Origin of the sequence: Bradyrhizobium sp. WYCCWR 12699 (genome assembly GCF_032144035.1) — a bacterium.
Classification (GTDB): Bacteria; Pseudomonadota; Alphaproteobacteria; order Rhizobiales; family Xanthobacteraceae; genus Bradyrhizobium.
The window spans coordinates 756,286-811,838 of the sequence record NZ_JAVTJN010000036.1 but is presented as its reverse complement, the minus strand read 5'-3'; the positions used below and the strand labels follow the sequence as shown (position 1 = coordinate 811,838).

Below are 55,553 nucleotides of genomic sequence, written 5' to 3'. Positions count from 1 at the left end.
GGCGATCGACGACGGCGTCTTTGCTCGGATCTCCGCCACCCGCGCCGTCTGGTTGCGCACGCGCGAGCAGGGTGGCCGCGTCATCTTCATCGGCAATGGCGGCTCCGCCGGAATCGCTTCGCATCTGGCGATCGATCTTTCGAAGAACGCCGCGGTGCCCGCCCTCTGCTTCAGCGACGCGAGCATGATGTCGTGCCTTGCCAACGATTACGGCTTCGAGGATTGGATCGCGCACGCCGTGCGTTTGAACGCCCGTGCCGGCGACTGCCTGGTCGCGATCAGCTCGTCGGGACGCTCGAAGAACATCCTCAATGCGGTTGCGCAGGCGCGGACCATGAAGCTCGACGTCATCACGCTGTCGGGGATGAATGCGGACAATCCTCTGCGCAATCTCGGCGACGTCAATTTCTTCGTCGACAGCCGCAGCTACAACATTGTCGAGACGACGCACCAGTTCTGGATGATGGCCGCGATCGACCTCGTCATCGGTCGTGCGGAATATCCGGCATCCTGAGGCGGGCACCCGATGCAGTCGCGGTTCAAGCAGGCGGCCCTGTTTTCGGTAAAGCTGCTGCTGTCGATCGCGGTGCTGGTCTACATCGTGCGTGGTCTCGACCTGCAGCAATTGCGCAGCCATCTCGTCTCGGTCGATCCTCTCCTGTTCGTCCTCGCGCTGACGCTGATCTTCTTCCAGACCTTCGTGCTCAACGGCCGGTGGGCGCTGATCATGCGTGCGCTCGGCGTCTCGCTGGACTGGTTCGCGGGCTGGCGCATTCTCATGATCAGCCTCTGGTTCAATCAAGTGTTGCCGTCGTCGGTTGGCGGGGACGCTGTGCGGATGTGGCTGCTGCGCCAGCGTGGCGTGCAGTGGCCGGAGGCGGTCAAGGGCGTCGCGGCTGATCGTTTCACCGCCTTGATCGGGCTGATCGTGCTGATGGTCGCCGGGTTGCCGTTCCTCATGTCACGCGTGTCTAATCAGGCCGCGATCCTGGCCATCGGCGGGCTGACGCTGGCCGGCATCGCGGGCACTGCGGTTCTGTTGACGCTCGATCGTCTGCCCAAGCGCCTCATCGCGCATCCGGCGATCGCAAGCTTCGTCCGGTTCGGAACGCTGGTCAGGTTTCTTCTGCTGCAATCCGAGCGCCGCGTATTGCTGTTCGGGTCGGCGCTGCTGATCCATCTCGTGACCGCGGCGGCGTGCTACGCCCTGGCGCGCGGTGTCGGAGCGCAGCTCTCGATGGTGGACGCCGGCATCCTGATTCCGCCGGTGGTGCTGTTGACGGCGGTCCCGATCTCGATCAGCGGCTGGGGCGTCCGCGAGGGGGCGATGGTCGCCTGTCTCGGTCTGGCGGGTGTTCCTTCCGAGCAAGCGCTGTCGGTTTCGCTCCTGCTGGGCGCCATCAGCGTGATCATCGGACTCGTCGGCGGCGCGATCTGGCTGGCAAGTCCGGAGCGCGGCTTGTATTCAGCGGACAGGGCGGCGAAAGCTACGAAGGCTACGGACGAATTCCCGAACTACGGGCCGGCGGCCGAGGAGGTATCGAGCCACCCATGATTCGCTTGGACCGCGACTCTCGATCTGATTTTCACAGGGTGGGATTGCCTCACCTGCGCGCATGTCTCCCTTTTCCGGTTCCACGATGAAAAATCTGTTCTACGTCCGCCACACCTGCCGCCTCTGTCATTCGGACAAGCAAGAGCTGGTCGTCCCGATGGCCGGCATGCCCATCGGCACGCCGAATTTCCAAGTGCCGGATGCCAGCGTCGACGATCCGGTCTTCCGCGCGGCGGTGCCGATGGGGCTGCATCTGTGCAGGGATTGCGGTCACCTCCAGATTCTCCATGTCGGTAATCCCGAGATCCAGTACCGCAACTACGTCTACACCACCTCGCTCTCGCTCGGCCTGCGCGAGCACTTCGCCGGCTATGCCAACGACGTGGTCAGCCGCTTCGGCATTGCTCCGGGCTCCCTGGTCGTCGAGCTCGGCAGCAACGACGGATCGCTACTCGGCTTCTTCAAGGAGCGCGGAATGCGGGTGCTCGGTGTCGATCCCGCCGTCGACATCGCGAAGCGCGCGACCGAGGCGGGGATCGAGACCATCGGCGATTTCTTCACCGATGCGATCGGTCACCGCATCCTGCAGAGCCACGGCGCGGCGAGCGTCGTGATCGCCAACAACATGATCGCCAATGTCGACAATCTCGATCCGCTGGTGATCGGCGTTCGCGACGTACTCGCGCCGGACGGGCTGTTCGTGTTCGAAACCCAATACGGCGTCGACGTCACCGAGAAGAACCTGCTCGACACCGTCTATCACGAGCATCTGTCCTATTTTAACATCAAGCCGCTGATCCGTTTCTTTGCCCGGCTCGGCATGGAGCTGATCGACGTCCAGCACATCTGGACCAAGGGCGGCTCGATCCGCGTGACCGTGCAGCGCGCCGGTGGTGCCAAGAAGCCGTCGGCCGAAGTCGCGCGCTTCGTTGCAGAGGAAGACCGTCTCGGCGTCGATCAGCCGGCTTATTATGCGCCCTACGTGAAGCGGATCGCGGCCATCCGCGACGAGCTGATTGCGATGGCCGACGCCGCCCATGCGCGCGGTCAGCCGGTCGCCGGCTACGGCGTCTCGGTCGGCACCACGACGCTGCTGCCGCAGTTCGGCCTGGAGAACAAGATCGACTTCCTGGTGGACGACGATCCCAAGAAGGGGAACGTGATGGCAGGCCCGGGCTATGACATCCCGATCCTGCCGCCTGCCGCCCTTTACGAGCGCAAGCCGGCATTCGTCGTCGTCTTCGCCTGGCGTTATGTCGACCCGATCCGGGCCAAGCACGCCCGCTATTTCGCCGAAGGCGGCAAGTTCGTGGTGCCGCTGCCGGGCATTTCGATGGTCGACCGCGCCGACTGATCGCGCGGCGGGTCCCCCGGCGGGGCGCTCCGAAGGAGGCGATGGGACGCAGCGGTCACGCCGTGCCGGGGTTGGTCGTATAAGCCTTTGATCCGCCTTGGCTCTGCTCTCCCGCCCCGGGAGGTCGGCTCGCCCGGGCGAGCCCTCTCTATCTTGACCTTTGGTCCCATCCGCAGTAGATACCCCGCACTCGCAGCCGGCCCGTTAGACGCGGATCTCCGGCGCGGCTTTGAAATCCCCGAACAATCGAGCCCGGTTTCCGGCTCATCCTTCGAAACAGAGGGCTGGGCCAACGGCGGCTGTTCGGATCCCTGAAATTCATGTGCGTCTGTCGACGGACGCTGGACCTCAAAACGATGGCAGTCAGCCCGTTCAAGTTCTTGCAGGAAGTGCGCTCGGAGACCGCCAAGGTCACCTGGCCGACCCGGCGTGAGACCACGATCACCACCATCATGGTGTTCGTCATGGTCGCCGTCGCCTCGATCTTCTTCTTCGCCGCCGACCAGATCATCCGTTACCTCATCACCTTCCTTCTGGGCATTCACTGATGGCAACAGCAACCGCTCAACTGTCCGACAAGCGCTGGTACATCGTCCACGCCTATTCGAACTTCGAGAAGAAGGTCGCCGAATCGATCCGCGAGCAGGCCAAGCAGCGCGGGCTCGAGGAGCTGTTCGAGCTGGTGCTGGTGCCGACCGAGAAGGTCACGGAAGTGCGCCGCGGCCGCAAGATCGACGCCGAGCGCAAGTTCTTCCCCGGCTACGTGCTGGTGAAGATGAAGCTGACCGACGAAGCGTTTCATCTGATCAAGAACACGCCGAAGGTTACGGGATTCCTCGGTGCCGAAAACAAGCCGATGCCGATCTCGGAAGCCGAGGCCATGCGCATCCTGCATCAGGTGCAGGAGGGCGTGGAACGGCCGAAGGCGTCGGTGTCGTTCGAGATCGGCGAGAACGTGCGCGTGGCCGACGGCCCGTTCGCTTCGTTCTCGGGCGTTGTCGAGGAAATCGACGAGGCGCGCTCGCGCGTGAAGGTCGCGGTGTCGATCTTCGGTCGCGCAACGCCGGTCGAGCTGGAATTCGGTCAGGTCGAGAAGGTCTGACCGGGTAACGCGGGAGGCTTCAGCCTCACGCATGAAGAGGCCGTGGGAGGGAGAGGGCGGTTGCCAGCCGCATCCGACCCAGACCACGAACCTGAAACCGCCGGCCTGGCCGGCACAACAGGAGTGATACATGGCAAAGAAAGTGACCGGATACCTGAAGCTTCAGGTCCCGGCCGGTGCGGCGAATCCTTCGCCCCCGATCGGTCCCGCGCTCGGTCAGCGCGGTCTCAACATCATGGAGTTCTGCAAGGCGTTCAACGCGCAGACCCAGAAGGAAGAGAAGAACACCCCGATTCCCGTGGTGATCACGATCTACGCCGATCGTTCGTTCACCTTCGAGATGAAGACGCCCCCGATGTCGTTCTTCCTCAAGCAGGCTGCCAAGATCCAGTCCGGCTCGAAGGCGCCGGGCCGTGACAAGGCCGGCAAGGTGACCAAAGCGCAGGTGCGCGAGATCGCCGAGAAGAAGATGAAGGATCTCAATTGCGATTCCATCGAATCGGCCATGAAGATGGTCGAGGGCTCCGCCCGTTCGATGGGTCTGGAAGTTGCGGGGTAAGCGGTCATGGCAATCGGAAAGCGTTTGAACAAAGCCCGCGAAGGTGTTGACCGCGAAAAGCTTTACCCGCTCGCGGATGCCATCAAGATGGTCAAGGAACGCGCGAAAGCGAAGTTCGACGAGACCATCGAGGTCGCGATCAATCTCGGCGTCGATCCGCGTCACGCCGACCAGATGGTCCGCGGCGTCGTGACCCTGCCGAACGGCACCGGCCGTACGCTCCGCGTCGGCGTGTTCGCCCGCGGCGCCAAGGCCGATGAAGCCAAGGCCGCAGGTGCCGACGTCGTCGGCGCCGAAGACCTGGTCGAGAAGGTGCAGAACGGCGCGATCGATTTCGACCGCTGCATCGCCACCCCCGACATGATGCCGCTGGTCGGTCGTCTCGGTAAGGTGCTCGGCCCGCGCGGCCTGATGCCGAACCCGAAGATCGGCACCGTGACCATGGACGTCACCGGTGCGGTGAAGGGTGCCAAGGGCGGCTCGGTCGAGTTCCGCGTCGAGAAGGCCGGCATCCTGCAGGCCGGCGTCGGCAAGGCCTCGTTCTCCGAGGAGAAGCTGGTCGAGAACATCAAGGCTCTCGCCGATGCTGTCTCGAAGGCGAAGCCGGCTGGCTCCAAGGGCACCTACATCCAGCGCGTTGCGGTGTCCTCGACGATGGGCCCCGGTGTGAAGGTCGAGCCGGGCACCATTCTCGGCTAAGGTTTGAAAATTGCATGAGGCGAGGGGCGGAATTGGGCAACCGATTCCGCCCCTCGTCGTTTGTGGCGGCGCTCACCGGAAGCAAGAAAAATGGCTGACAAGGTCCTGATCTATTCGCGCTTTCCCAAGACGATGATGGCGCGTTTCGCCGAGCGGTTCGAGCTGCTCGACACCGGTGGCAAGAAGGCAACGGAGGTGTTTCCGCCCGAAGAGCTCGGTGGCATTCGTGCGCTGCTCACCGCGGGCGGCTCACCGCTGGGAGCAGAAGCGATGGATCTGTTTCCGAAGCTCGGCGCCATCGTCTGCTACGGCACCGGTTATGACGGCGTCGACCTGAAGGCGGCCGCCAGCCGCAATATCGCCGTCGGCCACAGCCCGGGCGCCAACGCGGCCTCGGTCGCCGACATCGCGATGACCCTGATGCTGGCGACCACGCGCCGGATCCTGGTTGCCGACCAATATGTCCGCAGCGGCGATTGGGCCGCCTCCAAGCAATCGCCGATGATGCGTCCCCAGGCCGGCATGCCCGGCCGCCGCATCGGCGTCTACGGCATGGGCGAGATCGGCCGCAAGATCGCCGCCCGCTGCGCCGCCTTCGAGGGCGAAATCGGTTATTTCAGCCGGACCCGATATGATCTGCCCTATCAATATTTCCCGTCGCTGGAGGCGCTGGCCGACTGGTGCAGCGTCCTGATGATCGCGGTGCGGGCAGGGGCCGACACCCAGCACGTCGTCAATGCCGACATCCTGAGGCGCCTCGGGGCGGACGGCTATGTCGTCAATATCTCCCGCGGCTCCGTGATCGACCAGAAGGCCCTGGTCGCGGCGCTGACCGACAGGACCATCGCGGGGGCCGGACTCGACGTGTTCGAGAAGGAACCGCACGCGCCGGACGCCCTGACCGCGCTCCCCAACGTGGTGTTCGCGCCCCATATCGGCGGCCACACCCTCGAATCGCATGTCGCCATGCAGGACTGCGTGTTGGCGAACCTGACCGCGTTCTTCGAGGGCAAGCCGCTGCCTTATGGGGTGAAATCGACCTGAATCGGCCCTTATCGGCCTGGGTCAAGCCCCACCGGCAACGGATTGGAACTGGTGTGAATTTTGCTCTTGGCAAGCAGGCAGAGAGCAGTTAAAGAACCGCTTCCGGACGTGCCGGCTTCGGCTGGCGCGTTCGTGCACGCATTCCGAAAACCCGACACGACAGGAGATCATTCCTTTTCAGGACGTCCGTGAGGATTTGCCCGAAAAGGAGGGAAAACCCGTCGGTTGGTGGGATGCGGGCAGGGGTTGGACGGCTCGCCGGCTGACCCTGTCCTGTCCAAGACTGCAGGCGCTCGCGGGAAATTTCGATTTCTCAACGGCTTAATCGCATGGCCTGCATAGACGGGTGAAGACCGGATTTCACTTCGCCTTCCATCTTAACGGTGGTTGCGGAACGGGTCTGGTTCGGACCTCGACACGCCGTGGGCCTTAGCGGGCTCCCGGAGGGCAGGCTTTGAATTGTCGTCTCGCCCGGCGCGTGTCCGATGGGTTTTGGCCCGGAGGTTCAGGTTTTGGGTGGGGCGATGGGTGCAACCCGGCGGTCCCGCTTTTCGCGAAGGCTGCCAACCGGAAAGAGCTTGCTGTGGAACGAGCGGCAAAAAAGGACGCGGTCGAACAGCTCAATGGGGTCTTCAAGACCACGAGCGTCGCGATCGTTGCTCAATATTCCGGCCTGACCGTTGCCCAGATGCAGAAGCTGCGCATGCAGATGAAGCAGGCTGGTGCCTCGGTGAAGGTCTCGAAGAACCGTCTCGCCAAAATTGCTCTTGAAGGCACTGACGTCGTTGCCATCGGCCCCATGCTGAAGGGACCGACCGTGATCGCCACTTCGAACGATCCGGTAGCGGCGCCAAAGGTCGCCGTCGAATTCGCCAAGGCGAACGAAAAGTTCGTCATCATTGGCGGCTCGATGGGAAAGACCGTCCTGAATGTCGACAGCGTGAAGGCGCTTGCCTCACTGCCGTCGCTTGACGAACTGCGCGGCAAGATCGTCGGCCTCATCGTGGCCCCGGCGACCAAGCTGGCCCAGCTCGCCAACGCGCCCGCGGGCAAGCTCGCGCGCGTCATCCAGGCTCATGCCTCAAAGGGCGAAGCGGCCTGACGCCCTTCGCAAAACTCAAACCCGAACCAGACTTACACCTAAGGAAACTGAACAATGGCTGACTTGCAGAAGATCGTTGACGACCTCTCGAGCCTCACCGTGCTCGAAGCCGCTGAACTCGCGAAGCTCCTCGAAGAGAAGTGGGGCGTTTCGGCTGCCGCGGCTGTCGCCGTGGCCGGTCCGGCTGGTGGTGGCGCTGCTGCCGCTCCGGCTGAAGAGAAGACCGAGTTCACGGTTGTCCTGGCCTCGGCCGGCGACAAGAAGATCGAGGTCATCAAGGAAGTCCGCGCCATCACCGGTCTCGGCCTGAAGGAAGCAAAGGACCTCGTCGAGGGTGCTCCGAAGCCGCTGAAGGAAGGCGTGAACAAGGAAGAAGCCGACAAGATCAAGGCCCAGCTCGAGAAGGCTGGCGCGAAGGTCGAGCTGAAGTAAGCGCAGCTTACTCGCGAGGTCCCGGGCGCGCGTCAGCGAGCCCGGGACCTTGGCCTGCCCCTCGACCAAGGGTGGGCGTGATGCAAAAGGCGTGCGACGGAACGTCCCGACGTGGGCTGAACACGAAAAAGTGTGGGGATTTCGAGGTTTACCCCTCGAATCTGCACTATTGTCGCCCCATATCGGGTCGGCAGCACGAAAGCGCGGTGGCAGGGGTGCCGGACCCCCTGTAAGCCGTTGGGAGAGCAGGCTATTTCGGGCTTTTGCAGTCCGTGAAGAGGATCGTTGTGACGGGCGGGCGCGCACCAGCGCCCCGCACGTCGTTTTGCGTTTTGAAGGTCTGAAGAACAGATTCAGGACATTCTCGCCTGAAACTGAGTCTGCGGCCCCCAAAACGGGTTCGAAAAATTCAACCCGGGGAGCGGTGGCAGCCGCGCCCTGGACGGCGCGCCCAGATGGGGCGACGAAAATGAGAGGCCACGATGGCGCAGCAGACATTCACCGGTCGCAAACGCGTTCGCAAGTTCTTCGGACACATCAAGGAAGTGGCCGAGATGCCGAACCTCATCGAGGTTCAGAAGGCGTCCTATGACCAGTTCCTGATGGTCGACGAACCCCAGGGTGGCCGTCTCGACGAGGGTCTGCAGGCGGTGTTCCGCTCGGTGTTTCCGATCTCCGACTTCTCGGGCACCTCGATGCTGGAATTCGTCCGCTACGAGTTCGAGCAGCCGAAATACGATGTCGACGAGTGCCGCCAGCGCGGCATGACCTTCGCGGCTCCCCTCAAGGTGACGCTGCGCCTCATCGTGTTCGATATCGACGAGGAAACCGGCGCGAAGTCGGTGAAGGACATCAAGGAGCAGGACGTCTACATGGGCGACATCCCGCTCATGACGATGAACGGCACCTTCATCGTCAACGGCACCGAGCGCGTCATCGTCTCGCAGATGCACCGCTCGCCCGGCGTGTTCTTCGACCACGACAAGGGCAAGACCCATTCCTCGGGCAAGCTGCTGTTCGCCGCCCGCGTGATCCCGTATCGCGGCTCCTGGCTCGACATCGAGTTCGACGCCAAGGACATCGTCTATGCGCGTATCGACCGTCGCCGCAAGATTCCGGTAACCTCGCTGATGTTCGCCCTCGGCCTCGACGGCGAAGCGATCCTGTCCACGTTCTACAAGAAGATCCTCTACAAGCGGACCAAGGAAGGCTGGCGCGTTCCGTTCGACGCCAACCGTTTCCGCGGCTACTCGACCGTCAACGACCTGATCGATGCCGACACCGGCAAGGTCGTGCTCGAGGCCGGCAAGAAGCTCACCGTCCGTGCCGCCCGCCAGCTCCAGGAGAAGGGGCTGAAGGCGCTGCGCATGTCCGATGAGGAGCTGGTCGGCAACTATATCGCCGAGGACCTCGTCAACCCGAAGACCGGCGAGATCCACGCAGAGGCCGGCGAGGAAATCACCGACAAGTCGATGAAGGTGCTCAACGAGCACGGCTACAAGGAATTGCCGCTGCTCGACATCGACCACGTCAATGTCGGCCCCTACATCCGCAACACGCTCTCGGCGGACAAGAACATGACGCGTGAAGACGCGCTGTTCGACATCTACCGCGTGATGCGCCCGGGCGAGCCGCCGACGCTGGATTCGGCGCAGGCCATGTTCCAGTCGCTGTTCTTCGACGCCGAACGCTACGACCTCTCCGCGGTCGGCCGCGTCAAGATGAACATGCGCCTCGACCTCGATGCGCCCGACACCCAGCGCACGCTGCGCAAGGAAGACATCCTCTCCGTCATCAAGACGCTGGTGGATTTGCGCGACGGCAAGGGCGAGATCGACGACATCGACCATCTCGGCAACCGCCGTGTGCGCTCGGTCGGCGAGCTCATGGAGAACCAGTACCGCATCGGCCTGCTGCGCATGGAGCGCGCGATCAAGGAGCGCATGTCCTCGGTCGACATCGACACGGTCATGCCGCAGGACCTGATCAACGCCAAGCCGGCGGCTGCCGCCGTGCGCGAGTTCTTCGGCTCCTCGCAGCTCTCGCAGTTCATGGACCAGACCAACCCGCTCAGCGAGATCACCCACAAGCGCCGCCTGTCGGCCCTTGGACCGGGCGGTCTGACCCGCGAGCGCGCCGGCTTCGAGGTGCGCGACGTGCATCCGACGCATTACGGCCGCATCTGCCCGATCGAGACGCCGGAAGGTCCGAACATCGGCCTGATCAACTCGCTCGCGACCTTCGCGCGCGTGAACAAGTACGGCTTCGTCGAGACGCCGTACCGCAAGGTCAAGGATGGCCGCGTCACCGACGAGGTCGTGTACCTCTCGGCGATGGAAGAGGGCCGCTACACGGTCGCGCAGGCCAACGTGCCGCTCGACCCGAAGGGCCGCTTCACCGAAGACCTCGTGGTCTGCCGTCACGCCGGCGAAGTCTTGCCGGTGACGCCGGACAAGGTCGACTACATGGACGTCTCGCCGAAGCAGCTCGTCTCGGTCGCCGCGGCGCTGATCCCGTTCCTCGAGAACGACGACGCCAACCGCGCGCTGATGGGCTCGAACATGCAGCGCCAGGCGGTGCCGCTGGTTCGCGCCGAGGCGCCGTTCGTCGGCACCGGCATGGAAGGCGTGGTTGCGCGTGACTCGGGTGCTGCGATCGCGGCGCGCCGTTCGGGCGTGATCGACCAGATCGACGCCACCCGCGTCGTCATCCGCGCCACGGAAGATCTCGATCCGACCAAGTCGGGCGTCGATATCTACCGCCTGATGAAGTACCAGCGCTCCAACCAGTCGACCTGCATCAACCAGCGTCCGCTGGTGAAGGTCGGCGACATCGTCAAGAAGGGCGACATCATCGCCGACGGTCCGTCGACCGATCTCGGTGAGCTCGCTCTCGGCCGCAACGTGCTCGTCGCGTTCATGCCGTGGAACGGCTACAACTTCGAAGACTCGATCCTGCTCTCCGAGCGGATCGTGAAGGAAGACGTCTTCACCTCGATTCACATCGAGGAGTTCGAGGTGATGGCCCGCGACACCAAGCTCGGGCCTGAGGAAATCACCCGCGACATTCCGAACGTCTCGGAAGAAGCGCTGAAGAACCTCGACGAAGCCGGTATCGTCTACATCGGTGCGGAAGTGCGCGCCGGCGACATCCTGGTCGGCAAGATCACGCCGAAGGGCGAGAGCCCGATGACGCCGGAAGAGAAGCTGCTGCGCGCCATCTTCGGCGAGAAGGCGTCCGACGTTCGCGACACCTCGCTGCGCGTTCCTCCGGGCGTGCAGGGCACGATCGTGGAAGTGCGCGTGTTCAACCGTCACGGCGTCGACAAGGACGAGCGTGCGCTGGCGATCGAGCGGGAAGAGATCGAGCGTCTGGCCAAGGACCGCGACGACGAGCAGGCGATCCTGGACCGCAACGTCTACAACCGTCTTGCCGAGCTGCTCGAAGGGCGGCAGGGCATCGCCGGTCCCAAGGGCTTCAAGAAGGACACCAAGATCACCCGTGCGGTGCTCGAGGAGTACCCGAAGTCGCAGTGGTGGCTGTTCGCCTCGCCGAACGACAAGCTGATGGCCGAGATCGAGGCCATGCGGAAGCAGTACGACGAGTCGAAGAAGGGGCTCGAGCAGCGCTTCCTCGACAAGGTCGAGAAGCTGCAGCGCGGTGACGAATTGCCGCCCGGCGTGATGAAGATGGTCAAGGTCTTCGTCGCGGTGAAGCGCAAGATCCAGCCCGGCGACAAGATGGCCGGCCGCCACGGCAACAAGGGCGTGGTGTCGAAGATCGTGCCGATCGAGGACATGCCGTTCCTCGAAGACGGCACGCATGCCGACATCGTGCTCAATCCGCTCGGCGTGCCCTCGCGCATGAACGTCGGACAGATCCTCGAGACCCATCTGGGCTGGGCCTGCGCCGGCCTCGGCAAGCGTATCGGCCAGACGGTCGATGCGTATCTGTCGAAGCAGGACATCAAGCCGCTGAAGGAGACCTTGAAGAAGGTCTACGGCGAGGACGAGACGATCAAGTCGCTCAACGACAACGAGCTGATCGAGCTCGGCCATAACCTCAGCCGCGGTGTTCCGATCGCGACGCCGGTGTTCGACGGCGCCAAGGAAGCCGACATCGAGGAGATGTTGAAGCTTGCCGGTCTCGACGCTTCCGGTCAGTCGACCGTCTATGACGGCCGCACCGGCGATCCGTTCGATCGCAAGGTGACCGTGGGCTACATCTACATGCTCAAGCTGCACCATCTGGTCGACGACAAGATCCACGCGCGTTCGATCGGTCCGTACTCGCTCGTCACCCAGCAGCCGCTGGGCGGCAAGGCGCAGTTCGGCGGCCAGCGCTTCGGCGAAATGGAGGTGTGGGCGCTCGAGGCTTACGGCGCGGCGTACACGCTCCAGGAGATGCTGACGGTGAAGTCGGACGACGTCGCCGGCCGTACCAAGGTGTACGAGGCGATCGTGCGCGGCGACGACACGTTCGAGGCCGGTATTCCGGAATCGTTCAACGTGCTGGTCAAGGAAATGCGCTCGCTCGGCCTCAACGTCGACCTGCACAACTCCAAGGTTGGACCGGCGCCGACGTCGGAAGCGGCCGAGTAACACGACCTTTCATGCCCGGCCTTCACGGCCGGGCATCGGCGCCCCTCCCGATGCCTTGAGGGCAGGGCGCCCTGCTTGAAGTGATTTTCGAATTTGCGGCCGGAGGCGACCGGCACGCGAGGAGAAGACGATGAACCAAGAAATTATGAATCTCTTCAACCCGACGACGCCGGCTCAGGTCTTCGACCAGATCCGGATCTCGATCGCGTCTCCAGAGAAGATTCTGTCCTGGTCCTACGGCGAGATCAAGAAGCCGGAGACCATCAACTACCGCACCTTCAAGCCCGAGCGCGACGGCCTGTTCTGTGCCCGCATCTTCGGGCCGATCAAGGATTACGAGTGCTTGTGCGGCAAGTACAAGCGCATGAAGTACAAGGGCATCATCTGCGAGAAGTGCTCGGTCGAGGTCACGCTGTCGCGCGTCCGGCGCGAGCGCATGGGCCATATCGAGCTCGCCGCCCCCGTCGCCCACATCTGGTTCCTGAAGTCGCTGCCCTCGCGCATCGGCCTTCTGCTGGACATGACGCTGAAGGATCTCGAGCGGATCCTCTACTTCGAATACTACGTCGTGCTCGAGCCGGGTCTCACCGCGCTCAAGGACCGTCAGCTGCTGTCCGAGGACGAGTATCTGAAGGCGCAGGACGAGTATGGCCAGGATTCCTTCACCGCCATGATCGGCGCCGAAGCGATCCGCGAGCTGCTCAAGGGCATGGACCTCGAGAAGCTCGAGGCCTCGCTTCGCGTCGAGATGCAGGAGACCGACTCCGACATCAAGCACAAGAAGCTCGCCAAGCGCCTGAAGATCGTGGAAGCGTTCCGCCACTCCGGCAACAAGCCGGAATGGATGATCATGACCGTGGTCCCGGTGATCCCGCCGGACCTGCGTCCGCTGGTGCCGCTGGACGGCGGCCGCTTCGCGACCTCGGACCTCAACGACCTCTACCGCCGCGTCATCAACCGCAACAACCGCTTGAAGCGGCTGATGGAGCTGCGCGCGCCCGACATCATCATCCGCAACGAGAAGCGCATGCTTCAGGAAGCGGTCGATGCGCTGTTCGACAACGGCCGCCGCGGCCGCGTCATCACGGGTGCCAACAAGCGCCCGCTGAAGTCGCTCGCCGACATGCTCAAGGGCAAGCAGGGCCGCTTCCGCCAGAACCTGCTCGGCAAGCGCGTCGACTATTCGGGCCGTTCGGTGATCGTGGTCGGTCCCGAGCTGCGCCTGCATCAGTGCGGCCTGCCGAAGAAGATGGCGCTCGAGCTGTTCAAGCCGTTCATCTATTCGCGGCTCGACGCCAAGGGCCTGTCCACCACCGTGAAGCAGGCCAAGAAGCTGGTCGAGAAGGAGCGGCCCGAGGTCTGGGACATCCTGGATGAGGTGATCCGCGAGCATCCGGTGCTGCTGAACCGCGCACCGACGCTGCATCGCCTCGGCATCCAGGCGTTCGAGCCCGTGCTGATCGAAGGCAAGGCGATCCAGCTTCACCCGCTGGTCTGCTCGGCGTTCAACGCCGACTTCGACGGCGACCAGATGGCCGTGCACGTCCCGCTGTCGCTCGAAGCGCAGCTGGAAGCGCGCGTCCTGATGATGTCGACCAACAACATCCTGCATCCGGCCAACGGTCAACCGATCATCGTGCCGTCGCAGGACATCGTGCTCGGTCTCTACTACGTCTCGATCATGCGCGAAGGCCTGCCCGGCGAGGGCAAGATCTTCGGCGACATGGCCGAGCTCGAGCACGCGCTGCATGCGAAGGTCATCCACCTCCACACCAAGATCAAGTACCGGTGGCAGGGCATGGACGAGACCGGCAAGGTCTCGACGCGCTGGATCGAGACCACCGCCGGCCGCGTCATGCTCGGCAATCTCCTGCCGAAGAACCCGCGGATTTCGTACGAGATCATCAACAAGCTGATGACCAAGCGCGAGATCTCGGGCGTGATCGACCAAGTCTACCGTCACTGCGGTCAGAAGGAGACGGTGATCTTCTGCGACCGCATCATGGCGCTCGGCTTCTACAACGCGTTCAAGGCCGGCATCTCGTTCGGCAAGGACGACATGGTCGTGCCGCACGGCAAGTGGAAGATCGTCGACACCACCCGTACGCTGGCGAAGGATTTCGAGCAGCAGTACAACGACGGCCTGATCACTCATGGCGAGAAGTACAACAAGGTCGTCGACGCCTGGTCGAAGGCCACGGAAGAAATCGCCAAGGCGATGATGAAGGAGATCTCCTCGACCAAGAAGACGGCGAGCGGGGCGGATGCCGACATCAACTCGATCTACATGATGGCTCACTCCGGTGCCCGCGGTTCGCCGGCCCAGATGCGCCAGCTCGCCGGCATGCGCGGCCTGATGGCCAAGCCGTCGGGCGAGATCATCGAGACGCCGATCATCTCGAACTTCAAGGAAGGCCTCTCGGTTCTCGAGTACTTCAACTCGACCCACGGTGCCCGTAAGGGCCTCGCGGATACCGCGTTGAAGACCGCGAACTCGGGCTACCTGACCCGTCGTCTGGTCGACGTCGCGCAGGACTGCATCATCACTCAGAGCGACTGCGGCACCAAGCTCGGCATCAAGATGCGCGCCATCGTCGATGCAGGCACCGTGGTGGCTTCGCTCGGCTCGCGCATCCTCGGACGCACGGCCTGCGAGGACATCCGCGACAGCTCCGGCAAGGTGATCATCAAGCGCGACACGCTGATGGAAGAGAGCCATCTGGACGCCATCCAGCAGGGTGGTGTCCAGGAGGTGAAGATCCGCTCGGCGCTGACCTGCGAACTCGTCAACGGCATCTGCGGCAAGTGCTACGGCCGCGACCTCGCCCGCGGCACGCCGGTTAACCACGGTGAAGCCGTCGGCGTCATCGCGGCGCAGTCGATCGGCGAGCCGGGCACCCAGCTCACCATGCGCACCTTCCACATCGGCGGTGCGGCGCAGCTCAACGAGCAGTCCTTCGTCGAAGCCAATTTCGACGGCAAGATCGTGATCCGGAACAAGGCCATCGCCCGCAACAGCGAAGGTCACCTGATCGCGATGGTGCGCAACATGGTGGTGGCGATCGTCGATGCCGACGGCACCGAGCGTGCGACGCACCGCGTCCAGTACGGCTCGCGCCTGCACGTCGACGAGGGCGACATGGTCAAGCGCGGCCAGCGCATCGTCGAGTGGGATCCCTACACCCGACCGCTCCTCACCGAAGTCGAAGGTACCATCGGCTTCGAGGATCTGGTCGAGGGGCAGTCGATCTCGGAAACGCTCGACGAAGCGACCGGTATCGCCAAGCGCGTGGTCATCGACTGGCGCTCGACCCGCGGCGGCTCGGACCTGCGTCCGGCCATCGTGGTCAAGGGCAAGGACGGCAAGGTGCTCAAGCTCGCCCGTGGCGGCGATGCCCGCTACATGCTGTCGGTCGACGCCATTCTCTCGGTCGACGTCGGAGCCAAGGTCAATCCGGGCGACATTCTCGCCCGTGTCTCGACCGAAAGCGCCAAGACGCGTGACATCACCGGCGGTCTGCCGCGGGTGGCGGAACTGTTCGAGGCTCGGCGTCCGAAGGATGCGGCGATCATCGCCGAGATCGCGGGCACCATCCGGTTCGGGCGCGACTACAAGAACAAGCGTCGCATCTCGATCGAGCCGATGGACAAAACCGACGAGCCGCGCGAGTACCTGATCCCGAAGGGCAAGCACATCCACCTTCAGGACGGCGACGTCGTCGAAAAGGGCGACTTCATCGTCGAAGGCAACCCGGCACCGCACGACATTCTGGCGGTCAAGGGCATCGAGGAGCTCGCGGCCTATCTGGTCAACGAGATCCAGGAGGTCTACCGGCTCCAGGGCGTGCTCATCAACGACAAGCACATCGAGGTGATTGTCCGTCAGATGCTCCAGAAGGTGGAAGTCACCGACCAGGGCGATACGGACATGATCTCGGGCGAGCAGGTCGACAAGATCGAGTTCGACGCGCTGAACGAGAAGGCCAAGGAAGAGGGCAAGAAGCCCGCCACGGGAACGCCGGTTCTGCTCGGCATCACCAAGGCGAGCCTCCAGACCCGTTCGTTCTTCTCGGCGGCCTCGTTCCAGGAGACCACCCGCGTCCTCACGGAAGCGGCGGTCAACGGCAAGGTCGATCCGCTCGAAGGCCTCAAGGAGAACGTCATCGTCGGCCGTCTGATTCCGGCGGGCACCGGCGCCTCCATGGCCAAGATCCGCGAAGTCGCCATGAAGCGCGACAAGCTGATCCTGGACGAGCGCGAGAAGCAGGCGGCCGTCGTGTCGCCCGCGCCCGAAGCCGAGCTTCCTGCGCTGCCGCCCGCGGAATGATCGTTCATCCGTAGGAATACCGAGGATAATGGAAAGGCCGGCGCAAGCCGGCCTTTTTGCTGCTTTCTTTGCTTGCTGCGATGCACGATCAACCTTTGTTCATCTTTCCTTCAGGCGCAAAAGCGCTTCTGCTAGGGGAGTTTAGCCCGGTGGATCCCGTGACGGGGGCAGGGCCGGAGACCACGGAACTCGCATGCTTGATCTGGCAATCGTAGGCGGCGGCCCCGGGGGGCTGATGAGCGCCTGGTATCTGAAGCGCAAGCTTGGCGATCTCTGCCGCGTCACCATCTACGAGGCCTCCGACCGGCTCGGCGGCAAGGTCGTCACGCGCAAGTTCGATTCCGCGCCCGCGATGTACGAGGCCGGCGTGGCCGAGATCTATGATTACTCGATGACGGGCCCGGACCCGCTGCGCGAGCTGATCCAGCATTTCGGGCTGCAGACCATTCCGATGGACGCCGAGCAGGTGCATCTCGGCGGCGAGCTGCTGAACGACGTGCCCGGCATGCGCCGCCGATACGGCGCCAAGACCGCGGCCGCGATCGAGGCCTTCCGCAAGCGTTGCAGCGAGGTGATGTCTCCGATCGAATATTACGAGGGCGTCGGCGCGCACGACAACGAGAATCCCTGGGCCTACAAGACCGCCGAGCAGGTGCTCGACGAGGAGGTCGAGGACGAAACGGCCAAGCGCTTCTTCAAGGTGATGGCGCGCTCCGACATCGCGACCGAGAGCCACAACACCAACGGCCTCAACGCGCTCAAGAACTATCTGATGGATGTCGACGGCTATATCGGCCTCTATTCCATCCAGAACGGCAATGAGCAGCTGATCGAGTGCCTGCAGTCGGAGGTCAACGCCGACATCCAGCTCAATCATCGCGTGCTCACCGTGGGCAAGGCGCCGACCGGCCGCTACCAGCTCAAGATGATGAACGGCAAGGGACCGGAGACCCGCGACTTCGATCTGGTGCTGGTCTGCCTGCCGCATTCCTGGCTCGCCACCATGGGGTGGGAAGGCGAGCAGCTGCGCAAGTCGATGGTCAAGCACGTCTCCTATTTCGACCGTCCTGCACATTACCTGCGCGTCTCGATCCTGTTCGACACCCCGTTCTGGGGCGAGAAGATTCCCGGCGCCTGGTTCATGTCGGAAGCGTTCGGCGGCTGCTGCGTCTACAACGAGGGTGCGCGCCACGACGTCGGCAAGCACGGCGTGCTGAACTGGCTGATTCCCGGCTCCGACGCGCTGGCTTTCGCCAATCTGTCGGACCAGGAGCTGATCGACGCCGCGCTGAAGTCGCTGCCGGCTGCGCTCGGCGATGCGCGTTCGCATTTCGTGGAAGGCAAGATCCATCGCTGGCTGTCGTCGGTGAACGCCATACCGGGCGGTCTGCCTGTGCGCGACGTCATGACCAATCACCGGCCGGAGCCGAAGGAGCATCCCGGCATCGTGGTGGTCGGCGACTATCTGTTCGACTCGACGCTGAACGGCCTGCTCGATTCCTCGGACGCGGCGACCGACATCATCCTGACCGAGATGATGCGCCTGCGCCGGGAACGCGCGCAGGAGGACAAGCCGCTCTCCGACAAGATCGATCGCGATTATTTCGAAAACTATCGCGGCCTCGGTCCCTATCACGAGGCATGGCGCCACTTTACCGACCCCGATTATCTCACCAGGCTGCTCGGCATCGTCTGGGGCAGGACCAAGGGCGCCAAGCTGCTCGTCGCGGGCTCCGCCAGCGGAGAGCTGGTCGGCGCGCTGCGCGAACGCGGCATCGATGCCTACGGCATCGAAAACAACCGTGCCATCCACGCCAAGACGCCGAAGGCGCTGAAGAAGTACAACAAGCTCGGCTCGATCACCGACATGCCGTTCAAGGACGGCGCGTTCGACTTCGTGTTCGAGACCAGCCTGTGCCACGTTTCGCCGAAGCAGGTGGTCCGCGCGATCCGCGAGCTCAACCGCGTGGTCAAGACCGGCCTCGTGTTCGGCTCGATCACCTCGGACATGGCGCCGGCTCTGATCGACCGCTACGACCTGCTGCGCGGGGTCAAGAAGCTCGGCACCTGGTGGGAGTGGTCCGAACTGTTCTTCGGCAACGGGTTCGACCTCTCGATGCACCGCAAGGATTGCACCGATGCGCTCTGGGAGGCGACGCTCGCCGCCAACAAGGGGCCGGGGCAGTGGTACGCCGACGCGGACAGCTTGCGCTATTCCTTCTTCGACAAGGTCGAGGACGAGGACGAAGACTAGCCGCGGACGCGCGTCGCATTCGCCAATTCTTTTGCCGAATTCATCCTGATCGCATAGAATCGGGGCAATAGCGGCTCTCCGCTATGTCCTGCTTCTCTGCGGTCATGCCGGCCGTCAGCATCGATTGGTTTCATGGCGTCCAAGCCCCTCCCGCCCGACAAACAGAAGCTCGCCGCGGAAGAGGCGGCCGAGCTCGACGACAAGCTCGCCGCCGCCAAGCCCGACCTCGAAGACGACGAGGACGACGAAGACGAGGCGGATGACGAACTGGAACTCGACGACGACGATGAGGACGAGGATCTCGTCGTCTTTACCGCCCGCGAGGCCGCCGGTGCGCTCGCAACCATCGTCGGGTTCGTCAAGCCCCATCTGACGAACTACAAGCGGATGCTGTCGTTCGTAGCGTTCGGCGTCTTCGTCGAGACGCTGTTCAACGTCATCATGCCGCTCAGCCTCAAGTTCCTGATCGACGACGCGCTCGGCGAGGAGGACTTCCAGGCGCTGTACAAGATCCTCGGCGTGCTCGCCGTCGCCGGCATCTTCACCTCGGTCGTCGCAGTCTGGTACGAGCGCTGGGACGCGCGGCTGGCGGCCTGCATCATCTCGGACGTCCGCAAGCGCCTGTTCGAACATGTCCAGGACCTCCCGGCGGCCTATTTCGGCCGCACCAAGCGCGGCGAGATCCTGTCGCGCTTCTCGGTCGACCTCTCGGCGTTCGAAGGCTCGGTGAAGACCTTCGCCAACAGCGCCGCGCTGCCGTTCCTGGAATTGATCGCGGGCATCATCCTGATGGTGTTCCTGAACTGGCAGCTCGCGGTGATTGCGCTGCTCGTGTTCCCGATCACGCTGATCGGCCCGCGCATCCTCACCCCCAAGGCGGTGCAGGCCAATTACGAGCAGAAGCTCAACGAGAGCGCGCTGCTCGGCATGGTGCAGGAGAACGTGGCGGCGCAGGCCGTGATCAAGGCGTTCAGCCTGCAGCGCAAGATGTTCGGCTTCTTCACCTTCCGCAACGACGCGACCCGCGACAAGATCGCCTCCGCCGCGTTCCTGTCGACCATGGTGGAGCGGACGGTGACCATCTCGGTGCTGTTGCTGCACCTCGTGGTGCTCGCGATCGGCGCGTATCTGGCGACCAAGGGCCAGATCACCATCGGCACCTTCGTGACGTTCGAGAGCGCGTTCTGGGAGGTCTCCTACAACATCGCCCATGTGATGCATTTCATCCCGGTGTCGATCTCCTCGGCCGCAGCGATCCGCCACATCCAGGAGCTGCTGGACGAGCCGACCCGCGGCGCCGACCGTCCCGGCGCGCCAGATCTGCCCCGCATCACCAACGACATCACCTTCGACCACGTCACCTTCCAGTACGAGGGCAGTCAGACGCCGGTGCTGGACAATCTCAGTCTCAGGCTCGACGCGGGCAAGCGCATCGCGATCGTCGGCCCGAGCGGCTCCGGCAAGAGCACGTTGCTCAACCTGATCCTGCGGCTCTACGTGCCTGACGAGGGGCGCGTCACCATCGACGGCGTCGACGTCCGCAAGGTGACGCTGGATTCGCTGCGCCGGAGCATGGCGGTGGTGTTCCAGGAGAACATGCTGTTCAACATGTCGATCCGCGAGAACATCCGGCTCGGCAAGGAGGGCGCGAGCGACGAGGAGGTGGAGGAGGCCGCCAAGAAGGCCGAGATCCACCGCTACATCATGAGCCTGCCGCAGCGCTACGACACGCCGGTCGGCGAACGCGGCGACACCCTGTCGGGCGGCCAGCGCCAGCGCATCGCGATCGCGCGCGCGATCATCCGCAATCCCTCGGTGCTGCTGCTGGACGAAGCCACCTCGGCACTGGACCAGACCACGGAAGCTGCGATCAACCGCACACTGCTCAAGGTCGCCAAGGGCCGCACCATGATCTGGTCGACCCACCGGCTGACATCGGTGGTCGAGATGGATGAGATCATCGTGATTTCCGGGGGCAGGGCGATCGAACGCGGCTCGCATGCCCAGCTGCTCGCCAACAACGGGACCTATCGCAAGCTGTGGAACGACCAGATCCACCAGCCGCATGGCGCCGTCCCCGCCGACGACGGCAGAGACGATGACGATGAAGACGACCTCGAGGAAGGCGAGGATGAGGACGAGGAGGAGGAGTGACCGGAGCTGGACCGATTCTGTGAGTCGGCCATCAATGTTCGCTCGATTCTCAGGCGACGATCAGTTCTTCGCTTCGAAAATTCGGCCGGTTCGCTCTCGTGTGAATCGGTCGGGCCGGACATCACGGACATTGTTGCGCGGGCGATCTTGCTCCGATCTCAGTGACGTCCTGGGCCGATGGTTGCCCAAGCCAGGAGAGATTAACGCCCCTTAACGCCTGGGAGGCCCGAAAAACCCGTTCCGGTCGTTATAAAATTACTTTAATTCCGGGTATAAATGTTCGGCGGGCTGGCGAAATGCCAACCGTGCACCCATATCCGGGTGAGGCGGCGAGGGCGGCAAACAGCGATTTTGACAGGCTCCTGAGCGCGTTGTGACTGTCGTTTCGCCTTGACTTGACCGATTCCCACTTATAGAAAGCGCCTCACTTAACGACAGGCGGTGAGCATCGCCAGCGTCGGAACGGGCCACCCGTCAGACCCCCAAAGACTAGAGCCGCAAGGACTAGATCCACAAGGGTCGCGAGACGGGCACCAACCTCGACGAATGCCGCTCAAACGCTGTCGATCATAGCTAGGCAATGCCAGTGCGATTCTAGTTCTCTTGAGCTTATTCTCTTGAGATCGAATTCGGATGCATGACCTCAGTGCGCGGGCCGCGGCTTTATGCTGATCGGCCTCAATACTGCGGTCCTCTGTGGCGTCGAAGCGCTTTCCGCCCGTTGATGGGGCGGTTGGCGCAATTTCGCTTTGTGCGGATTGTTCCGCAGAAGGCGACCTCGTCGGGCGGGTAGCTCGAAAGAATTTGCAGTCCCGGCAACGGGCTGCGGCAAGACAGCGGATCCGAAAAGGGTTCGCGACAGAACAAAGGGTAAGGCCAGGATGCCGACGATCAACCAGCTGATCGCTCAACCGCGTGAAGTGCAGAAGTCGCGCAAGAAGGTGCCGGCGCTGCAGCAGTCGCCGCAGAAGCGTGGTGTTTGCACCCGCGTCTACACCACGACTCCGAAGAAGCCGAACTCGGCGCTTCGTAAGGTCGCCAAGGTGCGCCTGACCAACGGCTTCGAGGTGATCGGCTACATCCCCGGCGAGGGCCATAACCTCCAGGAGCACTCGGTGGTCATGATCCGCGGCGGCCGCGTCAAGGACTTGCCCGGCGTGCGCTACCACATCCTCCGCGGCGTTCTGGATACCCAGGGCGTCAAGAACCGTAAGCAGCGTCGTTCGAAGTACGGCGCGAAGCGTCCGAAGTAAGCGGGAACCAGGTCCATGTCTCGTCGCCACTCAGCGGAAAAGCGCGAAGTCCTTCCCGATCCGAAGTTCGGGAACATCATCGTCACGAAGTTCATGAACTCGGTGATGTACGCCGGCAAGAAGTCGGTCGCCGAAGGCATTGTCTATGGTGCGTTCGGTATCATCGAAAGCAAGACCAAGCAGAACCCGCTCGGCGTGTTCGAGCAGGCGCTCGAGAACGTCATGCCGACGATCGAGGTTCGCTCCCGCCGCGTCGGCGGCGCGACCTACCAGGTCCCGGTCGAGGTTCGTTCGACCCGCCGGCAGGCGCTGGGCATCCGCTGGCTGATCTCGGCTGCGCGCGAGCGCAACGAGAAGACCATGACCGAGCGGCTCTCGGCCGAACTGCTGGACGCCTCGAACAACCGCGGCAACGCCGTCAAGAAGCGTGAAGACGTGCACCGGATGGCGGAAGCCAACCGTGCCTTCTCGCACTATCGCTGGTAACGGCGACACACGGAATCTGAGGAACACCCTATGCCCCGCGTTCATGCCATAGAGAATTACCGCAACTTCGGTATCATGGCGCATATCGATGCCGGCAAGACGACGACGACCGAGCGCATCCTCTATTACACCGGCAAGAGCCACAAGATCGGCGAAGTGCACGAAGGTGCCGCGACGATGGACTGGATGGAGCAGGAGCAGGAGCGTGGCATCACGATCACCTCGGCTGCGACCACCGCGTTCTGGGCCGGCAAGCGCCTGAACATCATCGACACCCCCGGCCACGTCGACTTCACCATCGAAGTCGAGCGTTCGCTGCGCGTGCTCGACGGCGCCGTCTGCGTGCTCGACTCCAACCAGGGCGTCGAGCCCCAGACCGAGACCGTCTGGCGCCAGGGCGACAAATACAAGGTTCCGCGCATCGTCTTCGCCAACAAGATGGACAAGACCGGCGCCGACTTCTTCAAGTGCCTGGCCGACATCGTCGACCGCCTCGGTGCCAAGCCGATCGCGATCCAGCTTCCGATCGGTGCCGAGAACAACTTCAAGGGTCTCGTCGACCTCGTGAAGATGCAGGGCATCATCTGGAACGATGAATCGCTCGGCGCGAAGTTCGACTATGTCGATATCCCGGAAGATCTCGTCGAGCAGGCCAAGGAATACCGCGAGAAGATGGTGGAAGCCGCCGTCGAGCTCGACGACGACGCCATGGCCGCCTATCTCGACGGCAAGGAGCCGGACGAAGAGACGCTGAAGCGGCTGATCCGCAAGGCGGTTCTGACCGGCGCGTTCTATCCCGTGCTGTGCGGCTCGGCCTTCAAGAACAAGGGCGTTCAGCCGCTGCTCGACGCCGTCGTCGACTATCTGCCGTCGCCGATCGACGTGCCCGCGATCAAGGGCACCGACGACCGCGGCAACGAGGTCGTGCGCAAGGCGGACGACAAGGAGCCGCTCGCGCTGCTCGCGTTCAAGATCATGGACGACCCGTTCGTCGGCACCATCACCTTCTGCCGCATCTACTCCGGCGTTCTGCAGAGCGGCACCGGCGTCGTGAACTCGACCCGCGAGAAGAAGGAGCGCATCGGGCGCATGCTGCTGATGCATGCGAACAACCGCGAAGACATCAAGGAAGCCTATGCCGGCGACATCGTCGCCCTGGCAGGCCTGAAGGAAGCGCGCACCGGTGACACGCTGTGCGATCCCGATAAGCAGGTCATCCTGGAGAAGATGGAATTCCCCGAGCCGGTCATCGAGATCGCGATCGAGCCGAAGTCCAAGGCCGACCAGGAAAAGCTGGGCGTGGCGCTGGCCAAGCTCGCCGCGGAGGATCCGTCCTTCCGCGTGTCGACCGACCAGGAGTCCGGCCAGACCATCCTCAAGGGCATGGGCGAACTCCATCTCGACATCAAGGTCGACATCCTCAAGCGTACCTACAAGGTCGACGCCAACATCGGCGCGCCGCAGGTTGCGTTCCGCGAGCGCGTCACCAAGAAGGCCGAGGTCAAGTACACCCACAAGAAGCAGACCGGCGGTACCGGTCAGTTCGCGGAAGTGTCGATCGTGGTCGAGCCGAACGAGCCCGGCAAGGGCTACGAGTTCGAGTCCAAGATCGTCGGCGGTGCGGTTCCGAAGGAATACATCCCCGGCGTGGAAAAGGGCCTCAACAGCGTGATGAGCTCTGGTGTCGTGGCGGGCTTCCCCGTCGTCGACGTCAAGGTTCAGCTCGTCGACGGCAAGTATCACGACGTCGACTCGTCGGCGCTCGCCTTCGAAATCGCATCGCGCGCGGCTTTCCGCGAAGCGCTGCAGAAGGGCAAGTCCGTCCTGCTCGAGCCGATCATGAAGGTCGAAGTGGTGACCCCGGAAGACTACACCGGCTCGGTCATCGGCGACCTGAATTCCCGGCGCGGTCAGATCCAGGGTCAGGACATGCGCGGCAACGCCAACGTCATCAACGCGATGGTGCCGCTCATGAACATGTTCGGTTACGTGAATAACCTGCGCTCGATGAGCCAGGGTCGCGCGACCTTCACCATGCAGTTCGACCACTACGCAGAAGCGCCGGCCAACGTGTCGGCAGAAGTCCAGAAGAAGTTTGCCTGATTGTCGTCGGTCTAGAGCTGACGATTGAACGGAGAGTCAAATGGCCAAAGCAAAGTTTGAACGTAACAAGCCGCACTGCAACATCGGCACCATCGGTCACGTCGACCATGGCAAGACGTCGCTGACCGCGGCGATCACCAAGATCCTCGCCGAAGCCGGCGGTGCGACGTTCACCGCGTACGACCAGATCGACAAGGCGCCGGAAGAGAAGGCGCGCGGCATCACCATCTCGACCGCGCACGTCGAGTACGAGACGCCGAACCGCCACTACGCCCACGTCGACTGCCCCGGCCACGCCGACTACGTGAAGAACATGATCACCGGCGCCGCCCAGATGGACGGTGCGATCCTGGTCGTGTCGGCCGCTGACGGCCCGATGCCGCAGACCCGCGAGCACATCCTGCTCGCCCGCCAGGTCGGCGTGCCCGCGCTCGTCGTGTTCCTCAACAAGTGCGACATGGTCGACGATCCGGAGCTGCTCGAGCTCGTCGAGCTCGAAGTCCGCGAGCTGCTCTCGAAGTACGACTTCCCGGGCGACAAGATTCCGATCATCAAGGGTTCGGCGCTCGCCGCTCTCGAAGATTCCGACAAGAAGCTCGGCCACGACGCCATTCTCGAGCTGATGAAGAACGTCGACGAGTACATCCCGCAGCCGGAGCGTCCGATCGACCAGCCGTTCCTGATGCCGGTCGAAGACGTGTTCTCGATCTCGGGCCGCGGCACCGTCGTGACCGGCCGTGTCGAGCGCGGCATCGTCAAGGTCGGCGAGGAAATCGAGATCGTCGGTCTGCGCGCCACGCAGAAGACCACGGTCACCGGCGTCGAAATGTTCCGCAAGCTGCTCGATCAGGGCCAGGCCGGCGACAACATCGGTGCGCTCCTCCGCGGCACCAAGCGTGAAGACGTCGAGCGCGGCCAGGTGCTGTGCAAGCCGGGTTCGGTCAAGCCGCACACCAAGTTCAAGGCTGAGGCTTACATCCTCACCAAGGAAGAGGGCGGTCGCCACACCCCGTTCTTCACCAACTACCGTCCGCAGTTCTACTTCCGCACCACCGACGTGACCGGTGTCGTGCATCTGCCGGAAGGCACCGAGATGGTGATGCCGGGCGACAACATCGCGATGGAAGTGCACCTGATCGTGCCGATCGCGATGGAAGAGAAGCTCCGCTTCGCGATCCGCGAAGGCGGCCGCACCGTCGGCGCCGGCGTCGTCGCCTCGATCATCGAGTAACAAGCGAATAGGGAATGGTGAGTGGCGAATAGGGAATTCTATTCGCTACTCGCTACTCGCCACTCACTAGAGAAAGCACGGCAATGAACGGCCAAAATATTCGTATCCGTCTCAAGGCGTTCGACCATCGTATCCTCGATACGTCGACCCGCGAGATCGTGAACACGGCGAAGCGCACCGGCGCGCAGGTCCGCGGACCCATTCCGCTGCCCACCCGCATCGAGAAGTTCACCGTCAACCGTTCGCCCCACGTCGACAAGAAGAGCCGCGAGCAGTTCGAGATGCGCACTCACAAGCGCCTGCTCGACATCGTCGATCCGACCCCGCAGACCGTCGATGCTTTGATGAAGCTCGACCTGGCCGCCGGTGTCGACGTCGAGATCAAGCTCTAAGATTTTTGGATCCCGTTCGCGCAAGCGGACAGAAAGAACAGGAAGCAAGCCGATGCGCTCCGGAGTGATCGCACAAAAGGTCGGGATGACGCGGGTCTTCACGGAGGCCGGCGAACATATCCCCGTGACCGTGCTGAAGCTCGGCAATTGCCAGGTCGTAGGCCACCGCACCGAAGAGAAGAACGGTTACGTCGCGCTCCAGCTCGGTTCTGGCGCCCGCAAGACCGTTTACATGCCGAAGGCTGAGCGCGGCCAGTTCGCGGTCGCCAAGGTCGAGCCGAAGCGCCGCGTCGAGGAATTCCGCGTCACCGCGGATGCGATGATCCCGGTCGGCGCCGAGATCCAGGCCGATCATTTCGTCGTCGGCCAGTTCGTCGACGTCACCGGCACCTCGGTCGGTAAGGGCTTCGCTGGCGGCATGAAGCGCTGGAACTTCGGCGGTCTGCGCGCCACCCACGGCGTTTCGGTCTCGCACCGTTCGATCGGTTCGACCGGTGGCCGTCAGGACCCCGGCAAGACCTGGAAGAACAAGAAGATGCCCGGCCACATGGGTGTCGACCGCATCACCACGCTCAACCTTCGCGTCGTTCAGCTCGATGTCGAGCGCGGCCTGATCCTCGTCGAAGGCGCCGTTCCCGGCTCCAAGGGCGGCTGGATTCGCGTGCGCGACGCCGTCAAGAAGCCGCTGCCGAAGGAAGCTCCGAAGCCCGGCAAGTTCAAGGTTACGGGTGGCGAAGCCGAGGCTGCGGCCCAGCAGGAGGGTGCGTGAGATGGAATTGAAGGTCACCACCCTCGAAGGTAAGGAAGCCGGCTCGGTCCAGCTGTCCGACACCATTTTCGGCCTCGAGCCGCGCCAGGACATCATTGCACGTTGCGTGCAGTGGCAGCTCAACAAGCGCCAGGCCGGTACGCACAAGGCCAAGGGCCGCGCCGAGATCTGGCGCACCGGCAAGAAGATGTACAAGCAGAAGGGCACCGGCGGTGCTCGTCACGGCTCGGCCCGCGTGCCGCAGTTCCGCGGCGGCGGTCGTGCCTTCGGTCCGGTGGTGCGTTCGCACGCCACCGACCTGCCGAAGAAGGTCCGCGCGCTGGCGCTCAAGCATGCGCTCTCGGCCAAGGCCAAGGACGGCGATCTCGTCGTGATCGAGAAGGCCGCGCTGGAAGCCGCCAAGACCAAGGCGCTGCTCGGCCACTTCTCGGGCCTGGGGCTCACCAACGCGCTGATCATCGACGGTGCCGAGCTCAACAACGGCTTTGCCGCTGCGGCCCGCAACATCCCGAACATGGACGTGCTGCCGATCCAGGGCATCAACGTCTACGACATCCTGCGCCGTCAGAAGCTCGTTCTGACCAAGGCCGCCATCGATGCGCTGGAGGCGCGCTTCAAATGACGAAGAACATCGAGGCTCGCCACTACGACGTGATCGTGTCGCCGGTCGTGACCGAAAAGGCGACGATCGCTTCCGAGCACAACAAGGTGCTGTTCAAGGTGGCCGCCAAGGCCACCAAGCCGCAGATCAAGGAAGCGATCGAGAAGCTGTTCGACGTCAAGGTCAAGAGCGTCAACACGCTGGTCCGCAAGGGCAAGACCAAGATCTTCCGCGGCAATCTCGGCTCGCAGTCGAACACCAAGCGCGCGATCGTGACCCTCGAAGAGGGCCACCGGATCGACGTCACCACCGGTCTGTAAGGTCGTACGACGATGGCACTGAAGACATTCAATCCCACGACGCCGGGCCAGCGCCAGCTGGTCATGGTCGATCGTTCGGCCCTGTACAAGGGCAAGCCGGTGAAGGCGCTCACCGAGGGCAAGCACTCCTCGGGCGGCCGCAACAACACCGGTCGCATCACCGTGCGCTTCCGCGGCGGCGGTCACAAGCGGACGCTGCGTACCGTCGATTTCAAGCGTGAGAAGATCGACGTTCCCGCGACCGTCGAGCGGCTGGAATACGATCCGAACCGCACCGGCTTCATCGCGCTGATCAAGTATCAGGACGGCGAGCAGGCCTACATCTTGGCGCCGCAGCGCCTGGCCGTGGGTGACACCATCGTCGCCGGCAATTACGTCGACGTGAAGCCGGGCAACGTCATGCCGCTTGGCAACATGCCGGTCGGCACGATCATCCACAATATCGAGGTCAAGATCGGGAAGGGCGGCCAGCTCGCCCGTTCCGCGGGCACCTATGCCCAGCTCGTCGGCCGCGACCAGGACTACGTGATCATCCGCCTGAATTCGGGCGAGCAGCGCCTGGTGCACGGCCGTTGCCGCGGCACCATCGGCGCGGTGTCGAACCCGGATCACATGAACACCTCGATCGGCAAGGCCGGCCGCAAGCGCTGGATGGGCCGCAAGCCGCACAACCGCGGCGTCGCGATGAACCCGATCGACCATCCGCACGGCGGTGGTGAAGGTCGTACCTCGGGCGGTCGCCACCCGGTCACTCCGTGGGGCAAGCCGACCAAGGGCAAGAAGACCCGCACCAACAAGTCGACCAACAAATTCATTCTCCTAAGCCGCCACAAGCGGAAGAAGTAAGGAACGCCGGACATGGTTCGTTCAGTCTGGAAAGGCCCGTTCGTCGAGGGTTCTCTGCTCAAGAAGGCAGATGCCGCGCGCGCGTCCGGCCGTCACGACGTCATCAAGATCTGGAGCCGTCGCTCGACGATCCTGCCGCAGTTCGTCGGCCTGACCTTCGGCGTCTACAACGGTCAGAAGCACGTACCGGTCGCCGTCAACGAGGAAATGGTGGGTCACAAGTTCGGCGAGTTCTCGCCGACCCGGACCTTCCATGGCCACTCCGGCGACAAGAAAGCCAAGAAGGCTTGAGGATTAAACGATGAGCAAACCTAAGCGCGAACGGAGCCTCGCCGAGAACGAGGCCAAGGCGGTCGCCCGGATGCTGCGGGTGAGCCCGCAGAAGCTCAACCTGGTCGCCCAGCTCATTCGCGGCCGGAAGGCGGCTGCTGCGCTCGCCGACCTGCAGTTTTCGCGTAAGCGGATCGCGGTCGACGTGAAGAAGTGCCTGGAATCGGCTATCGCCAACGCCGAGAACAACCACGACCTCGACGTCGACGATCTCGTCGTGGCGCAGGCCTTCGTCGGCAACGGCCTCGTGATGAAGCGCTTCGCCGCTCGCGGCCGCGGCCGTTCGGGCCGTGTCTACAAACCATTTTCGCAGCTGACGATCATCGTTCGTCAGGTCGAAGCTGAAGCCGCCGCTTAAGGGCGCAGGAGAACACGATGGGTCAAAAGATCAATCCGATCGGTCTGCGCCTTGGCATCAACCGTACCTGGGATTCCCGCTGGTTCGCCGGCAAGCAGGAATACGGCAAGCTGCTGCACGAGGACGTCAAGATCCGTGAGATCCTGCACAAGGAGCTCAAGCAGGCGGCCGTCGCCCGCATCGTGATCGAGCGTCCGCACAAGAAGTGCCGCGTCACCATCCACTCGGCCCGTCCGGGCGTGGTGATCGGCAAGAAGGGCGCCGACATCGACAAGCTTCGCAAGAAGGTTGCGGACATCACCTCGTCCGACGTCGTCATCAACATCGTCGAGATCCGCAAGCCGGAGCTCGACGCGACACTGGTGGCCGAGTCGATCGCGCAGCAGCTGGAGCGCCGCGTGGCGTTCCGCCGCGCCATGAAGCGCGCCGTGCAGTCGGCGATGCGTCTCGGTGCGGAAGGCATCCGCATCAACTGCTCGGGTCGTCTGGGCGGTGCGGAAATCGCGCGCATGGAGTGGTACCGCGAAGGTCGCGTGCCGCTGCACACGCTGCGCGCCGACATCGACTACGGCGTTGCGACCGCGTTCACGACCTTCGGCACCTGCGGCGTCAAGGTCTGGATCTTCAAGGGCGAGATCCTCGAGCACGATCCGATGGCCCAGGACAAGAGAATGGCCGAAGGCGAGACGGGTGGTAGCAGCGATCGTGGTGGCCGTCAGCGCCGCGATACGGCTGCAGCCTAAAGCCGCACAGGAATTTGAGGGCTCAAAGCCATGATGCAACCTAAGAAAACGAAGTTCCGGAAGGCGCATAAGGGCCGCATCCACGGCGTCGCGTCTTCAGGCGCGACGTTGGCGTTCGGCCAGTTCGGCCTGAAGGCGACCGAGCCTGAGCGCGTCACCGCGCGTCAGATCGAAGCCGCTCGCCGCGCGCTGACCCGCCACATGAAGCGCGCCGGCCGCGTCTGGATCCGCGTATTCCCCGACGTTCCGGTGTCGAAGAAGCCGGCCGAAGTCCGCATGGGCTCCGGCAAGGGTTCGCCGGAATTGTGGGTGGCGCGCGTCAAGCCGGGCCGGGTGCTGTTCGAGATCGACGGCGTTAACACCCAGACGGCGCGTGAGGCGCTGACCCTGGCGGCCGCCAAGCTGCCGATCAAGACGCGCTTCGTCGAGCGCATTGCGGAGTAATGGCCATGGCCCAGATGAAGATCGAAGACATCCGCGCGATGAGCCCCGACCAGCAGGATGACGCCATCCTGAACCTGAAGAAGGAGCGCTTCAACCTGCGCTTCCAGCGTGCCACCGGGCAGCTCGAGAACACCTCGCGCCTGCGCGAGGCTCGCCGTGACATCGCCCGGATCAAGACCGTCGCCGCGCAGACGCGCGCGAAGAAGAAGTAAGAGGCTTACGAAGATGCCGAAACGTACTTTGCAGGGCGTGGTCGTCAGCGACAAGCAAGCCAAGACCATCGTGGTGCGCGTTGATCGCCGCTTCACGCACCCGATCTACAAGAAGACGATCCGCCGTTCGAAGAACTACCACGCGCACGACGAGAGCAACCAGTTCAAGCCGGGCGACATGGTGTGGATCGAGGAATCGAAGCCGATTTCGAAGTTGAAGCGCTGGGTCGTGATCCGGGGCGAACACAAGAAAAGCGCCTGATCTGTTGGCTTTAGCCGACTGACTTCAGGGAAATGTTGAGCGCCGGCTGGGCTGGCGCAAATAGAAGAGGACGAGGTGCATCAATGATTCAGATGCAGACCAACCTCGACGTGGCCGACAATTCTGGCGCACGCCGTGTCATGTGTATCAAGGTGCTCGGGGGCTCCAAGCGCCGCTACGCCACGATCGGCGACATCATCGTCGTCTCGATCAAGGAAGCAATTCCGCGTGGCAAGGTGAAGAAGGGCGACGTGATGAAGGCCGTCGTGGTGCGCGTCCGCAAGGACATCCGCCGCGCCGACGGTTCGGTCATCCGCTTCGACCGCAACGCCGCCGTTCTGATCAACAACCAGTCCGAGCCGGTCGGCACCCGTATCTTCGGGCCCGTGCCGCGCGAGCTGCGCGCCAAGAACCACATGAAGATCATCTCGCTCGCGCCGGAGGTGCTGTGATGGCTGCGAAGATCCGCAAGGGCGACAAGGTCGTCGTGCTGACCGGTCGCGACAAGGGCCGCACCGGCGAAGTGTTCGAAGTGCGTCCCGACGCCGGTACGGCGCTGGTGCGCGGCATCAACATGGTCAAGCGTCACCAGAAGCAGACGCAGGCCCAGGAGGGCGGCATCATCTCGAAGGAGTCGCCGATCCAACTGTCCAACATCGCGTATGTCGGCAAGGACGGAAAGCCGACCCGCGTCGGATTCAAGATTCTGGCGGACGGCAAGAAGGTCCGCATCGCCAAGAGTTCGGGAGCTGAGATCGATGGCTGAGGCCGCTTACACGCCGCGCCTGCGCGCGGAATACGATGCGAAGATCCGCACGGCCATGACCGAGAAGTTCGGTTATGAGAACGTCATGCAGGTTCCTCGCCTGGACAAGGTCGTGCTGAACATGGGCGTTGGCGACAGCGTCAATGACCGCAAGAAGGCCGAGACCGCCGCTGCCGAGCTGACCCAGATCGCCGGCCAGAAGGCGATCGTGACCTATTCGCGGATCGCGATCGCGACCTTCAAGCTGCGTGAGAACCAGCCGATCGGCTGCAAGGTCACGCTGCGCAAGGCCCACATGTACGAGTTCATCGATCGCCTGGTGACGGTCGCGCTGCCGCGCGTCCGCGACTTCCGCGGCCTGAACCCGAAGAGTTTCGACGGCCGCGGCAACTACTCGCTCGGCATCAAGGAACACATCATTTTCCCCGAGATCGACTTCGACAAGGTCACGGAAGCCCGCGGCATGGACATCACCGTCTGCACCACGGCCAAGACCGACGAAGAGGCGAGGGCCTTGTTGACCGCTTTCAATTTCCCGTTCCGGCAGTGAGACGCTGACCTAGAGCCTCTCAAACGCGGATACCCAGGAGCCAAGCATGGCAAAGAAGAGTTCAGTCGAGAAGAACAACCGGCGCAAGCGGATGGTGAAGAACGCCGCCGCCAAGCGCGAGCGGTTGAAGGCGATCATCGCCGACAAGAAGCTGCCGATGGAGGAGCGTTTCGCTGCGACGTTGAAGCTGGCCGAAATGCCGCGCAACTCGTCGGCGACCCGCATCCGCCTGCGTTGCGAGCTGTCGGGCCGCCCGCGCTCGAACTACCGCAAGAACAAGTTGTCCCGTATCGCGCTGCGCGAACTTGGCTCCAAGGGCATGGTCCCGGGCCTCGTGAAGTCCAGCTGGTAAGGAGGGTCGTTTAGATGTCTACGCACGATCCAATCAGCGATCTGATCACCCGTATCCGCAACGCGCAGATGCGCGCGAAGACCAAGGTCTCCACGCCCGGCTCGAAGATGCGCGAGAACGTCCTCGAGGTCCTCAAGACCGAGGGCTACATCCGCGGCTACGCCACGCTCGAGCATTCCTCGGGCCGCAGCGAGATCGAGATCGAGCTGAAGTATTTCGACGGCGAGCCCGTCATCCGCGAGATCGAACGTGTCTCCAAGCCCGGGCGTCGCGTGTACGCCTCGGTGAAGAACCTGCCGCGGGTCAACAATGGGCTCGGCATTTCGGTGTTGTCGACGCCGAAGGGGATCATGGCCGACCACAGCGCGCGCGACGCGAATGTGGGCGGTGAAGTCCTCTTCACGGTGTTCTGAGAAGGATTTTTGATCCATGTCACGTGTTGGCAAAAGGCCTGTGGCGGTTCCGTCGGGTGTGACCGCGACCGTTGATGGGCAGACCGTCAAGATGAAGGGCCCGAAGGGCCAGCTTCAGTTCGTCGTCCATGACGACGTCGAGGTGAAGCTCGAGAACGGCCAGGTGAAGGTGAACCCGCGGGTCGAGACCAATCGCGCGCGGGCGCTGTACGGCACCGCTCGCGCCCAGGTCGCGAATCTGGTCGAAGGCGTCACCAAGGGCTTCGAGAAGAAGCTCGAGATCACCGGCGTCGGTTACCGCGCCGCGATGCAGGGCAAGAACCTGCAGCTCGCGCTCGGTTACAGCCACGATGTGGTCTATGCGATCCCGGAAGGGATCACGATCACGGTGCCGAAGCCGACCGAGATCACGGTGACCGGCAGCGACATCCAGCGCGTCGGCCAGGTCGCGGCCGAGATCCGCAGCTATCGCCCGCCGGAGCCCTACAAGGGCAAGGGTGTGAAGTATGTTGGCGAATTCATCTTCCGCAAGGAAGGCAAGAAGAAGTAACGGAGCCGGTCATGTCCAAAGCCAAGGTTACGAATGCCCGGCGCAAGCGGAGTGTGCGGCTGAAGCTGCGCCGCTCCGGTGGTGGCCGTCCGCGTCTGTCGGTGTTCCGCTCGTCGAAGCACATCTACGCCCAGGTCATCGACGACCTGAAGGGCGAGACGCTGGCCTCTGCCTCGTCGCTGGAGAAGTCGATGCGCGACGGCGGCAAGACCGGCGCCGACATCGATGCGGCGAAGGCGGTCGGCAAGCTGCTGGCCGAGCGCGCCGCCGAGAAGGGCGTCAAGGAAGTCGTGTTCGATCGCGGCAGCTATCTCTATCACGGGCGCGTCAAGGCTCTCGCCGACGCCGCGCGTGAGAGCGGGCTGAGCTTCTAACGGAATTTGAGGATTGAGGCGTAAGCCTCTGAAGGATTGGAAAAACCATGGCAGAACGCGAACAGCGTGGTGGACGCGATCAACGCGGCGGCGGACGTGAACGCAGGGAGCGCGAGGAGCGCGACAGCGAGTTCGTCGACAAGCTCGTCCACATCAACCGCGTGGCCAAGGTCGTCAAAGGCGGCAAGCGCTTCGGTTTCGCAGCGCTGGTCGTGATCGGCGACCAGAAGGGCCGCGCCGGCTTCGGTCACGGCAAGGCGCGCGAAGTGCCGGAGGCGATCCGCAAGGCCACCGAGTCCGCCAAGCGCAACCTGACCCGCGTGTCGCTGCGCGAGGGCCGCACGCTGCATCACGACATCGCCGGCCGTCATGGCGCGGGCCGTGTCTACCTGCGTGCAGCTCCGGCCGGTACCGGCATCATCGCCGGCGGTCCGATGCGCGCCGTGTTCGAGACGCTCGGCGTCCAGGACGTGGTGGCCAAGTCGATCGGCTCGTCGAACCCCTACAACATGGTTCGCGCAACCTTCGACGCGCTGAAGCATCAGGATTCGCCGCGTTCGGTCGCAGCCCGCCGCAACATCAAGGTGTCCACTCTGCAGTCGCGCCGTATCGGTGGCGATGCCGAGGCGGCTGCCGACTAACGACAGCTTTGGAGCAGACTCCCATGGCCAAGGCCGCAAAGACGATCAAGCTCGAGCAGACCGGCAGCGCGATCCGCCGCCATCACTCGCAGCGCTCGACGCTGATCGGGCTCAAGCTCAACAAGATCGGCCGCACCAGCGAACTGCCGGATACCCCGGCAGTCCGCGGCATGATCGAGAAGGTTCACCATCTCGTCCGCATCGTCGACGAGAAGTAAGCAAAGGCGCGTGATCCCGAGAGCGGGCTACCCGTTCTCGGCGAAGATCAGGCGCAAGAAACAAGGAGAAGGGCGATGAAGCTCAGCGATATCGCCGACAACGCCGGCTCGCGCAAGAAGCGTATGCGCGTCGGCCGCGGCATCGGTTCGGGCAAGGGCAAGCAGTCCGGCCGCGGCGGCAAGGGCCAGACCGCGCGTTCGGGCGTGCGCATCAAGGGTTTCGAAGGCGGCCAGATGCCGATGCATCGCCGCCTGCCCAAGCGCGGCTTCAACAACATCTTCCGCGTCGAGTTCGCCGAGATCAATCTCGACCGGCTCCAGGAAGCGGTCGATGCCAAGAAGATCGACGCCGGCAGCGTCGTGAACGTCGAGGCCCTGGTGAAGGGCGGCGTGCTGCGCCGCGCCAAGGCCGGCCTGCGGCTGCTCGGCCGTGGCGAGCTCAAGTCCAAGCTCAACATCGAAGTGCACGGCGCCACCAAGACCGCGATCGAAGCGGTCGAGAAGGCCGGCGGCTCGGTGAAGATCCTCGCCCCTGCCAAGGAAGAAGGCGAGGCGGCGTAACAACTGCGTCATTGGCCCGCGGCTCGCGGGCCTTTACGCATGCGGGACGTGGACTTATCGAAGCCGAGCCCCAGATAATGTCCGGCATCCGCGAGAGCATGATCCGGAAAAGTGTGACGCGGTTTTCCGGAAAGATCATGCTCAAACGATAGCCTGAAGCGCGATATCATCGCGCTTTAGTAGCCCGGCCGCGGGCATGACGGCGCAATAGGCGGCGGGAGAAAGTCCAAGATGGCCTCTGCAGCGGAACAACTGGCAGCCAATCTCAATTTCGGTGCGTTTGCCAAGGCTGACGAACTGAAGAAGCGCATCTGGTTCACACTGGGTGCGCTGCTCGTTTATCGGCTCGGGACCTACATCCCGCTTCCCGGCATCGATCCCAATATCTGGGAGCAGGTGTTCCGCTCCCAGGCGGGCGGCATCCTCGGCATGTTCAACATGTTCGCCGGCGGCGGCATCCACCGCATGGCGATCTTCGCGCTGAACATCATGCCGTATATCTCGGCCTCGATCATCATCCAGCTCCTCACCACCGTCTCGCCGCAGCTCGAGGCGCTGAAGAAGGAAGGCGAGTCGGGCCGCAAGCTGCTGAACCAGTACACCCGCTATCTCACCGTGATCCTGGCCGCGTTCCAGTCCTACGGCATCGCGGTGGGTCTAGAGGGCGCCGGCAACGTCGTCAGCGACCCCGGCCTGTTCTTCCGCCTGTCGACCGCGATCACGCTGACCGGCGGCACCATGTTCCTGATGTGGCTGGGCGAGCAGATCACCTCGCGCGGCATCGGCAACGGTATCTCGCTGATCATTCTCGCCGGTATCGTCGCCGAGCTGCCCGCAGCGCTCGCCAACATGCTCGAGCTCGGCCGTCAGGGCGCGATGTCGACCGGCCTGATCCTGGTCGTCATCGTCATGGCGGTCGCCGTGATCGCCTTCATCGTGTTCATGGAGCGCGCGCAGCGCCGCCTCCTGATCCAGTATCCGAAGCGCCAGGTCGGCAACAAGATGTTCGAGGGCCAGTCCTCGCATCTACCGCTCAAGCTGAACACCTCCGGCGTGATCCCGCCGATCTTCGCATCCTCGCTGCTGCTGCTGCCGACCACGGTCGCGAACTTCAATGCGGGCAGTGGGCCGGAGTGGTTCCAGTGGATCACCACGCAGCTCGGCCACGGCCGTCCGCTGTTCCTGATCATGTATCTGGCGCTGATCGTGTTCTTCGCCTTCTTCTACACCGCGATCGTGTTCAACCCGACCGAGACCGCGGACAATCTGAAGAAGCATGGCGGCTTCATTCCGGGCATCCGTCCCGGCGAGCGCACCGCGGAATATATCGACTACGTGCTCTCGCGCATCACCGTGCTGGGCGCGATTTATCTCGCGATCGTCTGCTTGATCCCGGAGATCCTGATCTCCTACGCCTCGGTGCCGTTCTATTTCGGCGGCACCTCGCTGCTGATCGTCGTCAGCGTCACCATGGATACGGTGGCACAGGTGCAGGGCTATCTTTTGGCGCACCAGTATGAAGGCCTGATCCGCAAGTCGAAGCTGCGCGGCCGCCGCAGGTAAGCCCGCCCGCAAATGACCATCGAGCTCGCGCGCCGCATCGCTATCACGATCGGCGCGCTTCTCGTTTTCAGGCTGGGCACGCAGATCCCGATTCCCGGGGTTGATGTCTTCGATGTCTCGCCGACGCTGGATCTCGTCTCCCGGCTCTCGATCTTTGCGCTGGGCCTCATTCCTTATCTGACGGCAGCAATCCTGATCCGGCTGCTGTCCGTAGTGTGGCGTCGCCTGAATTCCCTCGAGCGATCAGGCGAGCGCGGACGGCGCAAGATTGCGCGTGCCACGCTTGGCCTGACGCTCGGACTTACAGCCTTTCAAGCCTACGGCTTCGCCTCGGCGCTCACGTCGATCCCGGGCCTCGTCAGGAATCCCGGCGGCTGGTTCGTGATGACGGCCTCGGCCTCGTTGGTCGGTGGCGTCTTCGTGCTGGTTTGGCTCAGCGAGCAGATCACACGCCACGGCATCGGGAACGGCCTGGCGCTGATCCTGAGCGCCGGCTTTCTGGTCGCGATCCCGCAAAACATCGCCGGCATCATGGATGCTTTCCGGCAGGGCATGATCTCGGGTAGCCTCGTCCTCGGCCATGCCGTGTTCTGGGTCGCGGCCGTTGTCGTGATCGTGCTCGTCGAAGGGGCGCGGCGAAATATCCAGGTCCGGTTCGCCGCACGCAACGTCGGCTCGCGGCAACTGCCGGGACGGGATGCGACGCTGTCGATCAAGCTCAACAGCGCCGGGTTCTTGCTTCCGGCCACCGTGGCGCCCTGGATTTTCTTTCTGCCGCTTGCCTTTGCCGGCTTCGTTCTGGGCAGCGATCATCCGCTGGTCGCGGCGGCGTATCAGCATCTTCAGCTGGGCCAGCCGCTGCACATGATTCTGGTGTCGATCGCGGTGTTCGCGCTCGCCTTCATCTACACGGCCTATGTCGTCGATCCCGAGTACACGGCGAAATCTCTGGCGCAGCGTGACGGTATCATTCCCGGGGTCGCGCCCGGCGAGGAAACGGCTGCCCATCTCGATCGCGTCGTGTCATTGACGACGGTCGTCGGAGCCGTCTACCTGACTGCGTTGCAGTTGATTCCGGAGGTGTTCGAGCTTTACGGGATCGGACTGCCTTATAGTATGGTCGTCAATGGTGGTGCGGCGGTGGTAGTGGTTTGCACTGCTCTTGATATCAAAACACAGGTGCGCGACGTATCGCTCACCAATCCGGGGGGCGTACGCCGATGAGAATTATACTTCTGGGACCGCCGGGGTCGGGCAAGGGGACCCAGGCGCAGCTCTTGGTGCAGCGTTATGGCATCGTCCAGCTCTCGACCGGCGAGATGCTGCGTGCCGCGGTTGCGGCCGGAACGCCGGTCGGGCTGAAGGCCAAGGAGATCATGGCCAGCGGCGGCCTCGTGCCCGACGAGGTCGTGGTCGGAATCATCTCCGACCGGATCGACCAGCCGGACGCCCGGAACGGCTTCATCCTCGACGGCTTCCCGCGCACCGTGCCGCAGGCCGAAGCTCTGGACGAGTTGCTGAGGAACAAGCGCCTCAAGCTTGACGCCGTGATCGAGCTTCGCGTCAACGAAAGCGCGCTTCTGAACCGCGTCGAGACCCGCGTCGCCCAGATGCGGGAGCGCGGGGAGGAAGTCCGACTCGATGACACCCCGGAGGTCCTGACCAAGCGGCTGGCCAGCTACCGCAGCCAGACGGAACCGCTGATTCACTACTATTCCGAGCGGCGGAAGCTCTCGACCATCGACGGTATGATGGCCATCGACGAGGTCACCCGCGCCATCGACCGCCAGCTGCAGGCTCTAGGGACGGTCGAGCCCGCGACCCGCGCCAAGAGCGTAGCCAAGGCGGCGCCGGCCAAAAAGGCGAGGGCGGCCAAGGCAGCGACCCCAAGGGCCGCCAAAAAGCCGGCGAAAGCGGCCAAAAAGCCCGCCAAATCGGCGGAAAAGGCCGCCAAGGCGGTAAAGGGCCCGAAGGCAGCCAAGAAGACTGTCAAGAAAGCCGTCAAGAAGGCCGGCAAGAAAGCCGGTAGGAAAGCAGCGAAAAAGGCCGCCAAAAAGACCGCGAAGAAGGCCGTCAAAAAGGGTGCCAGGAAGGCTGCAAAAAAGGTCACGAAAAAGCGAGCCAAGCGCTAGCAGCGGTTGACGAAAGCCCCTGGAATCCCCTAATAAGCCCCGCATCCAAGTCGGATAGTTTCAGACGATGCCGGGCCCCAGGAAGACCGGGGGAGGGCGTCGTGTTCGCGTTTGTGAACACCTGCCCGAGAACACAAGCACTTAAAGCCCGGTCCTGACGAGGATCGGCAACAGGAGAGAAGGCCGTGGCCCGTATTGCCGGCGTGAACATTCCCACCAACAAGCGCGTGCTGATCGCGCTCCAGTACATCCATGGCATCGGTCAGAAGATCGCCGGTGAGATCCTGGAAAAGGTGAAGATCCCCGTGGATCGTCGCGTCAATCAGCTCAGCGACGCTGAAGTGCTCCAGATCCGCGAAGTGATCGACCGCGACTATCTCGTCGAGGGCGACCTGCGCCGTGAAGTCGGCATCAACATCAAGCGTCTGATGGACCTCGGCTGCTATCGCGGTCTGCGTCATCGTCGCGGTCTGCCGGTGCGCGGCCAGCGTACCCACACCAATGCGCGTACGCGCAAGGGTCCGGCGAAGGCCATCGCCGGCAAGAAGAAGTAAGTTTTCGAATCCAATCACGGTGTGTGGCGAACACGGGCATGACCCGTTCGCCACGCGCTTTTCGTTCCACAGGTGTAGCCGCTGGCATTACGGCGGCGTTTGAGATCTCCAGGAAAGGTACTCAATGGGTAAGGAAGCCACCCGCGTTCGTCGTCGTGAGCGCAAGAACATCGCCTCCGGCGTCGCGCATGTGAACTCGTCGTTCAACAACACGACCATCACCATCACCGACGCGCAGGGCAACACGATTGCCTGGTCTTCCGCCGGCACGATGGGCTTCAAGGGCTCGCGCAAGTCGACCCCGTACGCCGCGCAGGTTGCCGCCGAGGACGTGTCGAAGAAGGCGCAGGAGCACGGCATGCGCACGCTGGAAGTCGAAGTCGCCGGTCCCGGTTCGGGCCGCGAATCGGCGCTCCGCGCGCTTCAGGCCGCCGGCTTCACCGTCACCTCGATCCGCGACGTGACCACGATCCCGCACAACGGTTGCCGTCCGCGCAAGCGTCGTCGCGTTTGATTTTTTACGAGTTGCGGGCGCATCGCGCCCGCAATGACTTTGCAAGAAGCCGCGGGTGCGACCTGCGGCCTTTCTCCAACGCCAGTATTTGATGCCTCAAATTGGCTGGCCTGTATGGGTGAAACAGTGACGATCCAGAAAAATTGGCAAGAACTGATTCGGCCGAACAAGCTCCAGGTGATGCCTGGCAGCGATTCCTCGCGTTTCGCAACCATCGTCGCCGAGCCGCTCGAGCGCGGCTTCGGCCAGACCCTCGGCAACGCGCTGCGCCGCATCCTGCTCTCCTCGCTCCAGGGCGCGGCGGTGCAGTCGGTGCACATCGACGGCGTGCTGCACGAGTTCTCCTCGATCGCGGGCGTCCGTGAGGACGTCACCGACATCGTGCTCAACATCAAGGACATCTCGATCAAGATGCAGGGCGAAGGCCCCAAGCGCATGGTCGTGAAGAAGCAGGGCCCCGGCGTTGTCACCGCCGGTGACATCCAGACCGTCGGCGATGTCGTCGTGCTCAACCCGGACCTGCAGATCTGCACCCTCGACGAGGGCGCGGAGATCCGCATGGAGTTCACGGTCGCGACCGGCAAGGGCTACGTGCCCGCCGAGCGCAACCGTCCCGAGGATGCGCCGATCGGCCTGATCCCGGTCGACAGCCTGTACTCGCCGGTCCGCAAGGTCTCCTACAAGGTCGAGAACACCCGCGAGGGCCAGATCCTCGACTACGACAAGCTGACCATGACGATCGAGACCAACGGCGCGATCTCGCCGGATGACTCGGTGGCTTATGCCGCCCGCATCCTGCAGGATCAGCTCAACGTGTTCGTCAACTTCGAAGAGCCGCGCAAGGAAGTCGCCCAGGAGATCATCCCGGACCTCGCCTTCAACCCGGCCTTCCTCAAGAAGGTGGACGAGCTCGAGCTGTCGGTGCGTTCGGCCAACTGCTTGAAGAACGACAACATCGTCTACATCGGCGACCTCGTGCAGAAGAGCGAAGCGGAAATGCTCCGCACCCCGAACTTCGGCCGCAAGTCGCTGAACGAGATCAAGGAAGTGCTGGCCCAGATGGGTCTGCATCTCGGCATGGAAGTGCCGGGCTGGCCGCCGGAGAACATCGACGAGCTCGCCAAGCGCTTCGAGGATCATTACTGATCTGACTTCACCGTGACGGCCGGCGTCCCCGGCCGTCATTTTTATGGGCGAACGCAGGAAGCCCACCTGAGCAACTGGTCCGACGAACCGTCGCGGCAGTTCTAACGTAAGGAATAGTTACATGCGTCACGGCAAGGTTCATCGGAAGCTCAACCGCACGGCCGAGCATCGCCGCGCGATGTTCGCCAACATGGCGGCCGCGCTGATCAAGCACGAGCAGATCGTCACCACGCTGCCCAAGGCCAAGGAGCTTCGCCCGATCGTCGAGAAGCTCGTGACCCTCGGCAAGAAGGGCGGGCTGGCCATGCGCCGCCAGGCCATCTCCGAGATGCGCGACAAGGATCAGGTCAAGAAGCTGTTTGACGTCCTGGCGACCCGCTACAAGGACCGCCAGGGCGGCTACACCCGCATCATCAAGGCCGGCTTCCGCTATGGCGACAACGCCGCGATGGCGGTGATTGAGTTCGTCGATCGCGACGTCGATGCCAAGGGCCAGGATTCCGGCCCGGTGCAGGAGAAGGAAGCCGAGGCGGCGTAAGCCACTCAGCGGATACGGATTGAAAACGGCGCCCTCGGGCGCCGTTTTTGTTGTTGGGACTGGCGCAGATTCGCCGGGGACTATTCCTCCTTGATCCCCGCCTTTTGCGCGATGTCCTTCATTTCGGCGGTCTCCTTGCCGATGGCGCCCGCCCAATCGCTATAACGCGCGAAGCCGGGCTCGAAGCCGACCTTGGTGAAGCGCTCGATGACGGACGGGCTGCCGATGATCTCCTCCAGCGTCGCCGACAGCTTGTCGCGAACGGACGGCGGCAACCCCTTCGGCGCGACCACCGCTCCCCAGGACGCGAAATCGATGTTGCCATAGCCGAGCTCGGCCAGCGTCGGCACGTCGGGCAGGTACGGCGTGCGCTTGCCCGAGAACACGGCGAGCACCTTGACGGTGCCGGCCTCGATCTGCGGCTTGACCGCGATCACCGTGTCGACGTGGTACTGGATGTGCTTGCCGATGAGGTCGTTCATCGCCGGCGCGCTACCCTTGTAGGGCAGGTGGACCATCTTGATCCCCGCCGCCGACTTGAACAATTCGCCGGCAAAATGCGAGACGGTCGCGACGCCAAAGGATGCCAGCGAGAGCTTGTCGGGATTGGCCTTGGCTTCAGCGACGAGCGCGGCCACGTCCTTGACCGGATTGTCCTGGTAGGTGACTAGCGCCAGCGTGATCTTGCCAGTTTGGCCGATCGGCTCGAAATCCTTGGCGGCGTCGTAGGGCACGCTTTCCTTAACGGCCGCCGGCAGCGTGAAGCTCGAGTTCGAGCTGAAGAACAGGGTGTATCCGTCAGGCGCCGCTCGCGCGACCTCCTTGGCGGCAATCGTGGTGCCGCCGCCGGGGCGGTTCATGATGATCACGGGCTTGCCGAGCCGCGTCTCCAGTTCGCCGCCGATGATGCGCGCCACCACGTCGGAGGCGCCGCCGGGCGGGAAGGGGACGATCAATTGCAGCGGTTTGTCCGGATAGACCGCTTGAGCCGGCGCGGGCGAGTTGCCGCCGATCAGGCCGAGCAACCCGAGCGCAACAGTGAGGGCGGTTCTCTTCATCGCTTGGTCCTTCCGTGTTCGCATGAGCAAAGATGCCCGGGTGTGGCTAGCAATAATCGTTCCATCTGCGATCGAGACTGGTTGTATGCCTCCCTCGCTGCACCCGGAACAGCTCGTGACCGTCTCACCGATTGGTGAGCGCCAATTGCGGCGCGGTCCATCGCGTCCGATATTCCCCTCACCGATTTGATGGAGATACTACATGAACATCGACCTTTCCGGAAAAACCGCGCTGGTGACGGGCTCGACCGCCGGCATCGGCCATGCCATCGCCAAGGGCCTTGCAGCCTCCGGCGCCAGCGTCGTGATCAACGGGCGCGGCCAGGACAAAGTCGATGCGGCCGTGCGCAAGCTGGAAGGGGCCGGCGCCAAGGTCCGCGGCATCGCCGCCGACGTCTCGACCGCTTCGGGCTGCAAGGCGCTCGTTTCGGCGCTGCCGGACGTCGACATCCTCGTCAACAATGCCGGCATTTTCGAGCCGAAGGACTTCTTCGACATTCCCGACGAGGACTGGAGCCGCTTCTTCGAGGTCAACGTGATGAGCGGCGTGCGGTTGTCGCGCGCCTACCTGAAGGGCATGCTCAAGCGCAATTGGGGCCGCATCGTCTTCATCTCCTCGGAGTCCGGCCTCAACATTCCCGTCGAGATGATCCATTACGGCATGACCAAGACGGCCCAGCTCTCGGTCGCCCGCGGTCTGGCGCAGCTCACGCGCGGCACCGGTGTCACCGTCAACTCCGTGCTGCCGGGCCCGACCATGTCGGAGGGCGTCGAGACTTTCGTGAAGGATCTCGCCAAGCAGAACGGACAGTCCGTGGACGAGGCCGCCGCCAACTTCGTCAAGCAGCATCGCCCGAGCTCTCTGCTCCAGCGTTTCGCCGGCGTCGACGAGATCGCCAACATGGTGGTGTATGTCGCCTCGAAGCAGGCATCTGCCACCAACGGCGCGGCGCTTCGCGCGGAAGGCGGTATCGTCAACACCATTGCCTGAGGTCGTGCATGACAGCCTATGTGATCTCCGAAGTCGAGATGCGCGACGCGGACGACTTTGAAGCCTATCGCGCGCTCGCCGCGAAGACGATCGCGCAGTACGGCGGACATTACCTCGTCCGTGGCGGCAAGGCCGAGCTTGTCGAAGGCAACCTTCCACCGAAGGCCGTCATCATCGTCGAATTCGAATCGATGGCGCGGTTGAAGGAATGGTACGCCTCGCCGGAATATGCCGAGGCGCTGAAGCTGCGGCAGACGGCGCTGGAGCGGCGGCTGCTGTTCGTCGAGGGCGTGGCAGAAACGTAAAGGCTTTCCGTCATGGCCGGGCTTGTCCCGGCCATCCACGTGTCGCCGCGGATTAAACGTGGATGCCCGGGACAAGCCCGGGCATGCGGAGTGTGCGTCGCCTACCACCCCTCCAGCACGATCTTGCCGCGCGATTTTCCGCTCTCCAGGAGAGCATGCGCGCGCTTGAGGTTGGCAGCGTTGATCGTGCCGAAGGTCTGGTCGAGCGTGGTGCGCAGCACGCCCTTGTCGATGAGGTCGGAGACGTCGTTCAGCAGATGATGCTGCGCAATCATGTCCGGCGTCTGGAACGAGGAGCGCGTGAACATCGATTCCCAGTGCACCGAGATCGCCTTGCCCTTGAAGGTGCTCATGGTGAACTCCGGCGGATCGTCGATCAGGCCGAACCTGCCCTGCGGCGCCATGAAGTCCGCGATCGCCTTGTAGTGCTGGTCGGTGAAGGTGAGGCTCGCCACCAGCGCGACCGGCGGCAGCTTCAGTTTCTCGATCTGCTCCTTCATCGGCTTGCCGTGGTCGATCACGGCATGCGCGCCGAGATCGAGGCACCATTTTTGCGATTCCGGCCGCGTCGCCGTCGCGAGCACCGTGAGGCCGGTGAGGCGGCGCGCGAGCTGGATCAGGATCGAGCCGACGCCGCCGGCGCCGCCCGTGATCAGAAGCGTCCGCGGATCAACGCTCTTGCCGGGCACCGCGCCGAGCCGGTCGAACAGCAATTCCCAGGCGGTGATGGAGGTGAGGGGAAGGGCGGCCGCTTGCGCGAAGGACAGGCTCTTCGGCTTGTTGCCGACGATGCGTTCGTCGACCAGATGGAATTCGGAATTGGTGCCCTGGCGCAGGATCGAGCCCGCGTAATACACCTCGTCGCCCGGCTTGAACAGCGTGACCTCCGGCCCGACGGCATCGACCACGCCGGCTGCGTCATAGCCCAGGATCTTGGTCTCGCCCTCGGGCGGCGCTGCGCGCTTGCGCACCTTGTAATCAACCGGATTGGCCGAGATCGCTTTCACGGCGACGCGGAGGTCGCGCCCCCGGGGTTCGGGTTTTGCAGTCTCGAAATCAATCAGCGAATTCGCGTCCTCGATCGGAAGCGATTTTGTGTAGCCGACGGCCTTCATGGCTTGTCTCCATCAGATGGCGTGCTCGCCTGCCGTCCTAACTGTCGCTCTGGCTCCAATTTGGCAAGTACTGTAAATTCGGGGATATAGTCCCTGTTTGGATACTATTGGGAAAACACGCATGAAAAGGCGCGACTTTGCCCGGCGCCCGGGCTGCTCAGTCGAGGCGACGCTGGATCTGATCGACGGCAAGTGGAAGGGCGTGATCCTCTATCATCTGCAGGGCGGCACCCAGCGCTTCGGCGAATTGCGCCGCCGGATGCCCGGGATCACCCAGCGCATGCTGACGAAACAGCTTCGTGCGCTGGAGGAGGACAAGCTCGTCATCCGCAAGGTCTATGCGGAGGTGCCGCCGCGCGTGGAGTATTGTCTTTCCGAGCTCGGCGAGAGCCTCAGGCCGGTGATCGATATATTGAAGGCCTGGGGCGAGAACCATCAACGGCTCCTGTCCTGCGGGGCTGCGCCTGAAATGGAGCCGGTCAAGAAGCGTAAGCGCGCAGCCTAGGTCGGGAACATCTGTCGCGCGACAATGGATGCGCGGTCATCGTTTGGCACGAGGCAAATGGCCGGTCCGCACGCCTGGCTTGCATGCTTCCGACGTCAGGGGCGGGCCGAATATAGCCGCCCAGCGCCCTTCTATTGGGGGGCGAACGCGCCTATATTCCGGAGTCTTTTCCAAGAGGTAGGAATGTTTCGATCGATCTGGACCGCCGCCGTCACGGCCTCGTGCATAGCCTTTTCCGCCCAATTCAATCCGGCTGCGGCGCAGGACCGTCGGGTCCCGTCCTCGCCGGCCGAGCTGCGGCTGTCCTATGCGCCGATCGTGCAGCGGGTTCAGCCGGCCGTGGTGAACGTCTATGCGGCCAAGGTGGTGCAGAACCGCAACCCGCTGCTGGACGACCCGATCTTCCGCCGCTTCTTCGGTGTGCCGGGCCAGCAGCAGGAGCAGGTGCAGCGCTCGCTCGGCTCCGGTGTCATCGTCGATACGTCCGGCCTCGTCGTCACCAACGTCCATGTCATCGAAGGCGCCGACCAGGTGAAGGTGTCGCTGTCGGACAAGCGCGAGTTCGAGGCCGAGATCGTGCTGAAGGACTCCCGCAGCGATCTTGCGGTGCTGCGCCTGAAGGATTCGAAGGAGAAGTTTCCCGCGCTCGAATTCACCAATTCCGATGAGCTGCTGGTCGGTGACGTCGTGCTGGCGATCGGTAATCCCTTCGGCGTCGGCCAGACCGTGACCCACGGCATCATCTCGGCGCTGGCGCGCACGCAGGTCGGGATTACCGATTACCAGTTCTTCATCCAGACCGATGCGGCGATCAATCCCGGCAATTCCGGCGGCGCGCTGGTCGACATGAACGGCCGGCTCGCCGGCATCAACACCGCGATCTACTCGCGCTCCGGCGGCTCGCAAGGCATCGGCTTTGCGATTCCCGCCAACATGGTGCGCGTCGTCGTCGCTTCCGCCAAGAGCGGCGGCAAGGCTGTGAAGCGGCCATGGCTCGGTGCGAAACTGCAGGCGGTGACGCCGGAAATCGCCGAGAGCCTCGGCCTGCGCTCGCCGACTGGCGCGCTGGTCGCGAGCGTGGTGTCGAATGGCCCCGCGGCGAAGGCCGGCCTGAAATCCTCCGATCTCATCATCGGCATCGACGGCCAGAGCGTGGATGATCCCAACGCTTTCGATTACCGCTTCGCCACCCGTCCACTCGGCGGCACTGCGCAGATCGACGTGCAGCGCGGCGGCAAGCCGCTGAAGCTGACGGTGGCGCTGGAGACCGCGCCCGATGCGGGACGTAACGAGCTCGTCGTCACGGCGCGTTCGCCGTTCCAGGGCGCCAAGGTCTCGACCATCACGCCGGCGGTCGCCGACGAGCTGCACCTTGACGCCGACACCGAAGGCGTCGTGATCACCGATCTCGGCGGCGACAGCGCGGCTGCGAATGTCGGCTTCCAGAAAGGCGACATCATCCTGGCCGTCAACAACCAGAAGATCAGCAAGACCGGAGACCTCGAGAAAGCTGCCGCAGAACGTCCGCGGCTCTGGCGCATCACGGTGGTGCGCGGCGGCCAGCAGATCAACGTCACGCTGGGCGGATGAGTCCGAAGCGACCACAGCAGACGCCAACGCTCTTCGCGGCGGCGGGGCTCGACCAGGAAGCTCCGCATCCGCTGCCGGACCGGCTGCGCCCGCGCACGCTGTCGGAGGTCGTCGGCCAGGACCATATCCTCGGTCCCGACGGCGCTCTGACACGCATGCTGGAGACCCGCACGCTGGGATCGCTGGTGTTCTGGGGGCCGCCCGGCACCGGCAAGACCACGGTGGCGCGGCTCTTGGCGGATGCGACCGACCTGCATTTCGAGCAGATCTCCGCAGTGTTCTCCGGCGTCGCCGACCTGAAGAAGGCGTTCGACGCCGCCCGCGCCCGCCGCGAGATGGGCAAGGGCACGCTCTTGTTCGTCGACGAAGTGCACAGGTTCAACCGGGCCCAGCAGGATTCGTTTCTGCCCGTGATGGAAGACGGCACGGTGGTGATGGTCGGCGCCACCACCGAGAATCCGTCCTTCGAGCTCAACGCGGCGCTTTTGTCTCGCGCGCGCGTCTTGGTGTTTCGTTCGCTCGACGCAGCGGCGATCGAAAAGCTGTTCGCGCATGCCGAGGAGGTCGAGGGCAGGAAGCTGCCGCTCGATGACGAGGCGCGGGCGGTGCTGGTGCGCATGGCCGACGGCGACGGTAGGGCATCGCTGACGCTCGCCGAAGAGGTCTGGCGCTCGGCACGGGCGGACGAGATCTTCAACGCCGCGCAGTTGCAGGACATCCTGCAGCGCCGCGCGCCGATCTACGACAAATCGGCCGACGGTCATTACAACCTGATCTCCGCGCTGCATAAGTCGGTGCGCGGCTCCGATCCCGATGCGGCGCTGTATTACCTTGCGCGGATGCTGGACGCCGGCGAGGACCCGCTGTTCCTGGCCCGCCGCGTCGTGCGCATGGCGGTCGAGGACATCGGCCTGGCCGACCCGCAGGCGCTCGTCATCGCCAATGCCGCCAAGGACGCCTTCGACTTCCTCGGCCATCCCGAGGGCGAGCTCGCCATCGCGCAGGCCGTGGTCTATCTCGCCACCGCGCCGAAATCGAACGCCGTCTACACCGCCTTCGGCACGGCGATGCAGGTCGCCAAGCAAGCCGGCTCGCTGCTGCCGCCCAAGCACATTCTCAATTCCCCGACCAAGCTGATGAAGTCGGAAGGCTACGGCGCGGCCTACGAATACGACCACGACGCCCCCGACGCCTTTTCCGGCCAGGACTACTTCCCCGAAGCCCTGGGCCGCCAGACCTTCTACGACCCGCCCGAGCGCGGCTTCGAGCGCGAGATCAGGAAGCGGCTGGATTACTGGGCCAAGCTGCGCAAGGAGCGGGGCGGCTCGGGCTAGAAACGGCCATTTCGCCGTGACGGCAGCCGCCTTTTAGGGTAGGCAGGCAACCATGAGCCGCCGCATCAAGAGAATGAACCCGAAGCCGCGCTCGCGTGACGAGCGCGACGATTCCCGTCCGCATCAGGCACGCGGCGCAAAGAAAGCTGGCCCGCGTCCGAGCAGCAAGCCCGGCGGCAAGCCGCCGCGCTTTGCCGGTGAGCGTGCCGAGCGACGTGCCCCCGAGCGTGCCGAGCGGCGAGCGCTCAAGGCTGAGCCGGAGAGGGCTGTGCCGGCAAAATCCGTCGAGCCGCTGCTGCCGACCAAGGTGCAGACCGTCAAGGTGACGGCCGACGAGAACAACATGCGCGTCGACCGTTTCCTCGAAGCGCGCTTTCCCGGCCTGTCGTTCTCCCACATCCAGCGCGTCGTCCGCAAAGGCGAGCTGCGCGTCGACGGCAAGCGCGTCGACAGCAAGGATCGCCTGGAGGAGGGCCAGAGCGTCCGCATCCCGCCGCTGAAGCTCGATGCGCCGAAGGTCGTCGGCGAGCTCTCGGAAGCTGCGCAGAAGACGCTCAAGGCGCTGAAGGAGATGACGATCTTCGAGGATGACGACGTCCTCGTCCTCAACAAGCCGGCCGGCCTTGCCGTGCAGGGCGGCTCGGGCATGACGCGGCACATCGACCAGATGCTTGAGGTGATGCGCGATGCCAAGGGCCAGAAGCCGCGCCTCGTGCACCGCATCGATCGCGAGACGTCGGGCTGTCTGTTGATCGCCAAGACGCGCTTTGCCGCCTCGCATCTGACCGGCGCGTTCCGTTCGCGGTCGGCGCGAAAAACCTATTGGGCGCTGGTGCCGGGCCTGCCGAAACCGAAGCAGGGTCGCATCTCGACTTTCCTCGCCAAGGAGGAGAGCGAGGACGACACCATCATGCGCGTTGCCCAGCACGGTGACGAGGGCGCGAGCCACGCGGTGACCTATTACGCGATGGTCGAGACCGCCGGCAACAAGCTCACCTGGGTGTCGCTGAAGCCGGTGACGGGCCGCACCCACCAGCTGCGCGCCCACATGGCCCATATCGGCCATCCCATCGTCGGCGATCCCAAATATTTCAACATCGAGAACTGGCAATTGCCGGGAGGCCTGCAGAACCGGCTGCATCTGCTCGCGCGCCGCATCGTCATTCCGCATCCGCGCGGCGGCGTGATCGACGCCACGGCGCCGCTGCCGCCGCACATGCAGCAGTCGTGGAATCTGCTCGGACTCGATGCCAGCCGGTTCGACCCGATCGAGAACGCGCCGGAGGAGTAGGGGGCGCACGGCTCGCCACCACCCCGTCATTGCGAGGAGCCCTGGCGACGAAGCAATCCAGACTGCCGCCGCGGCAGCAGTCTGGATTGCTTCGCGGCGCTGGCAATGACGTTGGGGAAGCAGCGATCGGTTCACCCCTCACTTCCGAAACTGCTCCAGAAACATCCGCAAACTGTCATGCGGGCTCTCGACATCCGTGATCAACCAGCCCTCCGGCCCGTTGACGACGATGAAGTTCAGCGTCACGGGCTTGCCACGATTGTCGAAATTTGCCGCGACATAGGTCTTGTCATATTGCCTGCGAACGACCGCGATGGCGACCGGGCCGAGCTTCCAGCTCTGGCTCTGCACCAGGAAGTCGTACGGCTCGGCCCGCGGCGCGGACCAGGCCTTGCGCATGGCCGGATCGAAGAATTGCCGGGCGGTGGCCGTATCCCTTGGCAGTCCTTTGGACAGCTCCGGCGCGCCATCGCCGTAATGGGCATAGATGTTACGGACCAGCGATTCCGGGGTGAGGAAGCCGGCCTCCGCCGCGGCCAGCGAAAGCCCGGTGAACAGGGCCGCAATGCCCGCAAGTTCCCTCATGCCCTCCGCTCGCTTTATCGGCCCCCGATCTTATCTTAAAAGCCTAGCATCCAGGGACCGGGACCGAAAACTCACATGCGCGAATTGTTCGAAGAAGCCGCAGGCCAGCCTCCGCCCGATCCGCGGGAATCGGCGCGCGCGTCTGCGCGCACGCCGCTGCGCAAGCGCTTCTACAAGGAGGCCGGCGTCACCGAGGCCGAGGGCGGTTTTGCCATCACGCTCGATGGCAAGCCGATCCGCACGCCGTCTGGCCGCCAGGTCGTGATCCCTGCGCGGTCGCTCGCAGATCGCGTCGCCGCGGAATGGGCGGCCCAGGGTGCGAGCATCGATCCCGTGACCATGCCGCTGACGCGGATCGCCAACAGCGTGGTCGAAGGCGTCGTCGACCGCGTCGGGGTCGTCAGCGACGACCTTGCAAAATACTTCGAGTCCGACCTGGTGTTCTATCGCGCCGGCCACCCGGAAGGGCTCGTGGCCCGCGAGGCCGCGCATTGGGATCCCGTGCTGTTCTGGGCCGCGGAGACGCTGGGGGCGCATTTCATTCTGTCCGAGGGCGTCATGCATGTGAGGCAGCCGGACGAAGCGCTGAAGGCGGCACGCACCGCGCTGCCCGAGGATGCCTGGTCGGTCGCCGCGCTCCACGTGGTGACCACCTTGACCGGTTCGGCGCTGCTGGCCTTGGCGCTGGCCCATGACGTGCACGATGCCGACCAGGTCTGGGCCGCCGCCCATGTCGACGAGGACTGGAACGCCGAGCAATGGGGCGTGGACGAGGAGGCAGCTAGCCGCCGGGCCACGCGCTTCCGGGATTTCGAGGCCGCCGTGACGGTCTTGGCGGCGGTCAGGGGCGGCCGTGGCCAAAGGTCCTTAACGAGAGGTTTACGACGTAGACGCTAGGGTGGGGGGAGTGCTCGCTCCAGTGCTTCCTTGGGCCCCCTGAGATGCCGACGCCCGTCACGTCCATCCTTCCCGTCAGTGCGCCCAGCCCCGCGGCTGATGCGACGACGCCGGACCTCGTGCTTCAGGCCGGCAGCGTCGTCTATGCCAGGGTCGTCAGCGTGATGGCCGACAATCTGGTGCGGATCGCGATCGCCAACCTCTCGATGGACGTGATGTCGGAGGTGGCGCTGACGCCGGGGCAGAATCTGCAGCTCGCGGTGTCGCAGAACGACGGCACCATCCGCCTTGCGGTCATGAGCGGGGCAGGCGAGGCCGCCACTGATCAGATCACGCTGACGCCCCGCGCCGCCTCGCTGGTGGAAAGCCCGCCGCTGGCGCCGTCGGCGAGCGTGCCGCGAAATACGCTCACGCCGTTGGAGCAGGTCGCCGTCACCGCGGCATCGGCCGAGGCCGTGACGAAGCAGGGCAGCCAGGCGCCGCTGTTCGCTGATCTGGCGGCCGTCGTCACCGGCAGCGATTTACCGGCGGGGTTGAAGCAGGCGGTGCTGGACGTGCTGGCACAGCAAACACAGCTCAACGGCGCCCTCGATGGCAGCGACGTCGAGTCCGCCTTCCAGAAGTCAGGACTATTCCTCGAGGCATCACTGGCTGCAGGCACGACCCCGTCCTCGGGTAGCGTTCCGGATTTGAAGGCAGCGCTGCTGGTGCTGCGCCAGACCTTGGCGACGATCCAGACGGCCGCACCGCAAAGCCAGGGCGCCACGATTCCGGCCGGCACCGCGGCGACACCGCAGGTCGCCGCCGCGCCGGCGCAGCCAGCGGGTGAGGTCGCGCAGACCGTCTCGCCGTCGATCGCCCCCGACATTGCCCAGCAGCCGCAAACGCCGCGCAACGCCAATCCCGCGGCCGCGGTGCTGGCCGATATGGCGGCCGACGCGCCGCAGATGGCGATGCCGCGCATGTCCGCCGGCCTTGCCGCAAGCCTGCTGCAGGAGGTCACGCAAAACCTGCCGCGCCTTACCGGTAACGTGCCCGGCTCCAACAAGGCCGTGCCCGACGGCCACCTCTTTGAAGCCGCGGCCCGCGCGATACCGCCCCCGTTCCGTGGCGCGCTGCCATCTGCGCAATCGATCGCCTCGCCATCGCTCGCGCCGGATGCGCCGCTCTCCGCGACCGTGCATCGCCTGCTCGACGAGACCGATGCCGCGATCGCGCGGCAGACCCTGCTCCAGGTCGCTTCGCTCCCCGATCGCACCGACGCCAGCGGTCACCGCGTTGATCCCAGCGTGCCGCAGTGGAATTTCGAGATCCCCTTTGCGACGCCGCAAGGCACCGCGATGGCGCAGTTCGAGATCTCGCGCGATGGTGCTGGCGAATCCGCCGATCCCGCCAAGCAGGCCTGGCGCGCGCGCTTCACGCTCAATGTCGAGCCCGCCGGCCCGGTGCACGCTCTGATCACGTTGAACGGCGACAAGACTTTCGTGCGGATGTGGGCGGAGCGGACGGCGACCGCGCAGCAGCTTCGCGCCGGCATCGGTGAGCTCAACCAGGCCCTGGTAAGGGCCGAGCTCAACCCCGGCGACATCCTGGTCCGCGACGGCACGCCGCCGCAGCCGGCACCGGCCCGCGCCGGCCACTTCCTGGATCGCGCCACATGAGTGATCCATCCAAGCTCGCGATCGCGCTGCATTACGAGAAGGGCTCTGGCGCGCCCGTCGTCGTCGCCAAGGGCAAAGGCACGATCGGCGAGAAGATCGTCGAGATCGCCAAGGCGCACGACATCCCGATCGAGGAAAACGAGGTCTTGGCCGGCGCACTCTCCAAGGTCGAGCTCGGCGAGGAGATCCCGCCGGACCTCTATAAGGCCGTCGCCGAGGTCCTGGTGTTCGTGCTGCGGCTGTCGGGCCGGGGGCGGTAGGTCCTACCTGTCATCGTTTTACCATGGAGCGTCTGCATGGTCGCGGCCGCTTTCATCAGTCAATGGACATCGCTCTTGCTCACCCGCCGCTCCACTCTCAGCCTTCTTGCCGCATCTGCCATCCTGCCGCAGTGCGCGCTCGCCCACGTCGCGCCGCCGCGCAACGAGATCCGTGACAGTCTCGCAAAGCGCTTCACCGACCTCGGCACATCGGGCACCTTCGTCGGCTACAAGGTCGAGGATTATCTGATCGTCGCCAGCGACAAGGAGCGCTCGGGCGAGGGCAAGCTGCCGGCCTCGACCTTCAAGATCCCGAACTCGCTGATCGCGCTCGAGACCGGCGTCGTCACCGATCCCGACAAGGACGTCTTCCCGTGGGATGGTGTGAAGCGGCCGATCGAAGCCTGGAACAAGGATCACACGCTGCGCAGCGCGATCGCGGTCAGCGCGGTGCCGGTCTATCAGGAGATCGCGCGCCGCATCGGCCAGGAGCGCATGCAGAAATATGTCGATGAGTTCGACTACGGCAATCGCGACATCGGCGGCGGCATCGACCAGTTCTGGCTCACCGGAGCCTTGCGCGTCGATCCGGTCGAGCAGATCGATTTCGTTGACCGGCTGCGCCGCCGCGCGCTGCCGATCTCGAAGCGCAGTCAGGATCTGGTCGCCGACATCCTGCCGGTGACCAAGGTGGGCGAGGCCGTCATCCGCGCCAAGTCCGGCCTGCTCGGAGCCGAGCGCGGCGAGCCGTCGCTCGGCTGGATGGTTGGCTGGGCCGAGAAGGGCGAGGCGCACACGGTGTTCGCGCTCAACATGGATTGCAAGGAGCCGCGCCTCGTCGGCGAGCGCATGAGCCTGACGCAGGCCTGCCTTGCCGAGATCGGCGCGATCTAGCGCTGTCGCGCCAGCGCCGCTCGACTAGCATCCTTCCGGCCAAGAAAGAAAACCGGGAGGACAACAATGAACTCAACACCGCTCTGGCTGTCGTCGCTTACGCTCGCTGCAGCCGGCGGCTGGCTCGCCGCCACCATGTTTGCCGGCCCCGCCACCAGCAAGGAGCCTCGCTTTCCGCAGCTCACCATGGACCAGCTCGACGCCAAGCAGAAGCCGCTTGGCGAGCAAATCATGAAGGTGTCGAGCGTCGGCATCGGCGGTCCCTACAATCCTATGATCCGCAGCCCCGTGCTGGGCCAGCGCCTGTTCGACCTGTTCCATTATCTGCGCTGGGAGACCTCGGTCCCGCTGAAGCTCAACGAGTTCGCGATCCTGATCATCGGGCGGCAATGGCGTTCGCAGGTGGAATGGTTCGCGCATGCGCCGCTGGCAGCCAAGGCGGGCCTCTCCTCCGATATCATCGCGGAGCTGAAGGCCAACAAGCGCCCGTCGAAGATGGCCGAGGACGAGACCGTGGTCTACGATTTCGTCACTGAGCTTACCACGACCAAGAAGGTCACTGACGAGACTTACGCGCGGGCGAAGAAGGTGTTCAATGATCAGCAAATCGTCGACCTCACCGCACTCGCCGGCAATTACGTGATGGTCGCAATGCTGCTGGC

The 55,553-nt window shown here is 64.0% G+C and carries 60 protein-coding genes (2 of these 60 only partly in view); 57 read left to right on the top strand and 3 right to left on the bottom strand.

The features are described 5' to 3' along the window. The 46 genes from RPS27_RS28775 to rplQ form a co-directional block, all read left to right on the top strand. A protein-coding gene (locus tag RPS27_RS28775; protein ID WP_249132241.1) for an SIS domain-containing protein crosses the window boundary here: on the top strand, positions 1-514 show its 3' portion. It extends 74 nt beyond the left edge of the window; 514 of the gene's 588 nt are visible here — the last part of the coding sequence; its start codon lies off the left edge, out of view; its stop codon occupies positions 512-514. A gap of 12 nt (positions 515-526) precedes the next feature. Continuing rightward, on the top strand, positions 527-1,555 hold the full coding sequence (locus tag RPS27_RS28770; protein WP_313754744.1) for a lysylphosphatidylglycerol synthase transmembrane domain-containing protein: 1,029 nt from the start codon (positions 527-529) through the stop codon (positions 1,553-1,555). Positions 1,556-1,640: 85 nt separating this feature from the next. Continuing rightward, positions 1,641-2,909: a class I SAM-dependent methyltransferase gene (locus RPS27_RS28765; RefSeq protein WP_313754743.1), complete on the top strand. Its 1,269-nt coding sequence runs from the start codon at positions 1,641-1,643 to the stop codon at positions 2,907-2,909. A 356-nt stretch (positions 2,910-3,265) separates the two neighbouring features. After that, positions 3,266-3,457, top strand: coding sequence for a preprotein translocase subunit SecE (gene secE, locus RPS27_RS28760; RefSeq protein WP_007611620.1), 192 nt, complete (start codon positions 3,266-3,268; stop codon positions 3,455-3,457). Beyond that, entirely contained in the window at positions 3,457-4,011 is a 555-nt protein-coding gene (gene nusG / locus RPS27_RS28755) for a transcription termination/antitermination protein NusG (RefSeq protein WP_007602985.1), read from the top strand. The genes secE and nusG overlap by 1 nt, the downstream gene beginning before the upstream one ends. Before the next feature lie 130 nt (positions 4,012-4,141). Next, on the top strand, positions 4,142-4,570 hold the full coding sequence (gene rplK, locus RPS27_RS28750) for a 50S ribosomal protein L11 (protein WP_006611824.1): 429 nt from the start codon (positions 4,142-4,144) through the stop codon (positions 4,568-4,570). Between the two features lie 6 nt (positions 4,571-4,576). Beyond that, the gene (gene rplA / locus RPS27_RS28745) at positions 4,577-5,269 is read left to right on the top strand and encodes a 50S ribosomal protein L1 (RefSeq protein WP_063682741.1); all 693 of its coding nucleotides are present in this window, start codon (positions 4,577-4,579) and stop codon (positions 5,267-5,269) included. A gap of 90 nt (positions 5,270-5,359) precedes the next feature. Next, entirely contained in the window at positions 5,360-6,313 is a 954-nt protein-coding gene (locus RPS27_RS28740; protein WP_313754742.1) for a 2-hydroxyacid dehydrogenase, read from the top strand. A gap of 583 nt (positions 6,314-6,896) precedes the next feature. Further along, on the top strand, positions 6,897-7,415 hold the full coding sequence (gene rplJ, locus RPS27_RS28735) for a 50S ribosomal protein L10 (RefSeq protein ID WP_194402797.1): 519 nt from the start codon (positions 6,897-6,899) through the stop codon (positions 7,413-7,415). Positions 7,416-7,469: 54 nt separating this feature from the next. Next, on the top strand, positions 7,470-7,847 hold the full coding sequence (rplL, locus tag RPS27_RS28730) for a 50S ribosomal protein L7/L12 (RefSeq protein ID WP_100177007.1): 378 nt from the start codon (positions 7,470-7,472) through the stop codon (positions 7,845-7,847). A gap of 482 nt (positions 7,848-8,329) precedes the next feature. Further along, a complete protein-coding gene (gene rpoB, locus RPS27_RS28725) occupies positions 8,330-12,448 on the top strand; it encodes a DNA-directed RNA polymerase subunit beta (RefSeq protein WP_194402796.1) in 4,119 nt (1,372 codons plus the stop codon). A gap of 130 nt (positions 12,449-12,578) precedes the next feature. Continuing rightward, on the top strand, positions 12,579-16,775 hold the full coding sequence (gene rpoC / locus RPS27_RS28720; RefSeq protein ID WP_126258100.1) for a DNA-directed RNA polymerase subunit beta': 4,197 nt from the start codon (positions 12,579-12,581) through the stop codon (positions 16,773-16,775). A gap of 193 nt (positions 16,776-16,968) precedes the next feature. Then, on the top strand, positions 16,969-19,029 hold the full coding sequence (locus RPS27_RS28715; RefSeq protein WP_285806760.1) for an FAD-dependent oxidoreductase: 2,061 nt from the start codon (positions 16,969-16,971) through the stop codon (positions 19,027-19,029). 132 nt (positions 19,030-19,161) lie between these two features. After that, positions 19,162-21,183, top strand: a complete 2,022-nt coding sequence (locus tag RPS27_RS28710) for an ABC transporter ATP-binding protein (RefSeq protein ID WP_313754741.1) — start codon at positions 19,162-19,164, stop codon at positions 21,181-21,183. 881 nt (positions 21,184-22,064) lie between these two features. Next, positions 22,065-22,436 carry a 30S ribosomal protein S12 gene (gene rpsL / locus RPS27_RS28705; RefSeq protein WP_007603006.1) on the top strand — a complete coding sequence of 124 codons (372 nt, stop codon included), beginning with the start codon at positions 22,065-22,067 and terminating at the stop codon, positions 22,434-22,436. A 15-nt stretch (positions 22,437-22,451) separates the two neighbouring features. After that, entirely contained in the window at positions 22,452-22,922 is a 471-nt protein-coding gene (rpsG, locus tag RPS27_RS28700; RefSeq protein WP_008136420.1) for a 30S ribosomal protein S7, read from the top strand. A 30-nt stretch (positions 22,923-22,952) separates the two neighbouring features. After that, positions 22,953-25,025 (top strand): elongation factor G, encoded by a 2,073-nt coding sequence (fusA, locus tag RPS27_RS28695; protein ID WP_018322261.1) that lies wholly within the window; start codon positions 22,953-22,955, stop codon positions 25,023-25,025. Positions 25,026-25,065: 40 nt separating this feature from the next. Next, positions 25,066-26,256 (top strand): elongation factor Tu, encoded by a 1,191-nt coding sequence (gene tuf / locus RPS27_RS28690; protein ID WP_194402793.1) that lies wholly within the window; start codon positions 25,066-25,068, stop codon positions 26,254-26,256. 83 nt (positions 26,257-26,339) lie between these two features. Further along, the gene (gene rpsJ, locus RPS27_RS28685; protein WP_002712302.1) at positions 26,340-26,648 is read left to right on the top strand and encodes a 30S ribosomal protein S10; all 309 of its coding nucleotides are present in this window, start codon (positions 26,340-26,342) and stop codon (positions 26,646-26,648) included. Between the two features lie 52 nt (positions 26,649-26,700). Continuing rightward, the gene (gene rplC / locus RPS27_RS28680; protein WP_194402792.1) at positions 26,701-27,417 is read left to right on the top strand and encodes a 50S ribosomal protein L3; all 717 of its coding nucleotides are present in this window, start codon (positions 26,701-26,703) and stop codon (positions 27,415-27,417) included. A gap of 1 nt (position 27,418) precedes the next feature. Next, complete coding sequence (gene rplD, locus RPS27_RS28675) at positions 27,419-28,039, top strand: 50S ribosomal protein L4 (protein WP_020508797.1); 621 nt, start codon at positions 27,419-27,421, stop codon at positions 28,037-28,039. Further along, complete coding sequence (locus RPS27_RS28670) at positions 28,036-28,338, top strand: 50S ribosomal protein L23 (RefSeq protein ID WP_194402791.1); 303 nt, start codon at positions 28,036-28,038, stop codon at positions 28,336-28,338. The genes rplD and RPS27_RS28670 overlap by 4 nt, the downstream gene beginning before the upstream one ends. 12 nt (positions 28,339-28,350) lie before the next feature. After that, positions 28,351-29,184: a 50S ribosomal protein L2 gene (gene rplB / locus RPS27_RS28665; protein WP_194402790.1), complete on the top strand. Its 834-nt coding sequence runs from the start codon at positions 28,351-28,353 to the stop codon at positions 29,182-29,184. A gap of 12 nt (positions 29,185-29,196) precedes the next feature. After that, positions 29,197-29,475: a 30S ribosomal protein S19 gene (rpsS, locus tag RPS27_RS28660; protein WP_008136357.1), complete on the top strand. Its 279-nt coding sequence runs from the start codon at positions 29,197-29,199 to the stop codon at positions 29,473-29,475. Positions 29,476-29,485: 10 nt separating this feature from the next. Next, positions 29,486-29,872 carry a 50S ribosomal protein L22 gene (rplV, locus tag RPS27_RS28655; protein WP_008136353.1) on the top strand — a complete coding sequence of 129 codons (387 nt, stop codon included), beginning with the start codon at positions 29,486-29,488 and terminating at the stop codon, positions 29,870-29,872. A 17-nt stretch (positions 29,873-29,889) separates the two neighbouring features. Beyond that, positions 29,890-30,615 (top strand): 30S ribosomal protein S3, encoded by a 726-nt coding sequence (gene rpsC, locus RPS27_RS28650; protein WP_092294149.1) that lies wholly within the window; start codon positions 29,890-29,892, stop codon positions 30,613-30,615. Between the two features lie 30 nt (positions 30,616-30,645). Beyond that, positions 30,646-31,059 (top strand): 50S ribosomal protein L16, encoded by a 414-nt coding sequence (rplP, locus tag RPS27_RS28645; protein ID WP_008136349.1) that lies wholly within the window; start codon positions 30,646-30,648, stop codon positions 31,057-31,059. Between the two features lie 5 nt (positions 31,060-31,064). After that, complete coding sequence (rpmC, locus tag RPS27_RS28640) at positions 31,065-31,271, top strand: 50S ribosomal protein L29 (protein WP_011088144.1); 207 nt, start codon at positions 31,065-31,067, stop codon at positions 31,269-31,271. Between the two features lie 13 nt (positions 31,272-31,284). Next, the gene (gene rpsQ, locus RPS27_RS28635; protein ID WP_097658742.1) at positions 31,285-31,533 is read left to right on the top strand and encodes a 30S ribosomal protein S17; all 249 of its coding nucleotides are present in this window, start codon (positions 31,285-31,287) and stop codon (positions 31,531-31,533) included. A gap of 83 nt (positions 31,534-31,616) precedes the next feature. Further along, positions 31,617-31,985 (top strand): 50S ribosomal protein L14, encoded by a 369-nt coding sequence (rplN, locus tag RPS27_RS28630; RefSeq protein WP_007603030.1) that lies wholly within the window; start codon positions 31,617-31,619, stop codon positions 31,983-31,985. Next, positions 31,985-32,299 carry a 50S ribosomal protein L24 gene (gene rplX / locus RPS27_RS28625; protein ID WP_007603031.1) on the top strand — a complete coding sequence of 105 codons (315 nt, stop codon included), beginning with the start codon at positions 31,985-31,987 and terminating at the stop codon, positions 32,297-32,299. Before rplN ends, rplX begins: the two co-directional genes overlap by 1 nt. Further along, positions 32,292-32,849 carry a 50S ribosomal protein L5 gene (gene rplE, locus RPS27_RS28620; RefSeq protein ID WP_018322267.1) on the top strand — a complete coding sequence of 186 codons (558 nt, stop codon included), beginning with the start codon at positions 32,292-32,294 and terminating at the stop codon, positions 32,847-32,849. The genes rplX and rplE overlap by 8 nt, the downstream gene beginning before the upstream one ends. Positions 32,850-32,895: 46 nt before the next feature. After that, a complete protein-coding gene (rpsN, locus tag RPS27_RS28615) occupies positions 32,896-33,201 on the top strand; it encodes a 30S ribosomal protein S14 (RefSeq protein ID WP_018322268.1) in 306 nt (101 codons plus the stop codon). A 14-nt stretch (positions 33,202-33,215) separates the two neighbouring features. Beyond that, positions 33,216-33,614, top strand: a complete 399-nt coding sequence (rpsH, locus tag RPS27_RS28610) for a 30S ribosomal protein S8 (RefSeq protein WP_194402788.1) — start codon at positions 33,216-33,218, stop codon at positions 33,612-33,614. 16 nt (positions 33,615-33,630) lie between these two features. Continuing rightward, on the top strand, positions 33,631-34,164 hold the full coding sequence (rplF, locus tag RPS27_RS28605; RefSeq protein ID WP_027549201.1) for a 50S ribosomal protein L6: 534 nt from the start codon (positions 33,631-33,633) through the stop codon (positions 34,162-34,164). 11 nt (positions 34,165-34,175) lie between these two features. Further along, positions 34,176-34,538 (top strand): 50S ribosomal protein L18, encoded by a 363-nt coding sequence (gene rplR, locus RPS27_RS28600; protein ID WP_007603036.1) that lies wholly within the window; start codon positions 34,176-34,178, stop codon positions 34,536-34,538. 47 nt (positions 34,539-34,585) lie between these two features. Next, positions 34,586-35,179 (top strand): 30S ribosomal protein S5, encoded by a 594-nt coding sequence (gene rpsE / locus RPS27_RS28595; protein ID WP_025036985.1) that lies wholly within the window; start codon positions 34,586-34,588, stop codon positions 35,177-35,179. A 23-nt stretch (positions 35,180-35,202) separates the two neighbouring features. Further along, the gene (gene rpmD, locus RPS27_RS28590; RefSeq protein ID WP_011088137.1) at positions 35,203-35,397 is read left to right on the top strand and encodes a 50S ribosomal protein L30; all 195 of its coding nucleotides are present in this window, start codon (positions 35,203-35,205) and stop codon (positions 35,395-35,397) included. A gap of 75 nt (positions 35,398-35,472) precedes the next feature. After that, the gene (rplO, locus tag RPS27_RS28585) at positions 35,473-35,958 is read left to right on the top strand and encodes a 50S ribosomal protein L15 (RefSeq protein WP_194402787.1); all 486 of its coding nucleotides are present in this window, start codon (positions 35,473-35,475) and stop codon (positions 35,956-35,958) included. Positions 35,959-36,189: 231 nt separating this feature from the next. Further along, positions 36,190-37,521, top strand: a complete 1,332-nt coding sequence (secY, locus tag RPS27_RS28580; RefSeq protein WP_211419183.1) for a preprotein translocase subunit SecY — start codon at positions 36,190-36,192, stop codon at positions 37,519-37,521. Positions 37,522-37,533: 12 nt separating this feature from the next. Continuing rightward, the gene (locus RPS27_RS28575; protein WP_313754740.1) at positions 37,534-38,745 is read left to right on the top strand and encodes a preprotein translocase subunit SecY; all 1,212 of its coding nucleotides are present in this window, start codon (positions 37,534-37,536) and stop codon (positions 38,743-38,745) included. Next, positions 38,742-39,653, top strand: a complete 912-nt coding sequence (locus RPS27_RS28570; RefSeq protein WP_313754739.1) for an adenylate kinase — start codon at positions 38,742-38,744, stop codon at positions 39,651-39,653. The genes RPS27_RS28575 and RPS27_RS28570 overlap by 4 nt, the downstream gene beginning before the upstream one ends. 185 nt (positions 39,654-39,838) lie before the next feature. Beyond that, on the top strand, positions 39,839-40,207 hold the full coding sequence (gene rpsM, locus RPS27_RS28565) for a 30S ribosomal protein S13 (protein WP_008549231.1): 369 nt from the start codon (positions 39,839-39,841) through the stop codon (positions 40,205-40,207). A 124-nt stretch (positions 40,208-40,331) separates the two neighbouring features. Next, entirely contained in the window at positions 40,332-40,721 is a 390-nt protein-coding gene (gene rpsK, locus RPS27_RS28560) for a 30S ribosomal protein S11 (RefSeq protein WP_007603045.1), read from the top strand. Between the two features lie 114 nt (positions 40,722-40,835). Continuing rightward, positions 40,836-41,867, top strand: coding sequence for a DNA-directed RNA polymerase subunit alpha (locus RPS27_RS28555; RefSeq protein WP_194402784.1), 1,032 nt, complete (start codon positions 40,836-40,838; stop codon positions 41,865-41,867). Positions 41,868-41,988: 121 nt separating this feature from the next. Then, positions 41,989-42,405: a 50S ribosomal protein L17 gene (rplQ, locus tag RPS27_RS28550; protein ID WP_011088131.1), complete on the top strand. Its 417-nt coding sequence runs from the start codon at positions 41,989-41,991 to the stop codon at positions 42,403-42,405. Positions 42,406-42,485: 80 nt separating this feature from the next. Here the strand turns inward: rplQ and RPS27_RS28545 are convergent, their stop codons facing one another. Continuing rightward, positions 42,486-43,463 carry a tripartite tricarboxylate transporter substrate binding protein gene (locus tag RPS27_RS28545; protein WP_212068464.1) on the bottom strand — a complete coding sequence of 326 codons (978 nt, stop codon included), beginning with the start codon at positions 43,461-43,463 and terminating at the stop codon, positions 42,486-42,488. Between the two features lie 202 nt (positions 43,464-43,665). Between RPS27_RS28545 and RPS27_RS28540 the strand changes: the two genes are divergently transcribed. Both RPS27_RS28540 and RPS27_RS28535 read left to right on the top strand, forming a co-directional pair. Beyond that, on the top strand, positions 43,666-44,454 hold the full coding sequence (locus tag RPS27_RS28540) for an SDR family NAD(P)-dependent oxidoreductase (protein ID WP_212068465.1): 789 nt from the start codon (positions 43,666-43,668) through the stop codon (positions 44,452-44,454). An 8-nt stretch (positions 44,455-44,462) separates the two neighbouring features. Then, complete coding sequence (locus tag RPS27_RS28535) at positions 44,463-44,759, top strand: DUF1330 domain-containing protein (protein WP_313754738.1); 297 nt, start codon at positions 44,463-44,465, stop codon at positions 44,757-44,759. Between the two features lie 101 nt (positions 44,760-44,860). Here RPS27_RS28535 and RPS27_RS28530 read toward each other — a convergent pair whose 3' ends face one another. Beyond that, positions 44,861-45,874 (bottom strand): zinc-binding alcohol dehydrogenase family protein, encoded by a 1,014-nt coding sequence (locus RPS27_RS28530; protein WP_313754737.1) that lies wholly within the window; start codon positions 45,872-45,874, stop codon positions 44,861-44,863. A gap of 121 nt (positions 45,875-45,995) precedes the next feature. Between RPS27_RS28530 and RPS27_RS28525 the strand changes: the two genes are divergently transcribed. The 4 genes from RPS27_RS28525 to RPS27_RS28510 all read left to right on the top strand — a co-directional run bounded on the left by RPS27_RS28525 (position 45,996) and on the right by RPS27_RS28510 (position 50,594). Continuing rightward, positions 45,996-46,379: a winged helix-turn-helix transcriptional regulator gene (locus RPS27_RS28525; protein WP_259212502.1), complete on the top strand. Its 384-nt coding sequence runs from the start codon at positions 45,996-45,998 to the stop codon at positions 46,377-46,379. Between the two features lie 183 nt (positions 46,380-46,562). After that, positions 46,563-47,969 carry a DegQ family serine endoprotease gene (locus tag RPS27_RS28520; RefSeq protein ID WP_194402777.1) on the top strand — a complete coding sequence of 469 codons (1,407 nt, stop codon included), beginning with the start codon at positions 46,563-46,565 and terminating at the stop codon, positions 47,967-47,969. Further along, the gene (locus tag RPS27_RS28515) at positions 47,966-49,303 is read left to right on the top strand and encodes a replication-associated recombination protein A (protein ID WP_259212500.1); all 1,338 of its coding nucleotides are present in this window, start codon (positions 47,966-47,968) and stop codon (positions 49,301-49,303) included. The genes RPS27_RS28520 and RPS27_RS28515 overlap by 4 nt, the downstream gene beginning before the upstream one ends. 52 nt (positions 49,304-49,355) lie before the next feature. Further along, positions 49,356-50,594, top strand: a complete 1,239-nt coding sequence (locus tag RPS27_RS28510; RefSeq protein WP_313754736.1) for an RluA family pseudouridine synthase — start codon at positions 49,356-49,358, stop codon at positions 50,592-50,594. 138 nt (positions 50,595-50,732) lie between these two features. Here RPS27_RS28510 and RPS27_RS28505 read toward each other — a convergent pair whose 3' ends face one another. Further along, on the bottom strand, positions 50,733-51,179 hold the full coding sequence (locus tag RPS27_RS28505) for a hypothetical protein (protein ID WP_211419194.1): 447 nt from the start codon (positions 51,177-51,179) through the stop codon (positions 50,733-50,735). A 75-nt stretch (positions 51,180-51,254) separates the two neighbouring features. On the opposite strand from RPS27_RS28505, the gene RPS27_RS28500 reads away from it, so the two are divergent. The 5 genes from RPS27_RS28500 to RPS27_RS28480 all read left to right on the top strand — a co-directional run. Further along, entirely contained in the window at positions 51,255-52,076 is an 822-nt protein-coding gene (locus RPS27_RS28500; protein WP_313754735.1) for an ATP12 family chaperone protein, read from the top strand. 44 nt (positions 52,077-52,120) lie between these two features. Next, entirely contained in the window at positions 52,121-53,737 is a 1,617-nt protein-coding gene (locus RPS27_RS28495; protein ID WP_313754734.1) for a flagellar hook-length control protein FliK, read from the top strand. Continuing rightward, positions 53,734-53,997 carry an EscU/YscU/HrcU family type III secretion system export apparatus switch protein gene (locus tag RPS27_RS28490; protein ID WP_063195078.1) on the top strand — a complete coding sequence of 88 codons (264 nt, stop codon included), beginning with the start codon at positions 53,734-53,736 and terminating at the stop codon, positions 53,995-53,997. Before RPS27_RS28495 ends, RPS27_RS28490 begins: the two co-directional genes overlap by 4 nt. Positions 53,998-54,033: 36 nt before the next feature. Next, positions 54,034-54,891: a class D beta-lactamase gene (gene blaOXA / locus RPS27_RS28485; RefSeq protein ID WP_409517575.1), complete on the top strand. Its 858-nt coding sequence runs from the start codon at positions 54,034-54,036 to the stop codon at positions 54,889-54,891. 66 nt (positions 54,892-54,957) lie between these two features. Continuing rightward, positions 54,958-55,553, top strand: partial view of a carboxymuconolactone decarboxylase family protein gene (locus RPS27_RS28480; protein WP_211419197.1) — the 5' portion only. 61 nt of this gene lie beyond the right edge of the window; the window shows 596 of its 657 coding nt (coding positions 1-596); it begins with the start codon at positions 54,958-54,960; its stop codon lies beyond the right edge, outside the window.

Coding starts and splice junctions, on each gene's coding strand:
- RPS27_RS28770 (WP_313754744.1), top strand. CDS start 527: ATGCAGTCGCGGTTCAAGCAGGCGGCCCTGTTTTCGGTAAAGCTGCTG.
- RPS27_RS28765 (WP_313754743.1), top strand. CDS start 1,641: ATGAAAAATCTGTTCTACGTCCGCCACACCTGCCGCCTCTGTCATTCG.
- secE (WP_007611620.1), top strand. CDS start 3,266: ATGGCAGTCAGCCCGTTCAAGTTCTTGCAGGAAGTGCGCTCGGAGACC.
- nusG (WP_007602985.1), top strand. CDS start 3,457: ATGGCAACAGCAACCGCTCAACTGTCCGACAAGCGCTGGTACATCGTC.
- rplK (WP_006611824.1), top strand. CDS start 4,142: ATGGCAAAGAAAGTGACCGGATACCTGAAGCTTCAGGTCCCGGCCGGT.
- rplA (WP_063682741.1), top strand. CDS start 4,577: ATGGCAATCGGAAAGCGTTTGAACAAAGCCCGCGAAGGTGTTGACCGC.
- RPS27_RS28740 (WP_313754742.1), top strand. CDS start 5,360: ATGGCTGACAAGGTCCTGATCTATTCGCGCTTTCCCAAGACGATGATG.
- rplL (WP_100177007.1), top strand. CDS start 7,470: ATGGCTGACTTGCAGAAGATCGTTGACGACCTCTCGAGCCTCACCGTG.
- rpoB (WP_194402796.1), top strand. CDS start 8,330: ATGGCGCAGCAGACATTCACCGGTCGCAAACGCGTTCGCAAGTTCTTC.
- rpoC (WP_126258100.1), top strand. CDS start 12,579: ATGAACCAAGAAATTATGAATCTCTTCAACCCGACGACGCCGGCTCAG.
- RPS27_RS28715 (WP_285806760.1), top strand. CDS start 16,969: ATGCTTGATCTGGCAATCGTAGGCGGCGGCCCCGGGGGGCTGATGAGC.
- RPS27_RS28710 (WP_313754741.1), top strand. CDS start 19,162: ATGGCGTCCAAGCCCCTCCCGCCCGACAAACAGAAGCTCGCCGCGGAA.
- rpsL (WP_007603006.1), top strand. CDS start 22,065: ATGCCGACGATCAACCAGCTGATCGCTCAACCGCGTGAAGTGCAGAAG.
- rpsG (WP_008136420.1), top strand. CDS start 22,452: ATGTCTCGTCGCCACTCAGCGGAAAAGCGCGAAGTCCTTCCCGATCCG.
- fusA (WP_018322261.1), top strand. CDS start 22,953: ATGCCCCGCGTTCATGCCATAGAGAATTACCGCAACTTCGGTATCATG.
- tuf (WP_194402793.1), top strand. CDS start 25,066: ATGGCCAAAGCAAAGTTTGAACGTAACAAGCCGCACTGCAACATCGGC.
- rpsJ (WP_002712302.1), top strand. CDS start 26,340: ATGAACGGCCAAAATATTCGTATCCGTCTCAAGGCGTTCGACCATCGT.
- rplC (WP_194402792.1), top strand. CDS start 26,701: ATGCGCTCCGGAGTGATCGCACAAAAGGTCGGGATGACGCGGGTCTTC.
- rplD (WP_020508797.1), top strand. CDS start 27,419: ATGGAATTGAAGGTCACCACCCTCGAAGGTAAGGAAGCCGGCTCGGTC.
- RPS27_RS28670 (WP_194402791.1), top strand. CDS start 28,036: ATGACGAAGAACATCGAGGCTCGCCACTACGACGTGATCGTGTCGCCG.
- rplB (WP_194402790.1), top strand. CDS start 28,351: ATGGCACTGAAGACATTCAATCCCACGACGCCGGGCCAGCGCCAGCTG.
- rpsS (WP_008136357.1), top strand. CDS start 29,197: ATGGTTCGTTCAGTCTGGAAAGGCCCGTTCGTCGAGGGTTCTCTGCTC.
- rplV (WP_008136353.1), top strand. CDS start 29,486: ATGAGCAAACCTAAGCGCGAACGGAGCCTCGCCGAGAACGAGGCCAAG.
- rpsC (WP_092294149.1), top strand. CDS start 29,890: ATGGGTCAAAAGATCAATCCGATCGGTCTGCGCCTTGGCATCAACCGT.
- rplP (WP_008136349.1), top strand. CDS start 30,646: ATGATGCAACCTAAGAAAACGAAGTTCCGGAAGGCGCATAAGGGCCGC.
- rpmC (WP_011088144.1), top strand. CDS start 31,065: ATGGCCCAGATGAAGATCGAAGACATCCGCGCGATGAGCCCCGACCAG.
- rpsQ (WP_097658742.1), top strand. CDS start 31,285: ATGCCGAAACGTACTTTGCAGGGCGTGGTCGTCAGCGACAAGCAAGCC.
- rplN (WP_007603030.1), top strand. CDS start 31,617: ATGATTCAGATGCAGACCAACCTCGACGTGGCCGACAATTCTGGCGCA.
- rplX (WP_007603031.1), top strand. CDS start 31,985: ATGGCTGCGAAGATCCGCAAGGGCGACAAGGTCGTCGTGCTGACCGGT.
- rplE (WP_018322267.1), top strand. CDS start 32,292: ATGGCTGAGGCCGCTTACACGCCGCGCCTGCGCGCGGAATACGATGCG.
- rpsN (WP_018322268.1), top strand. CDS start 32,896: ATGGCAAAGAAGAGTTCAGTCGAGAAGAACAACCGGCGCAAGCGGATG.
- rpsH (WP_194402788.1), top strand. CDS start 33,216: ATGTCTACGCACGATCCAATCAGCGATCTGATCACCCGTATCCGCAAC.
- rplF (WP_027549201.1), top strand. CDS start 33,631: ATGTCACGTGTTGGCAAAAGGCCTGTGGCGGTTCCGTCGGGTGTGACC.
- rplR (WP_007603036.1), top strand. CDS start 34,176: ATGTCCAAAGCCAAGGTTACGAATGCCCGGCGCAAGCGGAGTGTGCGG.
- rpsE (WP_025036985.1), top strand. CDS start 34,586: ATGGCAGAACGCGAACAGCGTGGTGGACGCGATCAACGCGGCGGCGGA.
- rpmD (WP_011088137.1), top strand. CDS start 35,203: ATGGCCAAGGCCGCAAAGACGATCAAGCTCGAGCAGACCGGCAGCGCG.
- rplO (WP_194402787.1), top strand. CDS start 35,473: ATGAAGCTCAGCGATATCGCCGACAACGCCGGCTCGCGCAAGAAGCGT.
- secY (WP_211419183.1), top strand. CDS start 36,190: ATGGCCTCTGCAGCGGAACAACTGGCAGCCAATCTCAATTTCGGTGCG.
- RPS27_RS28575 (WP_313754740.1), top strand. CDS start 37,534: ATGACCATCGAGCTCGCGCGCCGCATCGCTATCACGATCGGCGCGCTT.
- RPS27_RS28570 (WP_313754739.1), top strand. CDS start 38,742: ATGAGAATTATACTTCTGGGACCGCCGGGGTCGGGCAAGGGGACCCAG.
- rpsK (WP_007603045.1), top strand. CDS start 40,332: ATGGGTAAGGAAGCCACCCGCGTTCGTCGTCGTGAGCGCAAGAACATC.
- RPS27_RS28555 (WP_194402784.1), top strand. CDS start 40,836: ATGGGTGAAACAGTGACGATCCAGAAAAATTGGCAAGAACTGATTCGG.
- rplQ (WP_011088131.1), top strand. CDS start 41,989: ATGCGTCACGGCAAGGTTCATCGGAAGCTCAACCGCACGGCCGAGCAT.
- RPS27_RS28545 (WP_212068464.1), bottom strand. CDS start 43,463: ATGAAGAGAACCGCCCTCACTGTTGCGCTCGGGTTGCTCGGCCTGATC.
- RPS27_RS28540 (WP_212068465.1), top strand. CDS start 43,666: ATGAACATCGACCTTTCCGGAAAAACCGCGCTGGTGACGGGCTCGACC.
- RPS27_RS28535 (WP_313754738.1), top strand. CDS start 44,463: ATGACAGCCTATGTGATCTCCGAAGTCGAGATGCGCGACGCGGACGAC.
- RPS27_RS28530 (WP_313754737.1), bottom strand. CDS start 45,874: ATGAAGGCCGTCGGCTACACAAAATCGCTTCCGATCGAGGACGCGAAT.
- RPS27_RS28525 (WP_259212502.1), top strand. CDS start 45,996: ATGAAAAGGCGCGACTTTGCCCGGCGCCCGGGCTGCTCAGTCGAGGCG.
- RPS27_RS28520 (WP_194402777.1), top strand. CDS start 46,563: ATGTTTCGATCGATCTGGACCGCCGCCGTCACGGCCTCGTGCATAGCC.
- RPS27_RS28515 (WP_259212500.1), top strand. CDS start 47,966: ATGAGTCCGAAGCGACCACAGCAGACGCCAACGCTCTTCGCGGCGGCG.
- RPS27_RS28510 (WP_313754736.1), top strand. CDS start 49,356: ATGAGCCGCCGCATCAAGAGAATGAACCCGAAGCCGCGCTCGCGTGAC.
- RPS27_RS28505 (WP_211419194.1), bottom strand. CDS start 51,179: ATGAGGGAACTTGCGGGCATTGCGGCCCTGTTCACCGGGCTTTCGCTG.
- RPS27_RS28500 (WP_313754735.1), top strand. CDS start 51,255: ATGCGCGAATTGTTCGAAGAAGCCGCAGGCCAGCCTCCGCCCGATCCG.
- RPS27_RS28495 (WP_313754734.1), top strand. CDS start 52,121: ATGCCGACGCCCGTCACGTCCATCCTTCCCGTCAGTGCGCCCAGCCCC.
- RPS27_RS28490 (WP_063195078.1), top strand. CDS start 53,734: ATGAGTGATCCATCCAAGCTCGCGATCGCGCTGCATTACGAGAAGGGC.
- blaOXA (WP_409517575.1), top strand. CDS start 54,034: ATGGTCGCGGCCGCTTTCATCAGTCAATGGACATCGCTCTTGCTCACC.